Below are 57,671 nucleotides of genomic sequence, written 5' to 3' on the forward strand. Positions count from 1 at the left end.
TCCTCTGGTCAACCCCCTCGACCGACTGGATAGTGAAATCACGTTCCCTATCGATATCGCCTGAGATTGCGTGGGTCACCTGCAGGGTAAACATGGAGAGGCGAACCCCTGTGTCATATGCGGCAGCCGCCAGCCACCCGACCTCGACGCCACCGGGCAGGGGCCAGTGGTCAGGCGTCTTCCAGAAGCGAACGTGGTGACGCTGGTTCGCGCTGCCCCCCACGTCCTTCTGGTAGGCGAAATCCTGAACCCGATCGAAAAGGTACAGGGGTGAGACCGGTGCATCCTTATAGGGGGTGTGGGTCAGTACGGAGCGGATGATCTTGAGGGAACTGGACAGTGTCACGGGCGTGGACAGGGTCCACCCAGCCGCCTGCATCACGCGGTGAACATTGGCATCCGGGCCGTCCCAGGCCATGTTGACCACATCTCCGAGGAGGCCCGAACCCGTCCTGGTCCTGCCGATGAAGTAGTCCGGCAAAAACACCGCGGTCATTAGCTTGTAGAGGCGCGGCAGGAAGACATAGGCCAACACCGCCCACAGCAGGACCACGTAGAGGGCGATAAGCCAGCGCCACCCCCGGGTGTCCAATGCCGCGAGAACCACGAGCCAGAGGGAGGCCACCCCTGCAAATAGAAAGAAAAAGGTGTTGACGAATGTGACCAGGCGATCGCGCCGAGTCCTTGTGGCTATGTCATCAGCCCCATTGTTGGCAGACACGGCTAGAAACCGAATCTCTGAAGAATCTTGGGGTCTGTCTGCCAGTTTTTGGCAACAGTGACGTGCAGGTGCAGGTAAACGCGCCTTCCCAGCAACTCTTCGATCTCTCGGCGAGAGTTGGAACCGATCTCCTTGAGGCGTGAACCACCCTTACCGATGATGATCGCCTTCTGACTGTCCCGCTCAACGAAAATCGTGGCGTGAACGTCAAGGACGCCGGGCTTCCCCTCCCGCCCCTTACGTTCCAGGAGTTCAGTGACCTGGACGGCCACCGAGTGGGGCAGTTCGTGGTGGACTCCCTCCAGGGCAGCCTCACGAATGAACTCCCCGATTAGGGTCTCCTCCGTCTCTTCTGTGATCTCGTCATCGGGGTACAACGGAGGAGAAAGTGGCATCTCAGAGACGAGGACGTCGAGCAGGCGGTCCAGATTCTCACCCGTCTTGGCACTGACGGGGACTACTGCGGACCACGCATCCAGCTCGCTGACTTCAAGCAGGTGTTCCGCGAGTCGATTTTTGTCAACCTGGTCAATCTTCGTCACCACTGCGATACGGGAAGCACTAACTCTACCCGCCTCACTGGTGATGAAGCGGTCCCCCGGCCCCACCTTCTGATCAGCCGGAAAGCACACCACAACGGCGTCAACAGCCACCAGGGCTTCCTGGACCATCTCATTGAGACGCTTCCCCAGCAGCGTGCGGGGGCGGTGAAAACCCGGTGTGTCCACAACGACCAACTGGCCGTTATCCCTCTGGACAATGCCGCGAATGTTGTGTCGGGTCGTTTCCGGTCGCATCGAGGTGATAGCCACCTTATGACCGACAAGGGCATTTGTCAGCGTTGACTTACCGACGTTGGGCCGTCCAACGATTGCTACGAATCCCGCTCTGAACTGATCCCTGTCGAAGGTAGTCATGTTGTCCCTTTCCTCGGCTCTACGAGCCATTAAACGCCACTATCGCCGTCCGGGCTCACTTCGCGCCGAACATAGATGGTGAGGACGCGCCTCCGGCGCCCCGTGGACTCACCGGCTTTGAGGATCACATCACCGACTGCAGCCTGATCCCCCGGCAGGGGCACCCTGTCGATAGCCTTCGCCAACAGGCCACCAGCCGAGTAGACATCGTCCTCGTCAATGCGGACATCGAGGAGATCTTCGAGGTCGTCGATCGGATACGAGGACGGAACCTTCCACACCCCGGGCTCCACCACCTCGACGGTCGCGACATCCACGTCGTGTTCATCGACCAGTTCACCAACCAGCTCTTCAAGGATGTCCTCGGCCGTAACCAAACCGGCGATCCCCCCGTACTCATCAACGACGAGGGCGAGGTGGGTGTTGTTGGTCTGCATGACGCGAAGCTCATCGTCTGCCAGCTTCATCTCGGGAACGAACTCGGCAGCCCGAGCCAGATCCTTCACCTCAATATCGAGGGCGCCCTCCCCCTTCAGAGAACGGCGGACCACATCCTTCAGGTAAACCACACCCTGGATGTCATCGAGTGACTTTCCAGTTACCGGCAGGCGGGAGTAGCCAGAGGTCATGAAGAGATCCAATGCGGCCCGAGCATCTTCATCTCCCCGCAGCGTAATCATTTCCGAGCGGGGCACCATGAGTTCCCCAACCCGGGTCTGTCCCAGTTCAAACACCGAGCGCAAAATCTTGCGGTCCTCTTCCTCGAGGGGTGCCGGGGTACCGTCCTCAGAAACCTCATCAAGAAGTTCCCGTAGTTCTTCCGCCACGACCAGGCGGGACTCGGGGTGGTGGTCTCCGTTTGAGGAGTCAGGGGTGCGTTGCCTGCGCCTGCGGGCCCGCCCGTAAATCCTCTGGGTCACCCTGGAGCCAATCAGTGCCACGGTGACATAGCGGGAACCACTGTTGAGTCGAGTTGACATCCCCAGCCCGGCTAGTTGCACCACGGCCACGATCGCCATGGTCACCAGCAGTGTGAGCCACCACTGCCAGTTCATGCTCCAGAACTCGGCGGAAAGGGCAACGGTCAGTGTCACCATGCCGATGGTGGTGGCAAGGACGCGGATGGGGGCTAGGGTGCGCCCTGTTTCCCGGCGGTCCATCAGGGTGGGAATCAGCCGTTTCGCACCGCGGCGCCCCTGCAAAACCAGATCCTCTGCGTAGGCGATGGTCATGCGTGACAGCGCCGTGTCCACAGCGGAGAACCAGGCACCGAGGAACATCCCAGCCACACCAAATATGGCTAGGACAAGACCTATCTCAGAGGGGAGGACATCCCTGACGGTACTCACCTCTGCGACAGGAACGTCAGGAGAAGCTTGCGCTGCAGGGCAAACATCACTTCCTCTTCCTCGGGTTCTGCATGGTCGTAGCCAAGCAGGTGCAGAATCCCATGGGTTGCCAGCAGCAGCATTTCCTCAACCGCCGAGTGCCCGGCTGCCAGGGCCTGCTTCCTCGCCACCGTGGGGCAAATGCAAATATCTCCGAGGGTTCCCTCCGGTGTGATCGCGTCGGGTCGTCCCGGCTTGAGTTCATCCATCGGGAAGCTCATCACGTCGGTGGGGCCTTCGAGATCGAGATAGCGGATGTGCAGGTCCGCCATCGGCTCTTCCTCAATGAAGAGAATGGTCAACTCTGAATCAGTCGAAACATGCATCTGGGTGAGGACGTAGTCGGCCAGCTCGGCGAACTCAGCCAGGTCAATCTCTTCATCAGTCTCATTAAGAACCTCAACGGTCACGGTTTCCCCTTCTTCGGTGCCTGTCGTAATCTTCCCCGCTGTTCGGGTGGCGCGCGTCCCACTCTTCGTAGGCGTCAACGATGTCGGCCACAATCTGGGTGCGGACAACATCGGCGCTGGTGAGGTAGCAGAAGGCAATCCCCTCCACGTTTCTCAAAACGTCCTCGGCGTGGGTGAGGCCGGAGCGCTGTCCCCGTCCCAGATCAACCTGGGTGATATCACCGGTCACCACCAGTTTCGAGCCGTTGCCAAGGCGTGTTAGCAGCATCTTCATCTGCGCCGTCGTCGTGTTCTGCGCCTCATCCACAATCACGAAAGAGTCGTTGAGTGTGCGTCCACGCATGTAGGCCAGTGGGGCGACCTCAACCGCCCCGGCTTCCATCAACCTGGGCAGCGCTCCCTCTTCGAGAAGGTCCTGTAATGCGTCGTAGAGGGGACGGAGGTAGGGGTCGATCTTGTCGGTCAGGGAGCCGGGAAGGAAGCCCAGGTTCTCACCGGCCTCAACCGCAGGACGCGTGAGGACGAGTCGTCTCACCGCCCCCGAAAGGAGTGCTTCGACCGCCTTGGCCATGGCCAGGTAGGTTTTGCCGGTTCCCGCGGGTCCGATCCCGAAGGAAACCTGGTGGGAGTCGATGGCATCAAGATAGCTCTGCTGCCCCGGGCTCTTCGCGCGAACGAATCGACCACTCAGCCCCACGGCGGACCTCGGACGGGTCACCTCGGGCGAACGCAGTATCGATACGGCCTCCGCGATGGTCTGCGAATCAAGGGGCGCACCCGCCCTGGCGGCCTCAATCATCTCTTCGATGATTCCCCCCACGAGCGGCAGATCCTCATCCGGTCCATTCAGGTAGATCGTCTCACCGGAAACGGAGATGCGGGTCGCTGGAAAACCCTTCTCAAGAATGCGCAGGGACTGGTCGGAGGTCCCCATGACGTCCACGTGCGTGACGGTCTCGGGCATTCGCAGGGTCTGGGACCGCCTGGTGGCTTCAGGGTGCTGGTCGTTCATGGTCTCTACCATCGACCCAATGCCACGTTCAGCGCAACCAGCGCCGCTGTTCCGGCCGTTGAAGACCGCATGACCGTGTCTCCCAGCTGGATGATCGTGCCCCCCGCTTCCACCAGCGTTGCCAACTCTTCGTCGGTGATACCGCCCTCGGGTCCAACGAGGACGGCGACCTGTGGCGCCCTTGCCAGCCGACTCCCCAACCGCTCAATCACGGCACTGTACCGCGAGGTCGCACTTTCGTGACAGATGAGTGCGATGCCGCCGCCCTCGACCAGCTCCTTTACCAGTGCGGCCAACTGTCGCGTGGTCTGCACCTGGGAAACCTGGGGAACCCAGGCGCGGCGGGCCTGCTTCGCTGCCGCGGTGGCAATCCGCTGCCACCTGGTAACTCCCGCTTCTGCCTTCCTGGGCTCCCAACGAACGATACTTCGGGACGCGGCCCACGGGATCACCCCGTCGACCCCAACCTCGGTCGCGCTCTCCACAGCCGCCTCGTCACGTCCCCCCTTGGCCAGGGCTTGGACAAGCACCAGGCGTGGCTGGGGTTCATCCTCGGTCAACACCCCCGTCACACGGACATCCAGGTCCCCCTCACGTCCGGCCACGACCACCGAGGTAACCCGGGTGCCTTGACCATCGGTGAGGTCTAACTCTTCACCCTGGCGAAGACGCTGCACCTTTCGGGCATGGTGAGCTTCCTGTCCCGTCAGGCGCAGCTGAGCACCCGGAGAAGCCACTTGCGCCAGGGGGACGGCGCTCGCTTCGGGACTGTCAACCAACTGGACGAGTGGCGTGATGAAGACCGGCCTGGTCACCCGCGTCAGCGTTTCCCGCGGAACTTGTCAAAGAAGCCGCCCGAACGCGAGCTAACGGGCTCCACACGCGCCTCACCGCGTAGGGCCGCCAGCTGCTCAAGCAGGGACTTTGACTCTGCGTCCAGTTTGCGGGGAACCTCAACCTCGACATGAATGTGCAGGTCACCCCGACTGTTACTGCGTAGTCTCTTGACCCCGAGCCCCTTGATGGTGATGACCTCACCGGGTTGCGTACCGGGGTGAATATCGACCTGTTGGTCCCCGTCTAGGGTTTGCAGGGTGAACCGAGTCCCCAGGGCAGCCGTGGTCATCGGGACCGTAATTGAGGTGTTCAGATCATTGCCGCGGCGCGCGAACATCGGGTCCGGTACCTCACGAACCTCCACGTAAAGATCACCGGAGGGGGCTCCCCTGGTGCCGGCTTGACCGTCACCACGAAGGCGAATCCTGGTGCCATTTTCAACCCCTGCGGGGATTTCGACAGTGACGCTCCGGCTGGCCTGAACTCGCCCCTCACCGTGGCATTCGGAGCACGGGGTGGGAATGGTCTGGCCTTGGCCCTGACACCTGGGGCAGGCGGTTGCGACGCGCATCTGACCCAGCAGCGTGTTCTGCACCCGGGTCACCGAACCAGTTCCGCTACATTCCACGCAGGTCACGGGGGTGGTGCCCGGGGCCGCACCGCTACCGCTACAGGTGGTGCAGGTCATCGCAGAGTCAACCAGGATCTCTTTGGTGGCACCGAAGACAACGTCCCTTAGTGACACCTCAACGGCAACCAGGGTGTCCTGGCCGGGACGGCCGTACTGGGGGGCACCCGTGCCCCCACCGAAGCCACCCATGTTGGAGAACATGGTTTCGAAGATGTCCTGGAAGCCAAAGCCGCCCCCCTGGAACCCGCCGTAGCCAGCGGAACCATTCCCCATGCCGGGACCGCCGCCAAGGTCGTAACGCTGACGCTTCTCAGGGTCGGAGAGGACCTCATATGCCATTGAAACCGACTTGAAAGCATCTTCGGACTCTGGCCCCGCGTAGTCGGGGTGAAGTTCGCGGGCCTTCTTGCGGTAGGCACGTCGGATGTCCTCGGTCGATGCGTCCCGGCTGACACCCAGTAGTTCGTAGTAGTCCGTCACTCGGTTTCTTTCCTAGCTTCCTGGCTTTGAACAGGGACATCCCAAGACGCCCCGGATTGTTTCAACAGTAGTCGCGACAAATATCCGGACACAGCCTCTACCGCCGCCAGCGAACGTCCGTAGTCCATTCGAGTCGGGCCGATCACACCGACGTGGCTGAGAGGTAGTTCTGCGTGGGGGGTGATAGTCCCGCCGGAACCGTAGGTCGCCGAGACCAGCGAGGCACCGGCGAGTCCCTCATGCAGGTTTTCAGCCCCGATTGACACCTGGACCGAAGCCAGTTGGACGTTGTGGAGAATGCCGATCAGTGCGGACTGGTCCTCCAGAACCTCAAGAACGCGCGCCACGTCGTGGAAGTCCACTCCGGCCCGGGCCAGATTGGCGGCGCCCGCGGTAACGATCCGCGAGGTCTCAAGTGAGCCCAGACGCTCCTGGACGACCTCGGAAACCAGGTCATAGAGCTGACGATCTGTCTCGCGAGTTAGCTCACGACCCCGGGAGGCGGCCTCTCCCACCCGACCCGCCGCTACTCCCTCGAGAGCCTGATTGATCGCATCACGCACGGAGCGGAGTGCCGAGCCATCTGGGCCGCGAAGCTCCGGTGGAAGGATCAGGTGCCCCTCAAACACTCCCCCAGCTGCGGTAACCACAATCACCAGCAGGCGGACCTCATCGAGGTCGACAAGCTCAACACGTCGCACCCGGTCGGGGATAATCTCAGGAAGCTCCGCGACGGCGGCCTGCCCCGTCAGCTTGGCAAGGACCCGAACTGCGCGCTCTATGACGTCCTCCAGTGATTCCACTGACTCCAGCTGGGCCGCTAGTAAGGCTCGGTTGTGCGCCACCTGGGCGGTAGAGAGGTCAAGGTAGTCAACGAAGATCCGGTAGCCCGCTTCGGTGGGGATTCTTCCGGCAGAAGTGTGGGGCTGACGGATCAAACCGCCCTCTTCCAGCGCGGCCATATCATTGCGGATGGTTGCCGATGAGACACCGGTGACATAGGAGCTGGCTACCGTTTTTGAGGACACGGGCTCTTTGCTGTTGACATACTCGATGACGATGGCGCGCAGGACCTGAAGGCGCCGCTGTGAACTCGACACCACTCACCTCCATACTGCGAACCCAGTGTCACTCACGACCTGCGAGTGCTAATCCAACAAGCCTATCGCTGGGCAGGGCCCGAACATAGGTGGGGGCGTTCACTCCCAGCCGAGAAGGACCCGGGTGACGTAATCAGCCAGCAGGCGTCCCCTGAGGGTGAGGAGAATGTGTCCGCGCCCGGCAGGTTCCTCTTCAATCAGCCCCTCCTGAATGAGGTGTCGAACGGACTCCGGTGTGACATCGGAGGGGGTTTTGACACCGAGGTCGGTGCGAACTCCAAGCATCACTGCCTCGACCCCGCGGTCTTCGACGGAAAGGTTCTCTCCCGCAAACCCGGGGGAAACCCCCTGTTTCAAGCGGCCTGCATAGGCGCGGGGATGCTTGACGTTCCACCAGCGTTGCCCGCCCACGTGAGAGTGGGCTCCCGGCCCGTAGCCCCACCAGTCCCAGTCCTGCCAGTAGGCAAGATTGTGGGTGGAACGGGTCTTGGGCGAGGTCGAGAAGTTGGAGATTTCGTACCAGTGATATCCGGCCTCGCCGAGGAGGCTGTCAGCTAGCTCATACTTCTCGGCATCGAGGTCCGGGTTCGACGGGGGGATGAGGCCGGCTGCAAGACCCCGCCCCATTTTGGTGCCCTCTTCAATGATCAGCGAGTAGGCGCTGATGTGATCGGGCTTTAGCGCGATGGCCTGCCTCAGGGAAGTCTCCCAGTCGGCCAGGCTCTCTCCCGGGGCGCCGTATATGAGGTCCACGGAAACCTGGCAGCCGGCAGCCTGGGCTGCCGCGACCGCCACGGGGACGTTGGCCGGGTTATGGGTGCGGTCCAAGACTTTGAGAACATGGCTCACGCCAGACTGCATCCCAATGGAGAAGCGGTTGACTCCGACCTCGGCGAACTGCCATGCCCGCTCCTCATTGAGGGTCTCCGGATTCGCCTCCAGGGTCACCTCCGCATCCGCGGCGATACCGAAGTGCCGGCGCAGCGTGTCGAGAATGAGCCCTATCGAACCCGGTGACAGCAGCGAAGGGGTTCCACCGCCGAAGAAAACAGACTCAAACGGTCGTCCATCCCAACGGCTCTCCCCAAGTACCCTGGCGCTCAGCTCAATCTCGCGCACCACCGAGTTGGCGTAGGTTTCAAGGTCAGCACCCTCACCGAACCCCGTCGTGTAGGTGTTGAAATCGCAGTAGCCGCAGCGCACAGTGCAGAAGGGGACGTGAATGTAGGCCGCCAGTGGCACTTGGACTTGCCCCGGCAACGCCCTTTCAAGTGCCCCGTCCTCGGGCCAGACCACACCCTCCGGTTGGTGGGGCACTACTTGACCCCCTCCGGGGTCGACCGGGGCACGCGCAGAGCCGCAATGTCCCAGGACGGTCGACCGGCCTCCTGACCCCGCTTCTCAAAGTGCGTTTCCACCCGTCCCTCGAACCTCGGTGAAAAGATCGGCTGGCCGGAGTGGTCGCGGTCTCCCAGGTAAAAGTCAGGGGCAGCCGCCATCACCTCGAGCATCTGCTGGGCGTAGTTCTCCCAGTCCGTCGCCATTCGCCAGACACCCCCGTCTTCAAGGAGGCGAGCCACAACAGGAGTGAAGGGGGCTGAGATAATCCTGCGTTTGTGGTGACGAGTCTTGCGCCAGGGATCGGGGAAGAAAGTCCACACCTCACGCACCGTCCCCTCCTCAACAAGGAAGGGGAGCGCCTGCTGGGCATCGGCCTCAATAACACGGATATTCGTCAGTCCCTGCTTCGCCCCCGCAACAGCCAGACGAGCCACCCCCGGAGTCCACACCTCAAAGGCAAGAAAGTCGAACTCAGGATGCTCGGCAGCGTAGGCGACCACCTGCTCTCCGCGACCCGAACCGATCTCAACCACAAGGGGCGCTCGACGTCCGAACGTAGCCTCAACATCAAGGCGGAAGTCTTCGGCAACTGTAGTCTCTCCGATGCCCCGCGGAACCTCGATGACGAAGTCATCGCGGACCAGCTCGAACTGCGCCTCGAGTGAGGGGTTCAGATCCCGCACACGCCGCGTAAACGACTTGGTGCGCGCAATGAAAACATCCTTCGGGGCAGCCTCACCCTCGGGGGTTTTCACGATCACTTCTTCCCTGTCGGCGCGTCGGAGGTTAGGGCGGCAATGAAGGCTTCCTGGGGCACTTCGACGCGCCCGATGGACTTCATGCGCTTCTTGCCCTCCTTCTGCTTCTCAAGCAGCTTCCGCTTGCGGGAGATGTCGCCGCCGTAGCACTTTGCCAGCATGTCCTTGCGAAGGGCCTTGATCGTTTCGCGCGAGATCACACGGGAACCGATTGCCGCCTGCACCGGAATCTCGAACTGCTGCCTCGGAATCAGATCCTTGAGGCGCTTCGTCATGCGCAGACCGTAGGCGTAGGCATTGTCCCGGTGGACGATGGCGGAGAAAGCGTCGACCTTCTCTGCGTTAAGTAGGATGTCGACCTTGACGAGGTCCGCTACGGCATCGCCATCCTCGTGGTAGTCCAGCGAGGCATAACCGCGGGTGCGCGACTTAAGGTGGTCGAAGAAGTCGAAGACAATCTCAGCCAGCGGCAGCTGGTAGCGCAGCTCGACGCGGTCCTGGGACAGGTAGTCCATACCGAGCATGGTCCCGCGCCTTTCCTGGCACAGCTCCATCACCGAACCCACAAAGTCAGTTGGGGTGAGAATCGTGGCGCCAACCATGGGTTCACGAACGGCAGAGATCTTCCCTTCTGGGAACTCCGACGGGTTGTCAACCCGGATCTTTGAGCCGTCCTCAGCCGTTACCTCGTAGACGACGTTGGGGGCCGTGGCGATCAGGTCGAGGCCGAACTCGCGCTCCAGGCGTTCACGCACGATCTCAAGGTGCAGCAGGCCGAGGAAGCCACAGCGGAATCCGAACCCAAGCGCAACGGAGGTTTCGGGTTCGAATGTCAGCGCGGCATCGTTGAGCTGCAACTTGGTGAGGGCTTCGCGCAGGTCGGGGAAGTCGGAGCCGTCAACGGGGTAGACACCGGAGAACACCATTGGCAGGGGGTTGTGGTAGCCGGGAAGGGGCGTCTGTGCCGACCGGATGGCGGTGGTGACGGTGTCACCGACGCGGGACTCGCGGACATCCTTCACTCCGGTGATGAGGTAGCCGACCTCACCCGCCCCCAACCCCTCGGTGGGAGTGGGTTCCGGGGACATGACTCCGACCTCAAGCAGCTCGTAGGTCGAGCCCGATGACATCATTTTGACGCGCTCACGTTTTGTGAGGTGTCCGTCGACAACTCGAACGTAGGTGACCACTCCGCGGTAGGAGTCGTAAACAGAGTCAAAGATTTCGGCCCGTGTGGCGCCCTCCGGCTCACCCGATGGTGCCGGGATCTCCTGGACGATTCGATCAAGGAGCTCGGGAACACCGATTCCGGTCTTGCCGGAAACCAGCAGAACCTCGTCGGTGTCACAGCCGATCAGCGAAGCCAGTTCCTCGGCAAACTTCTCCGGTTGTGCCCCGGGCAGATCGATCTTGTTGAGGACGGGAATGATGACGAGGTCGTTCTCCATGGCCAGGTAGAGGTTGGCTAGTGTCTGAGCCTCAATCCCCTGGGCTGCGTCCACCAGAAGAACGGCCCCCTCACAGGCTGCCAGGGACCTCGATACCTCATAGGTGAAGTCAACGTGGCCCGGGGTGTCGATCATGTTGAGGGCGTAGGTTTCATCGCCAACAGTCCAGGGCAGACGCACCGCCTGGCTCTTGATGGTGATGCCCCGTTCACGTTCAATATCCATGCGGTCGAGGTACTGGGCGCGCATATCGCGCGACTCAACGATTCCCGTCAGCTGCAGCATGCGATCGGCAAGTGTGGACTTGCCGTGGTCGATATGCGCAATGATCGAGAAGTTCCGGATGCGGGCCTCGGGGGTAGCTCCGGGCACATTGATGCCGAACCTCTCATCGCTCACAGGCGGCCTCCTCGGTTGAAATGGACCTCTTATATTGAGGTGGTATCTGGAGCAAAGTTTGCCACGGGGCAGAAGGTAACTCTAATGGCCGGGCAGGAATGTGCCTACATGCACCCGCGGAGGGGACGAACAGCCGCCTCGGCGTGATTAGTTCCACCTTGAGAATCGCCTCTGGGACTGGAGCCTGGGTCCCCTACTGATAAAGTTATCGATTGGACTCCACGCGTGGTCGAGCGTGGGACCAGGTTACGACCGATCGCGGGTGTCCCCACGCCCAGTCCCCGGTTACGCCTCACCCCTCATCGACCGTGAATATTGATACCCAGTTGAGGAGAGTCTAAGTGGCCAACATCAAGCAGCAGAAGAAGCGCGTTCTTACCAACGAGAAGAGGCGCATTCGTAACCAGGCTGTGAAGTCTGAGCTGAAGACCCTGGTTCGTAAGACCCGCGAAGCAGTTGAGGCTGGCGATAAGGAACTGGCTGAGACCAACCTTCGCGCCGCAGCACGCAAGCTGGACGTGGCAGTGTCCAAGGGCGTTATTCACCGCAACCAGGCAGCTCAGCGTAAGTCGAAGCTGGCCAAGCGTGTGAATGAGATGTAGTCGGGGCTAAAGCCCAAACACTTTCGATTCCCGCACCTCGGGGCTCTATCGGATCTGTGCGATCTTCAACAGGCACAGTTCGATGGCAGCGTCCGGAGTGCGGGATTCTCCTTTAACCGCCGCATCGGTGTCGGGAGACCGGGTGCTGTGCATGAAGGCCGCTCCTCTATTCATTAACGACAAGAGCGGGGCTGCGTAAAACAGCCCCGCTCTGTAGTGTCTCGAAACGCTTCACTAAATGAAGCGCGGATCCTTAGTCTTGCTCAGCCTTTGCAACTACGTTGTCGAGGGCCTTGGCAACGCGCTCAGCGTCGGCCTCAACATCGTCGGCCAAGTAGTCCTCATCCAAGCCGAGCTTCTCGAGGCCCTTCACGACGTGAGCCGCAGCGGCCTTGGCATCACGCTCGATGTGAGCGATGACGTGCTCAAGCACCTTCTCGATGTGCCGTTCTGCGTCAGCCTCTACCTTCACGGCGTGGTTAGCAGCGCGTTCGACAGACTTGTCAGAGGCACCCTTCTCTTGCTTCTCTGCCAGCTTCGCGTAGGCACGATCAACGCGCTTCGCTTCGTGCAGGACTACCTTCTCCAAGTATTCAACGTGGTGCTTAGCGAAGGCTGCGTCGAGCTCTACCTGATGCTCTACGTGCTTCACTTCGCGCTCTTCACGGGCGTCAGTGTGTTCAACCTGCTTTTCGAGGCGGGCAACTTCGCCCTCGTAAACCTTTGACGCGTGATTCTCAGCGTCGACTACTTTCTTTTCCCATTCGGCAGCTTTATCAGCCATTTGGTTCCTCCATCAGATTCTGGGGTGACCCCCGATTTGTAAAGGAAAAGCCGTCTGTCGTGCTCTTCCCCGCACCTCAAGAATACGGCTTCTGCCGCAACTTCGCTCGCAGAGCGTTCTCTATGAGCATGAAGTGCTAATTATTTAGTTGTTCCAACAGTCCCTGCGTGCGCCGCTGTCTGGTATTCGGCGGGCATCTGAGAGCGGTCGATTGTCGCATTTCCTGCGCGCGTGGCCACCGGATCTGGGTAGTAGGCGAGTGGATCTACTGCCTGTGTGGGGTCCTTACTGCGTTTGCCGTCCGAAATATAGATGAGGACGCCCACCCCGAAGATAGCCAGTGAAATCAGTACGACCTTCCACGTGAAGGAGAGGAACAGGTAAGAGGTGGCGGCCAGGGCCAAAACAACCATGATCCACCGGACTGCTGCCTTGAGTTGGAACGCGCCCTTGGCCGACGGGACTTTCTGTAGCTTGATTACAGTCAAAATTGTCGGCACATACTGGATGGCGCTGGCACAAACAACTAGCGTCGCCAAGAAGACGTAGTCGCCCGTAGACAAAAGCGCGGATGCCAGTGCCGCAGTGATCACGATCGCCACGACTGGCGAACCGTACTTGTTCTTCTTACCCATCCACGGTGGCAGCAACTTGTGGCCATTAGCGAGAGAAGCAGCTAGGACCGGGACCTCAAACGAACAGGCGAACGCCACCCCAAAGATCGAAACTGCGGTTCCGGCAATCACGATGTAGTAGGCCCACTCACCCATTGAATGCCGCATTGCTTCGGCAACCGGAATTGAAGAGTCCGCGATCTTAGAGCCGAGGATGCCGACAGTGACCGTCTGGATCAGAATGTAAATTGCCGTGACAGCTGCGATGACAATCAGGAGTGCCTTCGGCAGGTTCTTCTGCTGGTTCTTCATCCGCAAACCAGCAATGGTCAAGAACGAGAATCCGGCGAAAAGGTAGAACGTGACACCGTAGGCGCTCATCACGGCGTCAGACCCGCTGCTGAAGTTATCAACAGAACTAGGGTAAAGAGGCTTGAAGTTAGCGATCTTCATGGCGAAAGCACCAGCGATGATGACTGCGGCGGTCCTAAGCCCCACTCCGGGCATCGAGCTCAGGACCCGAGTAAAGAGGGTGACTAAGCACCAGTTCCTCCACTTAGCTGGCGACTTCTGCTCTTTGGGCGTGCAACATGATCAGTTGGCGAGCCAGATGCGGCAGGACTAGAGTGGCGGCCATCGAACGAGAGCGGCGCGTATATCCCTCACCGTGACGACGCCTTGCATGGGGAGGATCTCACGCCACCTCAATACCCGTCCGGCCATGCGGAACCAGCGAGCACCATAATGGCAGAATCGGGCGCGGCTCCTCCGAAGGCGTAGACGCCAACCAGATCACCCAGAACTGGCGCAACCCGCAGAGGTATTCAAAGAACACCCGGGACGGAATCAGGCCGTTGTCCACCCTGAAAGTATGCTAGCTGCGAACCATTTCCACTAACACGCGTCTCCAGTCCTCTCGCATCGCAAGGTATGAGAGGCGCCTTCCCACAGAATTGGAAGCTACCCCGATCGCTTGAGCTATTTCAGTGGAAATGGTCCCAGCGACCACTCCGTCACGGGAGCCGAACACGTCTTCACCGACGACTGCCGGGCCGGTTGCATCATCTGCCGTTAGATAGCGGATCTCGACTCGGTGGATGCGCCTGTCCCCGCCCTCGTATACTACTGCGGCTTCGTGACTCCATTGGCGCAGTTCTGGTTTCGGCGGGTCCAGCGTGCCCACCACGCCCAGCTCTCCCGGGCCGAAGAATCTACTGTCGCGCGGACTTAGCCGCACCGGGATTACCTCAGCTATCTCGCCGCCAGCAGGCCCCAAGTGTATCCGCATTTCCACGACCATCCCGGTTCGGTTTGTGACCTCCATTCCTGTATCGGTCATGATCACATGCACAACGTCGGCCGCGCCGATAGGTGCGTGTGGCGGCTCTTCGAGCCCTGTCTGGTAAGCCTTCGTTGCAAAGACGAGCGCGACGTGACCGGTCTGCGAGCGGATGGTCTCTATGGCGACTGAAGACCCGACGGGAACCGGGCCGCCGCCCGCAACCTGGCCGCCCAACGACTCCGCCAACCCGTTCCTGAGCAGCACGGCATATTGCGCTGCCTGCTCTGTCAAAGCAACGGTCGTCAGCGAAGAACCGGGCGGTCCCGGAACCAGAACGATTAGGCCCTCTAGGCTGCTCTCCGCGAGCGAGTCGACCAGCTCCTCGACCCACGTTTGCGCATCAAAGGGAGTCCCCGCCACCAAGACACCCAGCGGCACACCAGCTTCCTGATCATCTCTAGCAAGGCGCTCCGCCAATCGGATTGCCTCTGCCGGCACGACCGGCTGTTCCGCGACCACTGCCACCAGGTCCGCATCGGTCAACCCGGTCTCCAGTGCCTGCTGAAGCTGGGCCTGTCTGCTGCCAGCGGTAATAGTCACTTTTCTAAGGAACCCGCTCAGGCAGAGGAGACTTTCGCGTGTGAGCGTTCCCTCGTCCCACAACAGGGCCGCCACGGGGGACGTGCTCGGATCACCGCCGCCCGAAATTGCATTCCCGCCCACGTATACGCCCCCGGAGCCTAGTTGTCGGTGACGCGCAGACGGATCTTCACGAGTCCAGCGTGGACGTCGCTCTTCAGGTAGGCGGAGAGTTCATCAGCGCTCATATCGGGCCCGGTTATCGCCTCTCCCGCGGCAAGGACTATGTACCTACGCGCAATTGCATTCCCCGTCCAAGCATCAATGACGGGAACCTTGATCCAGGTACGATCCGCGGCATAAAGGTCGGCTAGTGGGCCGCGCAGTGCAACCGCCAAGTGATCGGTGCCCACCCACGGAATATCGCCGCCAAAACCCATTGATTCCAGCCCCAATTGCTCACTTGCTGCCTGCAATTCCGTCTGAGCGGCCCGGTCTCCCGGGGTCAGCAGCAGAAACGGAGTGTCTTCACCAAAGGGATTCGGGGCGATCCACGTGAACGTGTTGATGTTGTGCGATGACATCTCTGCTTCTGAAGCGTCTAGCTTGTCGTTCATGAAACCTCTACCTCCACCGGGTCCTTTTGACTTGCGACCAGTTCAGTCCGCGCCTCTGTTAGAGACCCACTGGGAACCTACTCGTGACCTGCTAGAGTCGCGGTCGGCGAAAGGTCCAGGCGGAACCGCTACCAGGCTGACTGTACCGGGTTCGCCCCCGGAAAGCACGCTGATTCGGGAGCGGGCGCTTTGCAGAATCGACAACATACCCCCACGCAAACGGCTGAAGCCCCCCGCAAGTTTTAGAGCCAGCGGCGCTTTCGGATTGCTCAATCAAGTTGCCGACCGGTTGCGTGCGGGGGACAATATCGGCAGACCTCGAGCATTATGTAAGTGGGACGAATGCCCGCGTTGCACTTGTTCGGCCAAGGTCGCAGGTGGACGTTCAGCCAAACGGAGCGAGGCACGGACCGAACGCCACCTTGCCAAGAACCACGAACATACTCAATGAAGCGTTTGAAAAGGATGAAAATGACTGACAACTCTGTTCCACAACCAATCAGAAAATCGGATGGGAAAGGCTGGCTGGACCTAGGGCCGCGCGACATCATGCGGGCGGAAGAGAATCCGAGTCTCCTGGTACCACCCGAGACGGATGCGGGAACACTTCCCAATCTGCGCTTCAGCTTTTCTGACACGCACCAGCGTCTTCAACCGGGCGGTTGGGCGCGGGAGATCACGGCGCGGGAACTTCCTGCCTCGCAAGAGGTTGCCGGCGTAGACATGGCGCTAGCTCCTGGCGCATATCGTGAGCTGCACTGGCATAAGGAAGCCGAGTGGGGCCTGATGCTGGTGGGGAACGCGCGAGTGACCTCCATTGACGAGAAGGGCCGCTACTTCATTGACGACGTCGTCGCAGGCGACCTGTGGAACTTCGAGGGAGGCTTGCCACACTCGATCCAGGCACTTGATGAAGGCTGCGAGTTCCTTCTGGTTTTCTCCGACCCGAACTTCTCTGACAACTCGACGTTCCTGCTTTCAGACTGGTTCATGCACATACCGAAGGATGTCCTTGCAGCGAACCTGAAGAAGACCGTCGGCGAAATCACCATGTTCCCGAAGGAAGAGCTGTACATCTTCGAGGGCAACGTTCCCGGACCCATCGCTGAGGTTGAACGCACAACGCCAGCTGGCCCAGTACCTTCACCGTTCTCGCTACACATGGACACGGTGACCCCCATTGAGTCTGAGGCGGGTCGGGTCCGAATCGTCGACGTGGATGTGTTCCCGGCAGCCAAGACCATCTCAGCTGCGTTTGTTGAGGTTGAGCCCGGAGGAATGCGCGAACTGCACTGGCATCCGAAGGCCGCGGAGTGGCAGTACTACATACAGGGTCAGGCCCGGATGACAGTGTTCAACTCCGAAGGACTCGCAAGGACGTTCGATTACCGTGCTGGCGACGTGGGAGTTGTTCCACTGGTCGCGGGGCACTACATCCAGAACACGGGTGATGAGACCCTGATTTTTGCGGAAATATTCAGGAATCCTCATTACTCCGACATTTCGCTTAATCAGTGGCTTGCTTCGAACCCCGTTCAGGTGGTCGCTGACCACCTGCTCACCACCGACGAGTTCGTGGAGTCGCTACCGACAGACGCAAAACCCGCGCCAGTCGTCTGGTACGACCTATCCAAGGCGAACCAGCAGGACAAGGAGTAAATGATGCCAAAGATTCTGGTCGTCTTCTCCTCCATTTTTGGGGCAAACGCCGCTCTTGCCGCTGAGGCGGAGAAAGCCCTGGAATCGGAGGGGGCCGAGGTGAGGGTGCGAGGAGTCCCGCAGTTGGTTCTTGGCCAGCACGAAGTGGAAGCCGCGAAAGCATATCCAGACGCCACAGAAGAGGACGTTCTGTGGGCTGACGGGTACGTGTTCACATCTCCGGTACACACCGCGTCCCTTTCGGCTTCCTTGAAAGCGTTTGTTGACAGCCTCCATGACGGAGCTGTTGCCGGGAAGTACGAGAACCGAACCTTCACCGGGATGGTGACCGCTGAACTTCGCCACTCCGGACAGGAAATAGTTGCGAAACAGCTCAACAACATTGGGGAGGCGTGGGGTTGTGTCGTAGTGGCCCCGTCAACTGCCAGCTTGGCCCTCAATGAGCTTGACGGAAACGCGTTCGGACTTAGCTTCACTCTAGACAAGGGGAAGCTGCCTGAAGGGATCGGCCCAGTACTTAGCGATCACCTGTCCAGGTTTGCGCAGATCACGAACGCTATGGTGCCAGCTCGGAATGCGGGCAGAAGTGCCGACAAGGCATCATCGGTCCCAACGGATACACCAATCACCGCTGAGACTGATGATCCCGATGCGCCGCGTCACTCGATAAGCTCTGCACTCGGCTAGCTTGGTGGGGTCGACCCCGAATGTTCGGGTGCCGGCCATCAGCGAGCATTCGGCGGCTTCGGTAGGAGCCGCGCCGCTTATTATTTTTGACCACGACAAGGAAATCTCATGACTGAGGCTCCATCTCATCAAAACGCTCAGAGTGCCAGCGGCGGTTTGCCGCAAGGAACTTCGCTGAACAAGCTCACCTCTAAGTCACTCCATCCGGCCAGTTTCCCGCTGATGGAAATGCCGCACATTGCATTCCTGCTGGCGATCAGTGCCGGGCTGCTGAACGCCTGGACTTTCGCGCACGCGCAAACCTTTGCGACCGTGCAGTCGGGCAACGTCATCCAGATGGGTTACCAGCTGGCAGCAGGAAACTGGGAGAAGCTCTTCTACGCCACGGGAGCCGTCGTGGCGTTCGGGTTGGGCTCCTTCACCGCTGGCGCTTTCATAGCGGTCGCGCAGCGGAAGCACGCTCGTTACACACCCATTATGCAGTTATCCCTGCTGATCCTCATGGGGGTTGCGCTGGTACTGATCACGACTGAGGCGTGGCGGCCGGAATACATCACCTGGGTCATCTCCTTTGCTGCAGGCATGCAGGGGAACGGCTTCCACAAGATCAAGGGAATGCTCTACGGGAACGTGGCCGTCACCCTGGTGGTGCAACTGGCGTTCAACTACCTGATGCAATCGTTCTTCTCCAAGAAGGACGCCGCAGGAACATCGAACCTATACAACTCCGGCCTGTACTTTCTGGTACTGCTTGGCTTCGCTGGCGGCGGTGCAATCGGTTTCGGTTTGGACAAGGCCTGGAACGGCCTGTCTGTCGTTGGCGCCATGCTCATCACCCTAGTGCTCATGCTGATTGCACAGCGGGATCCAAGTGACCCCGACCCAACCTGATGTCGCAGCCTAGATTTAAAAAATTGGAGGGCCTCACCCTGACGGGTGGGGCCCTTCGACTGCTTCCCCCCAATCGAATGGACGCGTACGCAAGCTGGACGTGGCAGTGTCCAAGGGCGTTATTCACCGCAACCAGGCAGCTCAGCGTAAGTCGAAGCTGGTCAAGCGTGTGAATGAGATGTAGTCGGGGCTAAAGCCCAAACACTTTCGATTCCCGCACCTCGGGGCTCTATCGGATCTGTGCGATCTTCAACAGGCACAGTTCGATGGCAGCGTCCGGAGTGCGGGATTCTCCTTTAACCGCCGCATCGGTGTCCGCGATCAGTCGCAGGGCTTGACCGAGGGCGGGCTCGCTCCAACGACGGGCCTTTTTGCGAGCCTTCTCAAGCATCCAGGGGGCAACCTTGGCTTCCGAGGCCGTCAGCCCGGGGATCTTGGCCAGGGCCATGACGCGAAACTCATTGGCCAGGGCCGACACCAGCAGGACCGCGGGGACCTTGACACCCTGAGCCTGACGAAGCAGGATCACGGCTTTTTCAAACTGCTGGTCAGCCAGCGCCTGTGCCACATCGAACGACCTGGTCTCAACCCGTCCGCGGTGAAAGGTATGCACCATTTCGGGTGACACTTCACCGTCGCTGTCAGCGGCCAGTTGGCGCGCTGCTGAGAGCAGTTGACCAAGGTCAGCCCCGAGGGCATCAACCAGAGCCATTGCGGCTGTCCGACCGATGGTACGACCCGCCCGGCGCACCTCATCCGCCACCAGGTCCGCCTTGTCTGCGGGGTTCTTGACACTCGCTGCAGCCAGTTCGGGGAACCCGGCAGTCTTGAGGGCGCGCAGTACGCGCTGTCCCCTGGTTCCTCCGCGGTGGTGGGCGACCACCCAGACGCTATCGGAGGGGTTCTTGACGTACTGCTCAAACTCGTCTGAGAAGGCGTCGCTCATCTTGTCGAGGTCGGAGATAATCAGGAGTTTCTCATCCGCAAAAAGGGAGCCCGAAGCATGCGACATCAACTCCCCACCCTCGTAGCTCTCGGCAGAGAAGCGGACCTCTTCCGCCTGCGGGGCAATCGCGAAAACGGCCTGGCGGATCCCGGCGATGGCACGGTTGGCCAGCTCTTCCTCTGGTCCCTTGATCAGAGTGATTTGGGCCGGTGGCAGGGGGCTGCGACCACGTTGCTCGGAACTCACCTGGTAAGCCACCTTTCCATTCGGACCGTAACCTGGCTCCTGGACACCAACCAGGCCAGGACCACCAGCAACACTGTAGCCGCCACAGCCAGCCCGGCTCCCCCAATCCCACCCGGCCAGGGCAGGCGAGCCAGCGGCCATCCGGAGACCCACAGGGCTATGAACTCCATGTAACGCGCCAGTGGAGCCGCCACGCTTACCAGAACATCGGTCACCGAGGGAAGCCACAGACAGGTCAGGGCTGCCGCAAGCGCGAGCAGTGTCATAGGGGCGACGATGGGGGCGACCAGGAGGTTGGCGACCACCCCGTAGGTGGGTATCCAGGGGTTGGCGAGGACGAGAATCGGCACGGTCACAGCCTGTGCCACCACCGCGATGACTATGGCATCGGCAACTGTCCTGATGAGGCGCGAGAGCGGAAGGTCGGTGGTGAAGTCCTTTATCCGACCCATGAGTACTCGCCCCACACTGAGTATCCCGGCGGTTGCAATGGTGGAGAGGGCAAAGCCGAGGGAGATCGCGCTCCATGGGTTGAGGAGAACCGTGATGGTTGTGACGGTGAACAGGAGTCCCATGGGTTGACCTCCTCGTTTGAGGACCATTCCCCCGGCTGCCAGCGTCCCCATTCCCACCGCGCGCAAAACGGCCGGTTGGGGTCCGACCACGGTGACCATTCCGGTGAGGAAGACGAGGGTAACCAGGGCCTTCAGGGCCCTGCGCCCCGGTAGGAGGATGGTGATGACCGCAAGCGAGATGGCGATGTGGGAACCCGACACTGCGGTGAGGTGGGTCAGGGAGGTTGTGAGCATGGCCTGCTTGGTCTCATCGGTCAGTCCCCTGTCGTCCCCGATGGCCATTCCCGCGATCAACGGCCCGGCTGTGCCCGCGTGCTTTTGGGAGACCAGCGCCAGCTGAGATTTCAGCTCGGCTACCAGGCGCGCCCACTGCGGCGGACCCTCCACCTCGGTGACTTTCGTGGCGTTCATGAAACCCACCAACGGTGGTTGAACCGTGTCGAGGAGTTTGATCTTCCCCTCTACTTTTAGCTTGGTACCCCTGACCAGGCGGGCATCTTTGAGGGCTGTGGAATCAGCGGAGACCAGGACCCGGATCTGCGATGGCCCCTCTAGGTTGACCTTCCATCCCCCACCCCAACCCCCTGTGTCCACCACCGGGTCGAGGACGACGCTGCCAACCAGGGATTGTGGGCCCTCTCCTGCGGTGAGTCGAGTGGCCTCGACCTCCCAGGTCTGACGGGAGAGCGAGCCGACAGTCAGTGCCGCGAGGCAGGCCAAAACGCCCAATGAGATGATGATCCACCCGCCTTCGACGTGAAGGAGATGGGCGCCTCCCGCCAGCGCGACAGCACCGACCACAAGGACCCCTGTCACCAGTCCCACCTGGGTCCAGGAGGTGGTGGCAACTCCGATGATGGCTCCCAGCCACGAGCCAAGGGCAAGGCAGGCCAGTCTCAGGTCGGTCCCGCGATCCATTTCTGCCCGCTACTGGCAGGTACCCGCGGCGATGCGTTCCACCAGGACGCTACCTATTCCCGGAACTGCGAGCAGTTCCTGCGCCGAGGAGATCGGCCCTGCTTCACTGCGCCACTGCGCGATTCGGGCCGCTAACTTGGGTCCCACCCCATCAAGATTTTCAAGTTCAGACTCGGTTGCAGTGTTGAGGTCGATGCAGCCCCCACCGGCCCCTGAAGTCTCGGCGCCGACGACACCGGAGGTACCACCCACCACCACCTCACCCACCCGCGGGACACTGACCTGCGCGCCATCAGAGACGAAGGCCGCCAGGTTGAGTGCGGAAACATCGGCGTCCTGCGCCAGACCCCCGGCAGCGTCGATGGCATCGACCACCCGGGCACCCGCCTCGAGCTCAACAATCCCCGGGTCCGCCACTGCTCCCACCACGTGCAAAATCAGCATGGTGGGACCCTCGATCTTGTCGGCCAAACCGTAGCCGCGAACCTCGTCCGCCCCTTCAACTTCAAGACCAGTTGAGGGGTCGCTCTGCTCAGACTCTGCCTGCGTCGGTAGCGTCCCGGATCCGTCCTCACCATCCCCGGTGATCCGCCAGATTCCCAAACCGGCCAAAATGACTGTAACCAGGGCTAGTCCCACCGCCAGACCGCGGCCCAGGCGAACCCGTAGCTTCTCTCTGGATTCGAAATCTTCAGACACAATGCCCCCTCATTCCACCCGTTCAGGCGATTGTTGACCGGTTTTCAGGAAGCACTCACACCGCCATCCTCGGCCTGTGGACTACCCCATCTCACGGAAACTGGGGACTCTTCAGTTCTGCAAATCCACGACACCACCTACTTGACTACGGACTAAGTGCCTAGAATCAAGGAATCTGGGAGGAGAACTATGAGAGTCACGTTTATCGGAGCCGGTGTCATGGGACGCGCCATCGCCGAGGGTGCTGCGGCCAAGGAGGCGCAGAGGTGGCAGTTCACCTTCTTTGACCCAAACCTCAAGTCAGCCCAAGAAGCTGCCCAAGCCACCTCGGGAACCGCCGCCACCACAGTCGAGGACGCGGTTCAAGATGCAGAGGTCGTCGTCCTCGCCGTCAAACCGCAGGTCCAGGCCCGGGTGATCGAGGCCCTTCCCAAACTTGCCGACTGCGTCCTCGTCTCCATTGCCGCCGGACGGTCGCTTGCGGACATCCTGGCCTCCCTCAGCAAGGCCGGCCAGCCCTCAGTTCCGGTTATTCGTGTCATGCCCAACCTGAATGCGATTGTCGGAAGCGCCACCTCGGCTATCTGCCCCGATGATCTGGTTTCCCCAGAGCAGCTCGAGGCCGTGACCGCCCTGTTCGACGCAGTGGGAACCACGCTTCAGCTAGATGAACACCTCATTTCTGCCTTCACCGCAATGGCTGGTTCCTCACCCGCCTGGTTCTTCCAGATTGTCGATGACCTGGCCCGCGCGGGCGTCAAGCACGGCCTGACGAAAGCCGCCGCGACCTCGGCCGCGTGCTCCACCATGCTCGGCTCCGCCCTCATGCTGCAGAAGACCCTGGCCGAGGGCGGTAATGCTGCGGAACTCGTCGACCGGGTCTGCTCTCCCGGGGGCACCACCATCACCGGTCTGCTCGCCGCGCAGGAGGCCGGACTGGGACCATCCCTGGTCGCCGCCGTCGACGCCACCATCGCTCGCGACCGAGAACTGGGTGCCTAAACACTGGGCTTTCCAAATCAGGTTTGGAAAGCACTGCAAAGCCAAGTAATTTTGACCCTGGCAAAACACGCCGACCATCAGCATTTTCTGGAGTAAACACAATGAGCTCTTCCGCCCAGTCCCTTCCCCTTTCCCTTCCGGCCCCGGAAGTTCCGGATCGGGTCGTCACGGAAGGACTCGAGAACAAGTGGCTCAAAACCTGGGAAGACGAGCAGGTTTACGCGTTCGACCGCACTGCTGAGCGCGCCGATGTCTTCTCCATCGACACCCCTCCCCCCACGGTTTCCGGCTCCCTCCACATCGGCCACGCCTTCTCCTACACCCACACCGACACCATGGCCCGCTTCCAGCGCATGCTCGGCAAGAAGGTCTTCTACCCCATGGGCTGGGACGACAACGGTCTGCCTACGGAACGCCGTGTCCAGAACTACTACGGCGTTCGCTGCGACCCCTCACTGCCCTATGTCGAGGGCTACCAGCCCCCTCACGAGGGCGGTGAAGGCAAGTCCATCAAGGCTGCCGATCAGCAGCCCATCTCCCGGCAAAACTTCATTGAACTCTGCGTCAAGCTCTCGCAAGAAGATGAGGTCCAGTTCGAAGAACTGTGGCGCTACCTGGGTCTTTCCGTTGACTGGAACCTGACCTACCAGACCATCGGAGCGGATGCCCGCCTCGTCACCCAGGCCGCATTCCTGCAGAACCTGGCCCGCGGTGAAGCCTACCGAGACGAGGCTCCCGGACTGTGGGATGTCACCCTGCAGACCGCCGTTGCCCAGGCCGAAGTTGAGGCCCGCGAGTACCCGGGTCACTACTACAAGCTGATCTTCCACGGCGACGCTGCCGAGGTTGGAGAGGATGCTGCCGGTCGCAACGTCGAGATCGAGACCACCCGCCCCGAACTGCTCCCCGCCTGTGTCGCGCTGATCGCCCACCCGGATGACGAGCGCTACCAGGACCTGTTTGGCAAGTTCGTTACCTCCCCCGGCTTTGATGTCAAGGTCCCCGTTCTTCCCCACCCTCTGGCGGAAAAGGACAAGGGCGCCGGCATCGCCATGTGCTGCACCTTCGGTGACATCACTGACGTCCAGTGGTGGCGTGAGTTGCGTCTGCCGCTGCGCGCCGTCCTCGACAAAGATGGCCGTCTCGCCCGCACCACTCCGGAGTGGATTACCTCCCCCGAGGGCGAAGCACTCTACGCAGCAGCGGCCGGTAAGACCACCTTCTCTGCACGCAAAGAGATCGTCGACGCCCTCACCGAGTCCGGTGATGTGGTCGGTGAACCTCAGGCAACCACCCGCATGACCAACTTCTTCGAGAAGGGCGACAAGCCCCTCGAAATCGTCACCTCACGTCAGTGGTACGTGCGCAACGGTGGTCGCGATTTCGTTCGTGAGGGGGGCACAAAGCAGCTGCGGGAAGAGCTGATTGAACGGGGTCGCGAACTGAACTTCCACCCCGACTTCATGCGGGTGCGCTACGACAACTGGGTCAACGGCCTCAACACCGACTGGCTCATCTCTCGCCAGCGTTTCTTCGGTGTACCGATCCCCGTTTGGTACGCCATTGATGAGGACGGTGCGGTCAACTACGACCGCGTCCTCGTTCCTGAGTTTGAGCAGCTTCCAGTTGACCCCACCGTTGACACCCCACCCGGGTACGCAGAGGAGCAGCGCGGCGTGGCCGGCGGCTTCGCCCCGGAGATGGACATCATGGACACCTGGGCCACCTCCTCGCTGACCCCACAGATTCCCACCGGGTGGTTGCGCGACGAAGACCTGTACCATCGCGTCTTCCCCATGGATATGCGAGCCCAGGGCCAGGACATCCTGCGCACCTGGCTCTTCTCCACCGTCCTGCGTTCCAATCTGCAGTTCGATACCCTGCCCTGGGCTAATGCTGCGATCTCCGGCTGGATCCTCGATGCCGACCGCAAGAAGATGTCCAAATCAAAGGGTAATGTGGTCACCCCCATGGCCCTGCTTGAAAAGTACGGTTCCGATGCGGTGCGGTACTGGGCTGACTCGGCCCGACTGGGCACGGACGCCACCTTCGATGAGGGGCAGTTGAAGATTGGGCGCCGCCTGGCAATCAAGCTTCTCAATGCCTCAAAGTTCGCCCTTTCCATGGCGGCTGCAGACGGCTCCCTTGAACTGGATCCGACCCGTGTCACCATGCCGGTTGACGCCTCGGTTCTGGCCTCTCTGGCCGAGGTCGTTGAGTCTGCCACCGCCTCCTTCCATAACTACGATCACACCCACGCCCTCGAGATTACCGAGACGTTCTTCTGGGCTTTCTGCGACGACTACATTGAGCTGGTCAAAGAGCGGGCCTACAACAGCGAGGGAAGCTGGAGCGATGCGGAAGCTGCTTCAGCCCGGGCAACCCTAGCCCTGGGCATCGACGCATTCGTTCGTCTTCTCGCTCCCTTCCTTCCCTTCTCAGCCGCTGAAGCCTGGTCGTGGTACCGCGAGGATTCGGTGCACCTGGCACCCTGGCCTGTCGCCGAGGACTACCGCAGGGAAGGCGCCGGAACCGAGGTGCTTGACGCCACCTCTGCCGCTCTCATCCAGCTGCGCCGCATGAAGTCGGAAGCTAAGGTTTCGCCCCGCACCCCCTACCTGCACATCACCCTGACGGGTCCGTCCCACCAGGTCGAACTGCTGGGTTCGGTGGAGGCCGACCTGCGGGCAGCAAACCGTGTCGAGGGCGAGTTCGTTATTGTGCCAAGTACCGATGCGACCGACTTCGAGGTGACAGACTTCGAGCTCGGTACCCCACCACAGCGCAGGAAGGCCTAGCCAGAGCGCCACGAACCCGCCTTGCCACCCCACAGGAAGAGAAACCATGACTGAGAACGAGAACGTCGAGTCTGCCGCCGAAGCGGATCTAGCCTCTGAAGAGGTGGTTGAGGCTTTGGAAGTCGCCGCTACCGAAGATGAGACCATCGTGATTGAGGAGGAGGCCGGCCCACTGGGTGAAGGCATCCTCGTAGAGCGAACCGATGCGGAAGGGATCATCACCACCGAGGCTCTGGAATGGACTGCCCCTGTCCTCGCCCGCGTCGATGATCAGGACACGCTTCCACACGCCCTGCTCGACCGCGTGCAGCGTGGTCCTCGCCGTCCTCTCGCAGAGGTCAAGGAGCCGATCACCGGTTCCTGGCGCACTGTCACCGCCGGCGACTTCTGGGAGTACGTCAACAAGATCGCCCAGGGCCTGATCGGGATGGGTCTGAAATTTGGCGACCCCATCGCCATCATGTCGAGGACGCGCTACGAGTGGATGGTTCTGGACTTTGCTGCCTGGGCTGCCGGCCTCGTCCCCATTCCGATCTACGAGACATCTTCGAAGGCCCAGATTGAGTTCATCCTCAGCGACGCCGGCGTCAAGTTCGCGATCACCGAGTCGGTGGTTATGGCGAACCTGGTGGCTGCAGCCGCTGAGGACATCGGCTCTGACCTGACGATTCTGTCTCTTGACCAGGGTGCCATGGGTGAACTTGAGTCTGCGGGCGTCTCGGTTCACGGCAGCGAGGTCACGGTTCGAACCAACCAGCTCACCCTGGACTCGACCGCCACTATCGTCTACACCTCGGGCACGACCGGCACCCCCAAGGGCACGGTTATCACCCACGGTAACTTCACCGACCTCTGCAAGAACTCTCACCTGTGGATGCCTGAGGTCTGTGACTTCCCCAAGGCCCGCATGCTCCTGTTCCTGCCGCTGGCCCACATCCTGGCCCGCTTCCTGCAGGTTTACGTGGTTACCGGTGAGGGCGTCATCGGACACACCTCTGACATCAAGCACCTGCTGCCGGACCTGCAAAGCTTCCGCCCCACCTTCCTGCTGGTGGTGCCACGCGTCCTCGAGAAGATCTACAACTCAGCAGATGCCAAGACTGGAGCCGGCGCGAAGAACAAGCTGTTCCGTTGGGCAGCCAATGTCGCGGTGGAGTACTCCAGGGCTCTCGATACCCCCGAGGGCCCCTCACGCCAACTGCGTATGCAGCGCCAGATCGGTGATGCCCTGGTCTACTCCAAGCTTACGAACCTGGTCGGCGGCAATGTTGAGATCATCATCTCTGGCGGAGCTCCCCTCTCCCAGCGTCTGGCCCACTTCTTCCGTGGTGCTGGACTGCCGATTCAAGAGGGCTACGGCCTCACCGAAACCACGGGTCCCCTGGCGGTCAACACCCCGCAGCTCACCAAGATCGGTTCGGTCGGACCCGTCCTGCCCCCGATGCGCGTGAAGATCTCAGATCAGGGCGAGGTCCTGGTCAAGGGTCCAGCGGTCTTCAAGGGATACCTGAAGCGTGACGATCAGACCGCTCTTGCATTTGATGAGGACGGCTGGTTCCGCACCGGCGATCTGGGATGGATTGACAAGGACGGCTACCTGTTCATCACGGGTCGCATGAAGGAAGTCATTGTCACCGCCGGTGGCAAGAACGTTATTCCTTCCGTCCTGGAGGACTCGCTGCGCGGTCACCCCCTGATCAGCCAGGTGGTTGTCGTCGGTGACCAGCGTCCGTTTATCGGCGCATTGATTACCCTCGACGATGAGATGATGCAGATCTGGCTCAAGAACAAGGGCCTCCCGGCCATGACTGTCAGCGAAGCTGTCCGTCACCCGGAGATCCGCGCCTCCCTTTCCGCAGCCATCGATCGGGCGAATGAGGGCGTTTCAAGGGCAGAGTCGATTCGTAAGTTTGAAATCCTCCCGAACGACTTCACCGAGGCCAACGGTCTGATGACCCCGTCAATGAAGGTGAAGCGGACCCGGGTCCTTGAGCGTCACGCCGCTGATATCGACGCCCTCTACGGGGGTCCGGTAGAGCAGGGGTAACTCCCCTCTCCGCAGTTGCATGAAGTAAAGCGGCCTTCGCGAACCTCCCTGTCGGGGCTTCGCAAGGGCCGCTTTTCTGTCGCTAGCGCCGGGGCGCCACGACTGCACCCCTCTAGTCATCGATGGCCTCGACGACCTCGTCTTCGGAATACTCGCTCTTAATCACCTCGTGGTGACGAATCACCTCGGTGACCATGAAGGCCAGGAATGTCTCTGCAAAGTCGGGGTCAAGACCGGACTCGGTGGCGAGGCGCCGAAGACGCTGCACCTGTCGCGCCTCCCTTTCGGGATCTGCGGCCGGAAGACCACTGCGGGCCTTGATGTGTCCGACGCGCTGGGTACAACGGAAACGCTCTGCCAGGATGTGGATCAGGGCAGCGTCAATGTTGTCTATGGTGCGCCGCTCATCGGCCAGCTCAGCTGGAATGGAATCACCGGTGGACACATTGCCCCCTCAGGATCTCAGGCGGACCGTGCCGCAGTCTCTCCAAAGACATAGATCTTCGGGTGTCCCTCACCGGTTACCGCCTCTTCGGTGACGACAACCTTCTCTACGTCCGACTCTGAAGGTATCTCATACATCAGATCGGCGAGAGTGTCCTCCATGATCGAAGACAACCCGCGCGCCCCTGACTCGCGCATCATCGCCAGGCGTGCCATCGCCTTCAGCGCCTCCGGGGTGAACTCTAGGGCAACACCATCCAGGTCAAAAAGTGCCGCGTACTGGGTGACGAGGGCGTTCTTCGGTTCCGTCAAGATCGCTACCAGGTCGTCCTCAAGCAGAGTCTCCGTAGAGGTAAGAACAGGTAGACGACCAATGAACTCGGGGATGAGGCCAAAGGTGTGCAGGTCCTCCGGGGTGACATGGCGGTAGAGGTCGCCCAGTTCTGACGCGACTGCCAGGTCGGTACCAAAGCCTGTCTGACGCTTACCCAACCTGGACTTGACAATCTCATCAATCCCCGAGAAAGCCCCGGCCGCGATGAAGAGGATGGAGGAGGTGTCAATCTCAAGGAACTGCTGGTGGGGATGCTTACGGCCCCCCTGCGGAGGAACCGACGCCTTCGTTCCCTCAATAATCTTGAGCAGGGCCTGCTGGACGCCCTCACCGGAGACGTCCCTGGTGATCGAAGCGTTCTCTCCCTTACGACCAATCTTGTCGATCTCGTCAATGTAGATGATGCCGTGTTCGGCCTTTTTGATGTCGCCGTCAGCTTCCTGAATCAGCTTGAGCAGGATGTTCTCAACATCCTCACCCACGTATCCGGCCTCGGTCAGAGCCGTGGCATCAACGATGCAGAAAGGAACATCAAGCAGTCGGGCCAGCGACCTCGCGAGGTGGGTCTTCCCGGTGCCGGTCGGGCCCAGAAGGAGGACGTTCGACTTGGTCCCCTCAAGATCTTCACCACCGCGGTCACGTGCTCGGACCCTCTTGTAGTGGTTGTAAACAGCCACCGAGAGCGCCTTCTTGGAGCGCTCCTGACCCACCACCCAGGTGTCAAGGAACGCCTTGACCTCCTTGGGCTTCGGCAACTCCAGGGGCCTGACCTCGACCTCTTCGGGAAGTTCCTCCTCGATGATGTCGTTGCACAGCTCAACGCATTCGTTGCAGATGTAGACGCCCGAGCCACCAATGAGCTTGCGGACCTGCTTTTGCGACTTGCTACAGAAGGCGCACTTGAGCAGTTCCGAACTGTCTTGGAACGAAGCCATTTTGCGCCTACCTTGCGGTCATGGCTGCCGACTTTAGAGCAGCCCCAGTAAGTGTGTCGACATGACACAAAGCCAGCCTATTGGAGAGCCTCGGGCTGAACCAGAGGGCACGCCGCCAGGCTGGCTTCAATGTCATCTACTACGCGGCCTTGCGGCTCTGCAGAACGTGGTCGATGAGGCCGTACTCCCGGGCCTGATCGGCGGTGAGAATCTTGTCGCGTTCAACGTCCCGACGAACCTCGTCCTCGGGCTTGCCGGTGTGGTGCGAAATGGTGCGCTCCATCCAGGCGCGCATCCGGTCAATCTCATCGGCCACGATCTGAATATCCGAAGCCTGCCCCTGCACCCCATCCATGGCTGGCTGGTGGATCAGGATGCGCGCGTTCGGCAGTGCGAGTCGCTTGCCGGGCTGACCAGCGGTCAGCAGGACAGCAGCCGCAGAGGCCGCCTGACCCAGACAAACCGTCTGGATATGCGGGCGCACGTACTGCATGGTGTCGTAGATTGCCGTCATCGCGGTGAATGAGCCACCCGGGCTGTTGATGTACATGGTGATCAGCGAGTCGGTGTCCATGCTCTCGAGGACGAGCAGCTGAGCCATGACATCATCTGCGGAAGCATCATCAACCTGGACGCCCAGGAAGACGATCCGGTCTTCGAACAGCTTGGCGTAGGGATCCTGGCGCTTGTAACCGTAGGCGGTGCGCTCTTCAAAGGTGGGGAAGACATAGCGTGCGTCCGGCATACCCGGAGCCATGCCGCCGGCCAACTGCGCTGCCATGCCCTCGGGCATCTGGCGCTTGACCGCGTCAAAGTACTGCTTGCTTGAGGTCATCGTTATGCCTCTTCCTGGTTGGACATGCGGCCAATGGACTGGGGGTGGTGGACAATGTGGTCCACAAAGCCGTACTCAAGGGCTTCTTCAGCGGTAAACCACTTGTCACGATCGAAGTCACGATCGATCTGCTCGACCGTCTTTCCCGTGCGGTCTGCAATGATCTCCGCTAGCTCTTTCTTCATGTGAAGGATGAGGTCGGCGTTAATGCGGATGTCCGTGGCTGAACCGCCCGCACCACCCGAGGGCTGGTGCATGAGGACGCGGGTATGCGGGGTGATGTAGCGCTTGCCCTGGGTTCCAGCGGTGAGCAGGAACTGTCCCATCGAAGCCGCGAGGCCCATACCGACGGTCGCGATATCAGGCTTGACGTACTGCATGGTGTCGTAAATGGCCATACCCGCGGTCACCGATCCACCGGGACTGTTGATGTACAGGTAGATGTCTTCGTCAGGGTTCTCTGCGGCAAGGAGAAGCAGCTGCGCGCAGATAGCGTTCGCACTGTCGTCGCGGACTTCCCCGCCCAGCCAGATGATGCGCTCCTTCAGGAGGCGCCGGTAAACATTGTCGCTCAGGCCCATGCTGGACTCAGTGGGTCCAGCACCAACCGGGGGTAGCGTGGTCATTAGATCTCCGTATCTATGTACCGGAATGAGGACGAGGGCGGAACCCTCGCAACTGGTAACCAAACTAGTCGTGTACAGGATCAGATTGTGTACATCCCACGTTCTTTTCGCTGTTGGCGCACCATAGAAAAGGGTCGCGAAGACCGAAGTCTTCGCGACCCTAACTCTGAGTCAAGCGAGAGGGTTAGTTCTCTTCGTCCTCGTCAGCAATGTCCTCGATGTCGATGGCGAAGGTGCCCTCTTCCTCGACAACCTCAGGCTCTTCAGCCTTGGATCCGTCGGCGGTGAAGGCAGAGAGGTCAACGACCTCGCCATTGGTGTCCTTCACCGTGGTCTCACCAAGCACCGAAACGAGTGCCTTGGTGCGGGCCAGCTCGGCGTACAGGTTCTGGATCTGGGTCTGGTCCTGCAGCATGGTGCCGAGGTCCATTCCGTAGGTCTGGGCGGTGTGCATCATGAAGTCGATGAGCTCCTGCTGGGCGACCTCAACCTCACGACCCTCAACCAGGGTGTCAAGGAAGACCTGCTGGCGAATGTCAGCAACGATGCGCTCACGAACTTCCGCGCGTGCTTCCTCATCAGCGTCCTCCGAGACGCGGCGGGCCACCTCAGCCTCAACCACGTCCTCGGGCAGAAGAATCTCTGCCTCAGCAATGAGCTGCTCAAGGAGGCGGTCACGGGCCTGCAGAGCCTGCGAACCCTTCTTGCCCTCACGGACAGTCTTCACGGTGTCCTCACGCAGCTCTTCTGCTGTGTCGAACTCAGAGACCATCAATGCGAAGTCATCATCAACCTCGGGAAGCTCGCGTTCCTTGACAGCGGTGACCTTGACGTCAATGACGGCCTCGGATCCCGCGTGGTCACCACCGGCAACGGAGGAGTTAAAGGTGATCTCTTCACCTGCGGATGCGCCGCGCAGCGCCTCATCCTGGCCGGGCAGCATGGAGCCGGATCCCAGTTCGTAGGAAACGTCGGACAGCGAGTCGATCTCTTCGTCACCGACGGTTGCCTTGAGGTCGAGGGTGAGGAAGTCGCCGTCCTCAGCCGGGCGATCCAGGTTCTTCAGGGTGGCGAAACGGCCTCGCAGCGAGTCGAGCTCGGCCTGCACGTCCTCGTCGGTCACATCAATGAGGTCGACCTCAACGGTACGTCCCTCAAGGCTGGGCAGTTCGAACGCAGGAACGACATCCATGTTGGCTGAGAAGACCAGGGCCCCGCCGGGCTCACCCTCAGTCGCCGGGATCTCATCAACCTCGATCTCAGGCTGGGCCAGAGGACGCAGCTTGTTCTCAACGATTGCGTTGTTTAGCTGTTCGGGAACAACCTGGTTCACGACCTGTTCGATGACGGCCCCTCGGCCGAAACGCTGATCGATGATACGAGGAGGAACATTGCCCTTACGGAAGCCGGGAATGTTCACCTGGCCAGCAATTTCCTTGTATGCCTCTGCCATGAATGGCTTGAGTTCGTCGTAATCAACCGTGACCGTCAGGCGTGCCTTGGTCGGTTCCAGGTATTCAACGGTGCTCTTCACGCGTAACACTCCCACGAATAGATTTCGCCTCCGCCCCATCTCAGGACGAAATGCGCTGATTCTGGCGGGCAGGGACGCCCGCAACCCAGCCAATACTACGGCAGGGCAAGCGGCCACACCTAAGTACTTTCCGCGGCTGTGGCAGAGGCAACTTGATCGAAGGTGAGTAAACGGCCTCGACCGCGCTATAGTTGTCCAGTCGTCATCGCCAAGATGGCGAACGCGGGTGTAGCTCAATGGTAGAGCCTCTGCCTTCCAAGCAGATGGTGCGAGTTCGATTCTCGTCACCCGCTCCAAGCCCCAGTTCCTCAGGATCAGGGGTTTTTTTGCTTCCCTGCAACGGCTAGACAGTCTGGGACAGCCTTTCTAACCACACTCCGAACGTTGGTTGGTACCCGTCCCCACCAAAGATGTGGGCCCTCACAACGCTCTGCAGACCCCGATCAGCGTCGACCTGAATCATGGGGACCATCATGCGCGCGGCATAGTCCGGAAGATAGCCGCATGTCACCGGCCCGGCCTCAGCCAGAAGGTCGACCCGAACCACCACCCTGTTCCTAGACTCCGGGTTGCCAGGTTCCCAGATCAGGGCAGCCATGATGTCGCGCCCCTCTGTGGCCGTGATTCGGTAGAGGTCCCGGGCGTGCTCGGGATCGCTGATTACCTCCTGGTTCACGACCAGGGGAAAAGCTGTGCGCCCCACCGGTGGCACCGGCGCGTAGGACCACAGGTCGGTCTTTGGGGTCTGCGACCAGATGATCGCGGCAGCGACCCACACACCGACAAAAAGCAATGTCCCGACCAGGGGTACCGAGGCGAGAAAGCTAGCTGCAAAGAACGCGAGAATCCAGTAGATCCACCCTTGCATTCCCCAGGGGCGACGCTTGTATCGGTTCATGGAACCAGCCTAGTGGCGCTCCCGGCGCCAAGCGCGCCGAACGGCTAGTCCCTCTACTGCGCCTCAATCCAAACCCTGAAGTTCGGGGGTTCGCTCTCTCCGCCCTCGATGCGGGCAAGTGCCGTGCTTCGAATGCCCTGGAAGCTGTTGTCAACGACCATTTTTGACACCACCGCTGACAGGTCTTCCGGCAGGTAGCCGACGGTGAAAGCCTTTTCACTGGTAGTCAGATCGACCCGGACGGCAGTGCCCGAGGGATGTCCCTGGTTATCCGGTTCGGCCACCAGGGTGGCCACGCTCTCGCGCCCATTTTCGGCCAGGTAGCGACTCACTGAACCGGCAGCTACGGATCCGACACCCACCGGGATGCTCTCAGGCAGGTCCAGTGCTGCGGAACCCACGATTGGAACCGGCTGGTAGGACCAAACATCTTCGTTTGGTGTTTTCGCCCAGATCACTGCACCAATGACCACGACGAGGACGAGCAGGAGGGGACCCACCCACGGAATCATTCCTAGTAGCACCGCTAGACCGGCAACTAGAACCCAGTACTGCCAGGAAGCTTAGCCGAGCGGGCGTCGTTTGTACCTGTTCATAACGCCAGCCTAGAGTCCTCTACGGCTTACGCCAAGGCTTTACCTAGCTTCGTTTGATAACGGTGGTGAGGTTGGAGTCAGATGTGGGTGGGGAGGTGATTTCTGTGGCCGGACCCCCTTCAAGAATCTGCCTGGTGAGGTCCCAGCGGTAGGACATTTCCTCCTGCGGCAGTGCGGCATTTTCTGCCACCCCACCGATCAGAGGACGGACGATATGCCCGGCGTCCACCGTCACTGCGAGCCACTCTGCAGCAACTATCTGCGCGGGCTCGCCCTCGTCCTTGACCCCCTCAAAGAAGGCCATCAAACCGGTCGATGACTCTGTCGATCCCGTCGCCTCTCTAGTTTGATTAGAGATGAAGTTGCCGAGGCCGTACGCCACCCACATTCCGTTGCCGTTCGGACCGCCCTCAAGGAGGGCAATCGGGCGTGGGACGTGAGCGTGGTGAGCGATGTAAATATCGATGAGGCCGGAAGCCGCTAGTTCGGCAGCTGTTTGCTCCTGGAACGGTTCGGCCGCGGTGTTGTACTCGGCTTCGCAGCAGTGCAGTGTCGCCACGACAATGTCAGCCCCGTTCTCGCGAGCCTGGCGTGCCTGGGCCTCTATTTGGGGCACATCGATCATCTGGATTGACCACGGGGCCTCTTCGGGAATGGGAAGGCCATTGGTGTTGTGAGCTGCGGCGATGTGAGCGACCTTGATCGACTGGTCGCCACCTTCAATGCTGTAGAATTGCGGCTGATTGGCCTCTTCCTGGCTGCGCGCAGTTCCGGCGTGCCCAAGGCCGGCGGCGTCAAGGAAGTCCAGCGTGTTCACCACACCTGCGAACCCCTGATCCAAAGAGTGGTTTGACGAGGTCGAACAGCCGGTCCACCCCATTTCAGCCATCTCGTCGGCTAGGTCTCGCGGCGTCCCAAATATGGGGTATCCGGTTGGATCCTGGTCCCTGGGGACCATCGCTGTCTCCATGTTGCACAGGGCAATATCGGAGCCTTGGATGTAGGGGGTCACGGGTTCCATAAGGCGGCTGAAATCCCACCTGGTTCCGTCCCAAGCAGAGTCCGCCACCGGCATGTGAATGAGCATGTCCCCACCGGCGGAAATGGTGAAGTTGAGGGGCTGTGGTTCGGGTTCAGGTTCCACGCTCTGGGCTTCGACACCTACGGACTCAGACTGCTCGCCCTCGATCGCGTCTTCAGGACCGTCCTCAACGAAGAGAACTGGCAGTTGCCAGGGCTGAAGGGCTAGGAGCACGCCGACAAGCAGCATCACTGCCCCGGTCAGTAGCAGGAGCGAGCGTCGCAGTGTCGCGGTGTTGTGCATGGAGCGATGGTAACAGCGCAGTCCCTCCAACTCTCTCGCCCGGATAACCTAAGGGGTCTCGGTGTCCTCTACAAACTCCGGTGCCAATAGTTCCGGCGGAAGGAGGAAGTTCCCCTGCTCGTCCATGTAGGGGGCGAAGGCTTCGCGAGTTGCCGCGGCCTCAGCGGTCAGTGCTTCGGCCGAGGCTTCGAGTGCCTTCACGTCCCCTGAGTCCACTTCTTGAGCCTCGAGCAAGACGCCTTGGCTGGTGCGGAACTGCGTCCACAACACCGCACGAATCTCATTGGCCTGCGGGATCTGGGTTGCCTGCTGAAGTACCGTCAACGCTTGCATTGAGAAAGCGTTGAGGTCGTCAAACGCTGCCTGCCATGCCTCTCCAGCACTTCGTAACGTTTCCGAGAGCTTGTCTTCCACCGTGGACTTCGCTTCGCGCAGTTCTACGACGTTGGCCGTGAGCTCCTGGTTAAGCGCGTGGAAGTGCGCGATCGCTTCTTTCCTGTGCTGGGGCATAGCGACTGAGTAGGTCTTGGCAGACTTCAGCACCACCAGTGCTTCCCGGGGGTTGAGAGGCTTCGTGTCGGGCTTTTCTTCACCCACGCCCGCCGCCTCATCATCTTCGGGAATCAAAAACTCTGCGAGCTCCTCCCCCTTTGTGATGGTCGCCTCCGTAGCGGTGATGGCGTTTTGCAGGTTCTGCCACGAATCATCACCGAGCTGCGCTGTTTGCGCAGTGATCAGAGTCGTTTCCGACTGTTCGACAAGAACCACTGCATCGAGAACCGAAGTTGCCGAGTCACGCACAAAACCGGACCACCAGGCCTGACGGTAAACATCCCGGTACAACCACGCCACGGCGCCACCAACCAGTGCTAACGCAATGAGTATGCCAACTACCGCTGTGAAGCGCTGTCCCCGTATGCGGCGCCGCTGGTCCCTATGACGCCTCGAGTCCCCTGTTGCTCGACCCCTGTAGTGGGCTCTTACCCGAACCTTACTCATCGGCTGCTCCAGACTGCGGCGGCTTTACCGGCGGAATCGGATCTATCGGGTCCGGGTCCGGGTCCGTGGGTTCGGTAGGTACCCCCGGCTCCCCCGGGGTCTCCTCCTCGACAGGAACCTCCGGGTAGGTCGGAGTAGTTTCACCGTTACCCCCCTGGGGGAACCAGGTGTCGGGTTCCTGATAAATTTCAGTTTCACCCCCGACAACTGGCGCTTCCACCGGCGGTGCAACCGGGTTGAAATAGGGATCAAAGCCAGCATCGAGTTCCGCGATCATCGCGGTGACCTGCTCGGTCGCGGCTTTCAGTTCCGCAACACTCTGTGTATCCACGGAACGTGCGGCACCCAAAACCGTACGTGCCCGGATGGCTAAGTCCCACAGCGCCTGCCACTGCTCGGCAGATACCAGGTTTGGGTCACCCGATTGCAGGGCATCCATCGCGGCACGGATCTTAGTGACCAAGAGCTCGACTGCAACGGACCAGTCGCCGTGTGCGGCCTCAAGTGTGGAGTCGATATGAGACTCAACGAGTTCAATCGTCTCTTGAAGATCAAGAGACTGCTCCGCCAGTGCGTTCATCACACTGCGGTAGTTGCTGTAGGTATCTTTCGGCTCCTCAGGCGTAGTGACATCAGTGAGATGGAAACCGCTGGCCAGCACCTCAAGTGGGTCAAGGACCAGCATCTCATCGGGCCGTTCTTCTCCCACCCCAGCAGCAGCACGCACTGGTGTAACCACATAGTCAGCAAGGGACATGGCCTTCTCCACCAGCGAGTTCATACCGTCAAGCTCAGCTTGCAGCTGCTCGACGATGGCCGGATCTACCTTTTGGTGTTCAGCCGCTGCCAGGACACTTTCCCCCTGTTCGAGCAGCTCCGAGGCAGCTACCACCTTCGGCGCGGAGTCTTCAACGAAGTTTGCCCACCCTGACTGTGTCCGCACATCAGAGTAGAGCCAAAACACCATGGCAGTAATCAAGCCGAGGGCAACCGCAATCCCCGCGATGGCTGCGAGTCCCTGGCGAACTTTCATCCCTATCAATGCTGCGCACCCGAGACATGACGGCGGCGGGAAATACTCTCCCCGTCGTCAAACACGAGGCGCTTCTCGACCATCGAAGCCATCTCTTCCGCCAACATCTTCTCCGCGGCCTCGACCTCGCCCGTGACCATACGGTGGGCCCAAAGCCGATAACGGCGCGCCGTCTCATAGGCCGAGCCGTCTGAAATCACGCGCCCCTCATGCATCCAAATGGCTCGCGTGCACATCTTTTCGATGGTCTGCGCAGCGTGCGACACCAGGAAGATGGTTCCCGCGTCCCGACGAATCTCTGCCAGGATCTCTTCTGACTTAGCGGTAAATGCCGCGTCACCCGTACCAAGCGCCTCGTCAATCAGCAGGATGTCCGGCTTGACCGCGACATTGATGGCAAATCGCAGCCGCGCACCCATACCTGAGGAGTAGGTTTCCATCGGACGCTCAATCGCGTCTCCAATTCCTGTGAGGTCGGCGATACGCGGGATGACCTCTTTCGTTTCTTCCGGGCTCAAACCAACCGCGAGGCAACCAAGCTCGATATTCCGTAGCCCACTCAGGGCGGGCACCAAAGCCGCGCTAACTCCAAGCAGAGTTGGTTGGCTTCTCGCCAAGATCTCCCCGGATGTCGTCGGCTCGCTACCAGCAATCAACCGCAGCAAAGTCGACTTGCCAGCTCCATTCGCGCCCAGCAGCCCAATGGACTCCCCTGCCTGAACAACCAGGCTGACGTTATCCACCGAGCGAACCTTGGTTTTCAACGGACGCCGCAGGTATTTGTTGGCAGCCAAAGCCAGCTTTGAGGCATTGCTGCGCGCTGCGGGACCTGAGACCGGAGCTGTGTACTCCTTGGTGACCTGATTGACCACCACTGAAGGGCCACCGAGAGTGACCTCGATACCCCGCTTCGTATCGTCTTTTTGCATGTCTTTACTCTCAGGCACCATACGACTCCTCCTTCAACCAGAAGAGAATGGCCCCGAAAAGCCACATTCCCACTGCCCAGACCGTGAAGTAGACCCAGTGGAAAAGGCTGGGTGTAGTCCCATAGATCAAGACATCACGACTCATGGTCAGGAACACGTAACCCGGGTTTGCCTGCATGATGAATGAAACCCAGAAATCTGCTTCAAACCGATCCAGAGAAAAGAAGACACCCGAAACATAGAACCAGAATCGTCCCAGCAGCGGCCAGATGAACTTCAAGTCAGGGACACTGGTGGTCAAACTGGCGGTGAACATGGCCAACCCATTGACGAACACCGTCGCGATCAACAGGATCGGAATTATCAAGACCCAACGCCAAGTTGGGACCGCGGGGGTAAACACCACCACAAACGCCATCGTCGCAGCAACGACTGGCAGTAAATCAAGCAGGCTCCGGATCGTCCACGAAATCATGACAGTGGCGCGGGGAAACATGAAGGACCGGATCAGGTTTTGTGAACTCACCATGACTTGGGAACCCTTGGTCAGAGCGCCCTGCATGTAGCCAAAAAAGCTCACGCCGATGACAAGGTATCCAATGAAGTTGTCGATGCCGCGCGAAGTTTTTAGAAGTAACCCAAAAATAACCCAAAAGATAGCTGCATTCAGGAATGGGGCAACCACCAGCCAGATCTTGCCGAGGAGCATTCCGCGAGTGGTCTGAAATGCCTTAGCCCGGGCATCCGCCAGTATGAAGGCACGTCGGTTCCAGACCTCCGCCCAGTACTGGAAGAAGCCAGGTCGCTGACCCACCCTCGACAGTCCCGCAGTCCGCACTGGGAGCTCACCCGCGGTAGCTGTCGCAAGGTAGGTCGCGCCCAGCCACTCATCAAGTGGGATCTCCCGCTGCTGCTCAGAAGATGACATGATCCAGTGCCTTTCCATACGCCACTAGTTGTCCTGTCGCCAAGATCTCCAGGTCTCCGATATCCCAGGTGTGCCTGTCACTCACTTTACGAACCTGCATGAACCCAAACCGGCTTGAACTGAAAACCTTCCCTCCCGACTCAGTCACGGACTTCAGGAACCCGGTGTCCTCACCTCGGAAGGTTGCGGGGAACGGGTGCGCCAACACAACGTCCCGTTTCGCAACGATAGTTGGACCGCTGACAAATGGCCGGTACTTGTGTTCGGTCTCTGGAAAACGCAACACTGTCGCATCTTGACCCTCAAGGTAGAGGTGGTGTGCTGCTTTCCCCACCACATCGGCATCGGCGTAGTCCAGGGCTGCCACCTGTTCCGCAAGGTAGTGGGGACCGTAGTAGTCATCGTCATCAATCTTCGCCACGATCTCACCCCGGGCCTGTCGAGCCAGGATGTTGTAGCACTCACCCAGGGGCGTGGACGGATCCTCTTCGATCCACGTCACGGCCCCAAACTGTTCTTCAAGTTGGGCCTTACGCGCGTCCTCGAGAGTGAAACCATGACAAAGGACGAGTACTTCAAGCCTGACGTCTTGCTGCGCCGCCATCTGACCCAGAACATGTTCAAGCTGGTGCGGACGGTTAGTCGAAACCAGCGCGCTCACTAGTGGAGCCTCAACGACCCACTTTTCCAACCCGACGTCAGAAAGGATCTGGTTCACGCGCTTGGTGTATGTGTGCTGTTGCCAGATTTCCCGCTGCGACAAGTGGGTAAGGCGGTCTCGAAGTTCAGGCGAGCGCAGCAGGGCGCGCGTCCAGTTGTAAGCCGTCTCTTCATCAGCTGCTTGCGGAATCGTTCCGCCAGGAAATGCGTTGTCGATGGCCGGGGTTGGCGCCGAGAGCACGGGTGTGCCACAAGCAGAGACCTCGAACACCCTTCTACCGCACATTGACTGGCTGGTCGGCACCGAGTTCACGTTCAGAATCACTTTGTAAGCCCGGTAGGCCGTCAACATCTGGTCGTAAGTCAGCTCACCACGGACAAACTTCTGATACTCCTCAGGGAAGACATAGTTGTCATCCGCACCTGCAAACCGGGAGAAAACATCAATCGCAGTTTCTTCTTGCGCTGCTGCCATTGAGGCTCCCCCTAGGAGAAAGCTTAGTTGGGCGCGTCGTTCAGGATACTTATGTCGAAAGTAAGTGCCCGCAAAAGAAACACCGCGCAAGTCGGATGCTTGCCACTTGGAGGGCTTTATCGGGTTATGGATGGACTGCTGCGCTGCAAACGGAAGAACGCCAACTCGGTCATGCCCAAGGACCTCACGATAGCGCGGCAACAGGCTCTCTTCTGTCGTGTACACCCAATCGAAGACACTGGCCGTGTCGATAAAATCTTCAAAATGAACCGGGTCTTCTTTGTTCCAAAAAACTGTCGGAATACCTCTACTCTGAGCCGCTGCAACCAGAGTCCGCAGGTCATCTGAGGGTGCTCGTGAGCCTGTTAGCTGATACTGCCATGCTCCACCGGACCCATTCCAGGCTGACTCGACAAACACTAGGTCCAGTCCCCCCGCAAGTTCAGCCTCAAAGTTCTGGGGCGTAAGGACAACTTGGTTCCATTCAAACTTAAGAGCAAGCTCAGTAAACCGGTCAGCAACCACTCCAACACGAAGTTGATGCCGAGGTTGTTGGTCTGCCGTAATAGGCCATTCGGCCCACGCCAGTAAACGACCACGTCGGTCTCGAGATGCGAAAGAACGAAGTCCTAGGTGTCCCGCAGACTTCGTCCGCCTCAAATGCTCTTTCAGTTGAGCAGGGCCCCCGTGGCGCAGGTGCCAAAGACTAGTGCGAAGCTGTTCGACGCTAGACGTACGAGACACATTCCCCCTTTTTGCCGATCCAACGATCGTGTAAATCCGTTATGATTTTAGATCGAATCACAGCCAACCCTGGGCTTCGCAGGCCTTAGTGTGGGCAGAACCTCCGTCGTCAAACCAAAGAAGCACCACTTGGACCTACTCATTTTCGGCAGTTGTGTCTCAAGAGACACAGTTGAGTTCTGCAAACCAACGGGCGTAAACCTCCGCGGCTACATTGCTCGACAGTCCTGGCACTCGATGGGCCGGCCCACAACCAACCCAGAATTCACCAAGCAAAAGCTCTCCTCACCTTTCGTGAACCGCAACTTCCAGGGTGACCTCGCGGGAGATGCCCTCGAAAGAATCACCGCGGTCTCAAGGGAGTTTCCAGATTTACATCTCTTGCTCGACCTCACAGACGAGCGTGGGGGTTACTTCGTACACGAAAACGGCGCAGTGGTAACCAACACGATGGACAGCCCTGCAGCGGAGACACTGCGACAGGGACGCGAGGGGTGGCGCTACGTTCCGCTGGGAAGCCTGGGCCACGCACTCGAGTTCATGGAGACTTCGGAAGCTTTCAAGTCGGAACTGCAAAGACTCGAGCTCTGGGACAAGACCACCATCCTTGCTAGCAAATGGGCCCAAAACCTAGCCGACGGTACTCCGACCAAACCCAGCTTCAAGTTGAGTGCCGAAGAGGCTAACAGAGAGTTCTCTGCCCGTTTCGAACTACTTGAAAGCCACGGATGGAAAGTCGCTCGGCCCGCTCTTGATATGCCTGTTGCGGACCCAGACCACAGGTGGGGAGCAGCCCCCTTCCACTACACAAACGACTACTACGCCTCACTTTGGGAAGCTGTCACTTCTGCCCATTAAACCTGCGGTACTCTCGAGTCAAGACACTGTTTTTTTTCTTTTCTACAGACTTGATTCTTAGCACGCAGGAGCCTCATGCGAATTCTGATTCTCGCGCAGCAATGGGATCCAGAGGAAGGCACCCCACAAAGACGTTGGGCAGCTTTGGTGAAGGCACTTGTCGAACGTGGGGACCAGGTTGTTGTCTTGGCCCCGCCTCCCCACTATCCCGGCGGTGTGCTCACGTCTGATGATCCTGACCACCAGGTGGGGGCGATTGCGAAGGGTCGACACGGTGAGTTGATCTGGCGCAGTAACTTTTCCCCTCACGACCAGTCTCTTTGGTCTCGGGTTCTCGACCAGGCTGTGGTCGCCGTTTCGACCCTCCACCTGGCTAGGAAGACCATCAGGAAGAAACGCCCAGATATCATTCTGGCCACCGCTCCACCGCTTCCCGCAGCCTACGCAGCGGCATTCGTCGCCGTCACGCACCGGATTCCTTACATCATCGACCTGCGAGATGTTTGGCCAGACCTCCTCAAGTACATGAATGAGTGGGGTTCCCTGACGGAGAACCGGTCGAAGCTAGAGACGGTCTTCGGTACGGTGTTTCCAATCGTGGCCGCGGGTGCTGGACGCACCCTTACCAGCGCATTACGACACGCAGCAGGAATCAGCACAACCACCCCTTCCTTCGCAGAACTGCTACGGGAGCGAGGCTTCAAGAACGTTCTCAATGTACGAAACTTAGGAGCTGTTCTGGAGTCTCCAGTCGCACCGATCCAGGATCGTGCCGAGAAGACTTTGCGGGTTCTTTACGTCGGAACTATCGGCCGCGCTCAAGGCCTACGCTCAGCCGTCAGAGCTGTTGAAATAGCACGTCAGCAGGGTGTCCCAGTTGAGATGCGCATGGTTGGGTCTGGTGCAGACCTGAAGGAACTTCGCGAACTCTCCGAAGCGCAAGGCCTACCCATTGAGTTTCTCGGCCGCATCCCCCACCAAGATGTGGCACAGCATTACGAATGGGCTGACACCAGTTTGGTTCACCTCAAGCGGTGGACGCCCCTCCTATTTACCGTGCCATCCAAACTCTATGAATCACTGAGCGCAGGGCGTCACGTCTGTGTTGCCGCGGATGGTGAGCCCGCGCGGATTGTGACCGAAACCGGGGTTGGTCACGCAGTCCCTGCGATGGATCCGCAAGCGCTAGCCGATCTCTGGGAGTACTTGGCGAGCAATCGCGGTGAGCTTGAGATTGATGATCAGGGCCTCCGCTGGTTAGAAGCTCGTGAGACCCAGCAGCAGAACGCTGAGAAGTTCGCCAACTTTGTCGAGAGATGCGGCCTTAGTAATGTCTAGCAAGCTGGGAAATGTTCTTCGCCGCTCTCCCCTCATAGCTACGGTAGTCGCGCGCATGGTCAGCGAAGACCCGCTGCTTTTCGGGGTGCAGACTCTACGTAAGCTACCGTGGCCGCTGCGCCGCTCAGTCGCTCAGCTTCTCCCTTCGACCTCTAGTCGACGGGACCTAACAGCCCTGCGATACTTCATCCTTGACCAACGCAGTGAAGCGGCTCGCTTACTGCTCTCAGACAACAGGTCAAAGCAAAAAACCTCCATATCTACGCGCCTAGGTCAAGAGCTCCTCATTCAGCTCGGTTACACGCCTGAAGACATCCTGGACTCCCGAACCGCTCTGCGTTCCGCCTGGGGGGCAGGAGATCTGGAGAAGCTAAAGAGTCTGGAAGCCCCCGGCAGAGTTGGACAACGCTACACCGGGGAGCAGATGATCCTCAGACCAGGCTGGGGCATCTCCCTACCCAAGACACCCGTTGCTCCGCGGCAAACGAACAACAACGATGCGCGACCCACGCGCGCACTCCACATCTTAACTAACTCGCTTCCCTGGACCCGTTCGGGCTACACATACCGCACCCAGAACATCTTGAGGTTCCTCCAGAAAGCAGGGGTCGAGGTTCTTGGGGTAACCCGTCTCGGCTACCCCACCACTATTGGTGGCCTATGGGCTAATGAAGTCGACGTTGTTGATGGCGTCACCTACCAGCGCCTTCTTCCAAGCATGTGGCCGCAAGACCCTGCCGCCCGGCTTGTTAAGCAGGCCCAGATGCTTCTCCCCATCGTTCAGCAGTTCCAACCAGATATCCTGCACACGACGACCAACTACCAAAATGCCTTAGTCACGGATGCTGTTTCCCGCGCCACAGGTATCCCTTGGATCTACGAAATGCGTGGAAACATGGAGCAAACTTGGGTCGCACGCCAACCCTCGGAACTTCAAGTACAAGCCAAAGAATCTGACCGTTACAGGTTGATGAAACTACGAGAGACCGAGATGGCAATGCGCGCCAATGCTGTCATCACTCTTTCGAACATTCAGCGACACGATCTGATCGAGCGTGGAGTACCGGCGGAGAAGATCTTCATTGTCCCAAACTCAGTGGATGAAGCACTGCTTGAGGTACCGCGTGATGTGAAAGCAGCTCGCAAGAGGCTTGGACTTGACCCCCACGGCTTTTGGGTCGGTTCAGTAACATCTGTCGTCGATTACGAAGGACTGCCGACCCTCATCCGAGCAACCAAGATTGCGCGCGACCAAGGACTTGATGTCCGCTGTGCCATCGTTGGCGATGGAGTCGCGCTCCCAGAACTACGCGTTTTAGTCACAGAACTGGAACTTGACGATTACGTAGTCCTACCCGGACGCGTCCCTCCCGACGATGCAAAACGCTGGTACCAAGCCCTCGACCTGTTCGTGATTCCCCGAAACGACACAGAAGTCACCCGTATCGTCACCCCCATCAAGGGCCTCGAAGCTCAGGCTCTCGGCGTCCCCGTAGCGGTTTCCGACCTGCCGGCCCTCCGCGAGGTGAGCGCTAGGGAGGATCTGGTCTTTCCGGCGGGGGATTCTCAGTGCCTCGTAAAGTTGATTGGTACGGTACAGTCGAATGACTCAGCTCCTCCTACAACAGTCAGCACTGAGCAAAGCTTTGCATCTGCTAGGTCATGGTCTTCAAGTGTCAAGAAGATCTGCGAAACCTACGCAGAAGTTACTAGGTTTGAGTAAAATTTTTAGCTCCACTCTTGAGCTCCGAACATGCATGGCGCAGAAACGTCCCGAGGATAGCCTGCTGCCATATCTTCCTTTGAAGCGCTCTGGGTTTGTTGGAGGCTCCAGAGTTATGGATGGAGAATGGAGCCATGGTCCAACACAAGAACAAGGGACGCCGCTATTCCACTGAGGAGAAAGCCGCCGCGGCCAGGATGGTGCGAACGCTCCGCGCGGAGCTCGGCACGAGCCAAGGAACGACTACGCGCGTCGCGGAACAGCTCGGCTACGGCGTCGAGTCGGTTCGAGCCTGGGTCGCCAAGCTGACATCGATGACGGCGTGAAAGCCGGGGTCACGACCGACGAGCAGACCCGCATGAAAGCACTTGAGCAAGAGAACCGAGAGCTCAAGCGCGCCAATGAAATCCTGAAACGTGCCGCGTCTTTCTTCGGGGCGGAGCTCGACCGCCAACACAAGAACTAGTGTCCTTCATCAACCGCAACAAAGACGATGTTGTTGCTGGACGCAGACTCGGGGTCGAACCATCTGCAACGTGCTGCAGGTGGCCCCGTCCACGTATTACGCCGCGCACGGCAGACCAGCCTCTGCCCGGCAAATTAGAGATGCAGAGCTCGCGCCCAGACTGCTCGAACTCTGGGAATCAAACTACTCCGTCTACGGCGTGCGCAAGCTCTGGAAAGCAGCCCAGCGAGCAGGCATAAATATCAGCCGTGACCAGGTCGCCCGGCTCATGAAAACCCTCAGGATTGAGGGCGTGCGCCGGGACAAGCGCGTGAAAACTACGAAGCCTGACCCGCGAATGCCGCGGCATCCTGATCTCGGTAACCGTGTCTTCAGCGCGGATGCGCCGAACCAGTTGTGGGTGACCGACTTGACGTTCGTGCCGACCTGGCAGGGTGTCACCTACGTGGGCTTCATCATTGACGCATACAGTCGCGCGATCGTGGGATGGCGGGTCGCATCGAACATGAAGACCGAGACGGTACTCGACGCGATCGAGATGGCCCGCTGGTCACGGGGGAAGCATCTTCCAGAGTTGCGCTGCCATAGCGATGCGGGCAGTCAATTCACGTCTATTCGCTACGGAGAGCGCCTCGCAAAGATCGGGGCGACACCCTCGATCGGAACTGTCGGTGACAGCTACGACAACGCCCTCGCTGAGACCGTGAACGGATACTACAAGGCCGAGCTGGTGCGCGGACCCGCGAAATCAGGGCCGTGGAAAACGATCGATGATCTCGAACTCGCGACCCTGAGCTGGGTGCACTGGCACAACACGCAGCGGCTCCACTGCTACCTCGGGGACGTGCCACCTGCGGAGTTCGAGGCCAAGTTCTATGCTGGGGTTACCAACGCCAAAGAACTGGTAGAAATCAAATGAGCTGAGTCTCCACTAAACCCAGGACGCCTCACTACTCCCCGTGAACCGTTGGAGCAACCTTCATTAGGCTCTGCAGTTTGTCAAGAATTTCCGCCACATTCGAAACATGTCCAGCGCCCCACCTAACTCGATCAACTTCGAGTATATCAACCCCATCTTTGCGTAGCTCATTCTCAAGGGGCTCAACATGTGCAGTACGGTGGTGGACATCTTCCTCATTTAAGAGAATTGTCAGCTCAGCCAATGAATGTCCGGAACGAAGCCTTTCCAGCACTGAGGTCCGATGCCTCTCTGACGGGGGCACCTTTCCCCCGAACACATGCTGAATCGCTTTCGTCGAAAATCTCTTGACGTACTCCGATACATCAGTCTGCGGGTTGACGGCAAACACGTGTGCATGAGGAATTATGGCACCCACTTGCATCGCTGCGAACCCACCTCCTGAGGTCCCCATGGTCCAGATCTCTTCCACTCCTAACTGCTGTGCATATCGAGATACGAGTCTCGCAATGCTGGTATGAGCATCCGTTCTTGCACTGCCCAGATACCAGCCAAGCCTCAAGTCCGCAGCTAAATCCAAGGTCGGATCAGAGACGAACAACTTAGGAATGTCGAAAATTTCTAGCTGCCGCTCCCATTCAAATCGCGGCAGACCAATTTTTCCACGGTCTTGCGCCCCACCAAAACAGACAAGTAGTTTTTTCCCTGCTCCAGGTTGAAACTGCATAGGCAAACTCAATGAGCCTAAGTTAAAGACATGGATAGCTCTACTTCTCAAAGAGCCCAATGATGGTGCCGATAGATCGTCTTGCCCAAATGTCCTAAGAACAACTTCCTTGCCCCGATACATTAGTGAAGACTGCTTGGAGTCAAAGTTAAATCCAGCACGGTATGCCTTTCCCACCGGGCCTTCAAACATTTCTGATTGTGTTGGGCTGGTCGTGATTAAATCACGAATACCAGCAATCGCCCCTTGGTCAAATCCCTGCGAAAGCACATCACGCAAAGACCTAATGTTAGCCACGACCTCACCATCATCTCCGAGTTCACCAAGTGAGCGTCGAGCGAATGCAACCTTGTCATCAATTTCCTTGGCATAATTTCCCGTAGACGGTGGCCGCCAAGTGTTGCTCACCGTGTACTCGGGAGCGACATGACCTAGGCTCTGAATCACCTTCGAAAGTCCCTTTTCATCGGTTGCGACTGTCCGCACCGAATCTCTACCAACAATTACGACTTCAACGACTCCGTTCCCCCGAACAACGTATGCGACACCTTCAGTTATGGCGAATGACTGAAGGTTTCGCCTATCTGAAGGTGTTGTCTCGACGGCGACCGCAGTTCTAGATTTGTGTCCTTTTCGTGTCGCCACCACGACATCCGATGGGACTAGTTTTCCCCAGGATGGCGAGAACCACCCCTCCATCGGACGCCTCTCTCCTCGAGCCACCTCTAGAGTGGGCCTCGAACCTGCCCAAAGCAACGAGAATCCGCCTTCACTGGTCGTACCGTGGACGCTCGCGCCATCAACTTCGGTACTTGCCTCCGGTGCGAGATGCCAGCGCCAACGCGCAACGATATCTTTCGACGAGTGGACATTGTCTATTACTAGCAGCGCTTCTGTAACACGAGAGAAGATTATGAGACGTCGAATCACGACACCTTTATACCCTCGGTCCTCCAGCCGGAAGTAGTCAAGTTCGTCGCTGAGCGAACTATGTACAAGTTCCACTGGTCTCGACGGATCATACTCAGCACCATCGACCGTAATCACATTGTGTCCGGTTCGATCAAAACAGTATGACTGCTCAGAAGACGTTACATACGCGTACTTACCTGCATCCACAAGCACGCGTTGCTTCTTGGCAAAGAACGTAACACTTCCAGCATCATTATGCCCATGTACCTTATCCCCCGGGCCGAAGATAACAGAGTAAAAGCTCTCCTGTGCAAAGTCTCTTCCTATCTCCCCCCAGCCGCTATGACCGAAAATAAACCCACGCGAGTACACTCGAGCTAGCTCAGTAGGGGCCTGACCCCGAGCACCATTACTCGTCACATACTCCAAATATGGATGCTCGTAAACCTGTGGCGACGAAGGATCTGAGTCTCCAAGTGGCTCATACTTGCCATCTGGACGGGTGGCAAAGGCTAGAGCCTCGGCTGCAAGGGAGAGCCTTTCACGCATGAAACCGGCATCAACGCCTTCGGCCTCGAGCCTCGCTGCTGCATAACTTATCCAGCGCCAGTTCATCTCCCAGTAACGAACCGCACCTTCATCATTCAAGCCCTCATCATCTATTGCTGACGCAACATGATTTTTAAGCCGTTCAACTGCTAGTTCCATCCACTGCGTGTTTCCTACAACAGCACCAACTTGAAACAACGCAGAATGTTGCCTAAGTGCATGATTTGAATGCCCGACATGCCGTTCATCCGCAATCCAGCTCCCATGGATGTTTAGCAGATCTAGAACTTCCTCCGGCGCTTCTGTAAGAGGTAGTCCGTTTATCAATGTTTCAGTACGTACTGCCTCGATCATTGAGAGCCACGCAGATCGTGCAGCAGACTTTCCTGGCAAGTTCGAACGCGCCCATTCTTGCACTATGCCGTCCCACGTTGCCATGAGCTCGGGACGCCTCTCAGGACTCCGAAGAGACTCCCTCCGTAGAGGGTCCAACCATCGAAGCATATGAAGCTGTGCCCGCCAGTTCCGTTGCTCAAGAGGATCCGCATTCCAGTCAATCGGTCGAGGAACTTGAGCGACCGGATGAGGGGGTAGACGCACCTCACCGTTTAAGATGAGTGCTACCAACTTTGCGTCGCTCCCTGTTGCCTCAAACCCAACACCATTCGAGTGTCTGAGCGCTGCAATGCGCGCACGAGCAACGTGCGCGGGTGACCACTTTGAACCTTCGCTTTTCATACGGGACATCCCCCTGTTCACCGGTTAACTAGCCCCTCGGGATGCCGCGTACATCGTGTACGGAACACCATTTACAGGGATTTCAGTGAGTTCCACATCACCTTGTTCCAGGAGTATTTTCGAGACAGCATCTTCTACGCGGTCTGCGTAAGGAACACTTAGCAGCGTATCTAATATCTCGCGCGAGTTAATAAGGATTACAGTCTCATGCGCTATATCGCTTTCGTGCAAAGCGGTCGCAAGCCAAGACCCCATACGTATCTCCCAATAAAAGAAGTCGTACGGGTCGTAACCTAGCTCCTCTACCCGCGTGAACGCACTCGCATTGATGTACTCCGAAAAACTGTCTAAAGAGGCGTGTGATTTCCCCCGTTTTGAGCTGGCAATACGCCGCATCTCTCGGGCGTTGAGCTCATTATCTCCAAACCCGTGCCTCCTCCAGTAAGAGGAACCTACCTCAAATCCATTAGAGCGAATGTGCACCCCAGGGGGTAGTTCGCTCCGATATGCCTGCGCCAGAGCCCGAGAATGCTGCAGCGGCCAGTTTCCCACCATATCTCGCTCCAATGAAGGATCGACTTCTCTACTCTCCAGCTTAATGACCCTGTAATCTAGTCCCAGCCTTTGAGCAATTTCAGTGGCCGTCCCGACATCATGTTTGTCAGCGCGGTTTTTGGGTCGGAATAACACTTCATACGTAAAGTATGTTGCCGACGCTCGCTCCTCAATCAGAGACGTAGTAACTCGAGAGTCAAGACCGCCTGTAACTGATACCAAGAGCCTTACGCGGCGAGCTTGCAATGCCTTTAGCAATTGAGAGACTCGATTCTTCGTGAAGGCTGCGGCTTCGACAGCTGAAATCTCTACTCGTTGAGTGCGTGGAAAAACTCGCTTGATCTTCTGGGACTCCCCAAGTAGCTCACAGTTCGGCGTTAGACGCAGTACACCCAAACGTCCCGTACTACGCCCCGGATACGTAGTCTCATTCGCCTCGGCAAGATATCCGGGCGCCCCAAACTGATTGACCGGAGCATGTACCTGCCCGGCAACAAGCACCATATGCGATCCAACAACAGGGTTGTACTGCTGATCGCTGTAGTACACAGCCCGCAGACCCAATGCGTCTTGCTGGACTCGAACTCCCTCCTCCTGAGACTCGAACACGACCGCATATCTGCCGATCAAACGGTCAAGAATGGCTTGCGCCTCATCAGTCGAACTCGATGAGAGACTTTCGACGATTAGTTCCTCTCCATGCTCCGGAAACCTCGGGTCCACTGCTGTCCCGATAATTGCACATGTTGATCTGTGACTAACAGCCACCGGGGTATGTGTGTTCCAAGCCATGTGCCACTTACCTAAACGCCCACTCTGCCATCCTTGGGGAAAACGCAGTTTATCCTTGGCAAGTAACCAACCGAATGGCCAGAGAGTGGTGGTTTTAGACCCCATGGAAGTGGGCCCCTTTCTACATAGGAAGCAAGCAGCAGTAGACCTTATGCCTCACGATATAGAGATTCTATGTAACCATGATGCTGCACGCATGAGAACCATCTGGTGGTTGACGCTCCCTAAGCAACAGCCAACCCAACTTAGGGTCTTTTACCTAGAGCGCAGAAAATCTACAGGTCGTCGTTTCAAAAGATCTCATTCATCTAGTTTCTTGGCTTCATCATCAACGTAGCTTTGCGCCAAGTCTGCGAATCAGGTGCCCTAGCGGATCCGTGGGCTCAAGTTTCAGTTCGAATGGACATCCTGGGCATTTAGTAGAAAGACCTCAAGAGTTCGGCTGAACCCGGAGTACCGCCGAGCTCACGATATATTTGATCAACCGCATCAGTCAGATCCGGCCAAGTACGTTCGGAGATAACCCACTTGCGAGCGTTTTTGGCCAGCTGGTCACGCAAATCGTCATCGTCTAGGAGAATTTCCAGCTGTTCAACCAACGACTGAAGATTGTCCTTCTCGTGAAGTAACCCAGTTTCACCAGGTGTAATCATCTCCGCTATTGCACGAACATCTGACCCGAGAACTGCCTTGCCCATCGACATTGCTTCCAGTGGTTTCAGTGGCGAAACCATTTCACATACAGGTAAAGCATGACGCGGGAACGGTGCAATATCCACCAATGAGTAGTACGACTCGACTTCTTCGTGAGGCACTCGACCGGTAAATCGAACTACGTCTTCTAGGCCGCGTCGCGTTGCTGTTTCCTCGAGTTCCTCACGTTCAGCACCATCTCCCACGATAAGTACTGCAAAGTCGTCGCGTTTCTGCTTCAGCATTTCTGCAGCATCTAGTAATAGGTCGATCCCTTCATAATCGAGGATGGAACCAACGTATCCAATAACACGCTTGCCTTGGAGCCCGAGGTCAGCTGCCAGTTGCTCATTTCGCACGGCCGGCACGAACCTTTCCACGTTTACTCCATTAGGTACTATCGTAATTCGTTCGGGTTTTACTCCGCGTTCAATCAACTCGTCAGCGAGCGCTTGGGTAATAGTGATAACTCGGTCGGCATTTTTCGCCGCGTCACGCTCCATTGCGGCAATGAACTTATACATGCCTCCAGCCGCCCACTCAGGGTTACGAGATCCGCGAGTGACTTCCCAAAGACCTCTCACTTCATAAATGGATGGAATTCCGAGCTCTCGAGCTGCAATAACGGCCGCGAGTCCATTCCAATGGTTTGAAGCCCCATGAATAACAAAAGGACGCTCGGTCTCTGCAAGCTGCTTAACAGCAGCGACGTACTTCTTTATGTATACCTGTAAAGGCCTCTTCAAAGGAACTTCCGGAGAAGTTGACAAGTGATGGTATGGGACACCGTCTACCATTTCAGTCTCAGGTAGGCTCTCGTACTTATCCCCGCCCGGCATATCAAACGGGTAACCGAGGCGAGTCACGCCTTGAACATCCCATCCTTTTTCTCTCAGACTGCTTAGGATCCCGTGAGTACGCGTCGCATACCCCGCGGAGTTGTGGGGCAATGCATTATGTAGCAGATAAAAAACACGGCTCTCTAATGGATCGTACTTTGCGACTGGCCTCAATCTAGGAACTGGGAAACCACGGCGTCTGAGTTGGTAAGGTGAGCGAATCCCTGAGTCTTGGAGAAGCTCACGACGTGACTCAGCAAGCTTTCCTGCGGCCCAGGCATCTCCCGGTCTCAATGCAATGTAAAGCTCAAGAAGTGTTGTTGCCTGCTTCACCTTCCCCCTGCGAAGAGCCTTGCGGGCAGCTCTCCGCAGGCTATCTTCGGGTATAAGTGCGACTCCATAGCTGTCAATGAGCTTCAACATTGGAGTAATAGCGGAATGCGCAAGATGGCGCTGAAAAGCGGCTGTCACCAGTTCGTCTGAAGGACGTTCACATGTTTCCAGATAGTTTTCGACCTCAGACCCAGACATGTCCTCGAGCAACATAAGAAACCGTACTCTTGGGTTCGTTGAGCTTCCGAGTGCAGCGAGGCCTGGTTCGAACCCGCGCGATGCGAAGAAATCATAGAGTTCCGCTTCATTGGCACTGCGTTCCGAAACGTTGTCCGCAGCCTTTTGGAGAAGTTTCAAAAAGGACAAATGCTTCAGCTCAAGGTGGAAGATACTCTCCTCCACCATTTCGAGCGCCATAACATTGGTTGGGTCAATGTCTAGGCAAACTTGCAAAGCGAGAACTGCTTCTCGGCTTCGTCCCTCTTGAATGAGCTTCTGCGCAAGGTTTAGCCATAAGCGGGCATTCGGTCGCCCTGTACCGGCAAGTCTCCGATAGATGTCAAGCGCTTCACCTCGGTTACCAGCCTTCCACAATCTGCTGGCTTCAAGTTCAGCAGTCCGGACTTCTTGGCCACCAAGCGTCCCCATCCTTAACTTGAGGGACCGAGCCGATGCACGCAAGCTTGCCGACCTAAGATAATTTCGCATTCAGATTAACTCTTCTACTTGGCACACACTAGCGAGCTACATTGCGGTGTCTCACCAGTGCGTCTTTTTCTGGATTGATCGTGATATGCCACTCAAGGTGCTCCCACCACGAGATTCTCTCTGAAAGAGCCCACTCCCGAAGGAATCAGCCGGAACTACTGATTAACGCCACACTCCACGCGTGTCAATTACAAACTTGGAGGAAAAAAGACTCTGATCAAGGTCTATGAACGGATCATGATCAACTAGTAAGACAACCACTTCAGCTTTAATGGCATCCTCAGGTGAAGCAAACACAACGTTCTTGAAGTTTGCCAGCTTCGCGGGAAGTTCTTCGATGAAGGGTTCCGAGATGTAGAAGGTGCGGTCGGGATGCGCAGAGACGAGATCGATCGCGATGTTCATTGCTGGTGACTCACGCAAGTCATCAATGTTCGGTTTGAATGCGAGACCGAGAAGGGCGACGCTTGCTTCTGGGCCCGCTGTCTTCATGGCTTCTTCGACTTTGCTGATGACCCATGCAGGCTTCCCGTCGTTGACCTCTCGGGCAGTGCGGACAAGGTTAGAGTTCTCGCGGTCCGACGAAACGATGAACCAAGGATCAACGGCAATGCAGTGTCCTCCGACTCCGGGGCCAGGGCTGAGGATGTTAACGCGGGGGTGCTTGTTGGCAAGCTCGATTAGCTCCCAAACATCAATGCCCATCTTGTCTGCGATTAGAGACAACTCGTTGGCGAATGCAATGTTGACATCGCGGAAGGCATTCTCCGTAAGCTTCGCCATCTCAGCTGTCTTGGCGTCCGTGACACTGACTTCGCCATTGCAGAAAGTCTCGTAGACTTCCTTGGCTTTGATTCCGGCTTCAGGGGTGAGACCACCGATTACACGGTCGTTTGCGGTCATCTCAATCATGATGCGTCCGGGGAGTACCCGCTCGGGAGCATGGGCGAAGTGGATTACTGGGCGCCCATTGGAGCCGTCTGCGGACAGATCAGGTCTCGCAGCAAGTACTCGATCAGCCATGTGCTCGGTCGCACCGGGAGGAGAGGTCGACTCAAGGACGATCAGCTCATCCCCGACAAGTTGCGGTGCGATGCCGTCAACTGCAGCGTCGATGTAGGACAGGTCAGCTTCATGGTCACCCTTGAATGGGGTGGGAACCGAAACGATGAAAATATCTGACTTCGGGGTATCTTTCCGAGCCTTGAGGCGTCCTGACCGCACCGCCTCAGCTAGGGCGACATCCATGCCCTCTTCAACGAAAGGAAGCTCTCCTCGGTTAACCATCTCCACCGTGCGGTCTGAGATGTCTACACCGGTAACCTGCCATCCATTGTCGGCTAACACAACCGCCGTGGGTAGGCCGATGTAGCCGAGACCAACTACCGTGACGGTTCCATTAGACCCAGATGCCGTTTCAACCATGCCGTGTTTCTACCTTCCCTGCCCTGAGGCGGTGATGTTTAGACTATTTTTTTGCTGTTTTTGCTGAGAGCGCCAGCTGATCAGCGATTCGGCGGCTCGCAAATCCATCGCCATAGGGATTGGCTGCGTGTGCCATGGCCTCGTACTCGGCAGAATCGCTAAGGAGTGAGGACAGAGCTTCAAACAGTGAATCCTCGTTCGTGCCGACTAGGCGGAGTGTTCCGGCCTCGATTCCCTCCGGACGCTCAGTTGTGGTTCGAGCCACGAGGACCGGCTTACCGAGTGAGGGGGCTTCCTCTTGGATTCCGCCACTATCAGTGAGGATGAGGTGGCTAGCATTCATCATGTTGTGGAACTCAAGGACCTCCATGGGTTCAATGATGCGGATTCGGTCTTCACCATCAAGAACCTCACTGGCAATCTCCCGAACCTTGGGGTTCATGTGTATTGGGTAAAGAGCCTTGACGTCCGGGTTTTCATCCACAACCCTGCGCAGAGCGCGGAAGATGTTCTCCATGGGCTTGCCAATGTTCTCGCGACGGTGCGCAGTAACAAGAACAAGTCGCGAGCCCTCTGCCCAGTCCGTCCACTCGTTGCTGAAGTCATCGCGGACCGTGGTACGTAGGGCATCGATGCCTGTGTTACCCGTGACGAAGATGTGGTCAGCAGGCTTGCCTTCCTCAAGAAGGTGCTGGCGCGCTGTTTCTGTTGGCGCAAAGTAGGTTTCTGCTACCAAATCGATTGTTTGGCGGTTGAACTCTTCAGGGAAGGGCGATGCCATGTCCCAAGTACGCAGTCCGGCTTCTACGTGCGCCACGGGGATCTGCATGTAGAACGCAGCCAAACCGGCAGCGAACGCCGTGGTTGTATCACCGTGGACAAGAACATAGTCAGGCTTCTCTGCCTCAAGCACGGGCGAGAATTTGGCCAGGACATCCCCAGTTACTCCGGCCAGCGTTTGCCCGGCCTTCATAATATCGAGGTCATAGTCTGGGACTACATCAAATGCCTGCAGAACCTGCTGAAGCATTTCTCGGTGCTGACCGGTCACACAAACCACTGTCTCGAAATCATCTGGACGGCCCTGCAACTCCTTAACGAGTGGGCACATCTTGATTGCTTCGGGACGGGTCCCAAACACGAGCAGAACTTTGGCTTTCGCCATTCAAATCACCTAAATCTGACGCTATGCGCTTGTCGCACGACCGACCGCTGGGTATTTTACTCCGAGAACTTTTCAATCATAACGACTTGATTTCGCCTTTCCCTTTGTCTGAGGTGACCACTAGGTCACAGGGATTTCTAGCAACTGAACTGCTATGGCGACGCGGGAGTTGTCGTTTGGTGAACGTGCGAAAGGTCACGCCCTCGCGAAAAGGGCGCCCGGTGTTTGCCGCTTCAGCTATGCCCCGGTGGGGATTAGGTCCAGCAGTGACTCAATAACCCATGTGGGCCGGGTGTCTGGGCCGGCCTTCATTGCATCATCGACTGTTGAGTCGCCCGTCAACACCAGGGCGGCAGGAGCACCAGCATTGTGAGCCACGGCAATGTCGGTCTCAAAGGTGTCCCCAACCATGAGGGCGTCCTCGGGAGCAACCATGGCCTGGGCCAGGGCCGCAAGCATCATCTGCGGGTTGGGCTTACCCATCACGAACTGACACTGCGCGCCGGTGGAAGCCTCAATCGCAGCAATGACAAAGCCCGTGTCTGGGTTACCTCCCCCATCCGGTAGCGGTCCGTGACGATCCGGGTTGGTCGCGATCAGGAAGGCGCGCTTGTAAGTCTTGATGGCATCAAAGGCGATTTGGATGTCTTTGTAGTCGAAGTGGTGATCGCAGGAGGCGAGGACGATGTCGATTTCCTTCGGGTCCTGGCTAACCGAAATCTGGTTTTTCTGCAGGGCTTTGGTTAGATCGGGGGCGCCCATGGGGTAAACAACCGCGCTCGGATAGTTCAGGGCAAGCCAGGCGCAGGTGGCTTCGATGGTTGTGAGTATCTCTTCCTCGGAAACCTCAAAACCGAGGTGACGGAGACGTCGGAGGTGACCGAGGCGATCAGAGGTCGACTCATTAGAGAGGAAGCGAACGATTACCTTCTCGCGGCGTAGCGCCTCAAGTGCCTCAATCGCACCGGGGATAACCTCATCGCCAAGGGCGAGAGTGCCGTCGATATCGAAAAAGTAGGCCTTGTACCAGCGGTCTGGTTTCATTGCTTCTCTCCTTGGTTCATTCGCTCGATGCAGCAGTTGAAAGCACCGCGCAGGTTGATTAGAACTTTAGCTGCCTGGTTCTGCTAATTCCGGGTTTGGCCGAACTGGGCCATGAGATCGTCGATAAGGCCGCGCCCCTGGTCGTAGATCACGGTGTCCGTGTGACCGCGATACTTGGTCTCGACGGTCATGATCAGGGCTAGGT

The 57,671-nt window shown here is 58.6% G+C and carries 51 protein-coding genes, 1 tRNA gene and 2 pseudogenes (2 of these 54 cut by a window edge); 15 read left to right on the plus strand and 39 right to left on the minus strand.

Features of this window, described 5'->3' with window-relative positions:
• The 11 genes from CS903_RS03650 to lepA form a co-directional block, all read right to left on the minus strand.
• Positions 1-721 carry the 5' portion of an LssY C-terminal domain-containing protein gene (locus tag CS903_RS03650; RefSeq protein WP_099332175.1) on the minus strand. The gene continues 599 nt to the left of window position 1, outside the view, so 721 of the gene's 1,320 nt are visible here — the first part of the coding sequence; it begins with the start codon at positions 719-721; the stop codon falls past the left edge of the window.
• Positions 722-723: 2 nt separating this feature from the next.
• On the minus strand, positions 724-1,668 hold the full coding sequence (gene era, locus CS903_RS03655) for a GTPase Era (RefSeq protein WP_099332176.1): 945 nt from the start codon (positions 1,666-1,668) through the stop codon (positions 724-726).
• Complete coding sequence (locus CS903_RS03660; RefSeq protein ID WP_129587583.1) at positions 1,668-2,987, minus strand: hemolysin family protein; 1,320 nt, start codon at positions 2,985-2,987, stop codon at positions 1,668-1,670. Before CS903_RS03660 ends, era begins: the two co-directional genes overlap by 1 nt.
• On the minus strand, positions 2,984-3,436 hold the full coding sequence (gene ybeY, locus CS903_RS03665; RefSeq protein ID WP_207203749.1) for an rRNA maturation RNase YbeY: 453 nt from the start codon (positions 3,434-3,436) through the stop codon (positions 2,984-2,986). Before ybeY ends, CS903_RS03660 begins: the two co-directional genes overlap by 4 nt.
• Positions 3,426-4,448, minus strand: coding sequence for a PhoH family protein (locus CS903_RS03670; protein WP_242491735.1), 1,023 nt, complete (start codon positions 4,446-4,448; stop codon positions 3,426-3,428). The genes ybeY and CS903_RS03670 overlap by 11 nt, the downstream gene beginning before the upstream one ends.
• Before the next feature lie 5 nt (positions 4,449-4,453).
• Positions 4,454-5,263 carry a 16S rRNA (uracil(1498)-N(3))-methyltransferase gene (locus CS903_RS03675; protein WP_242491736.1) on the minus strand — a complete coding sequence of 270 codons (810 nt, stop codon included), beginning with the start codon at positions 5,261-5,263 and terminating at the stop codon, positions 4,454-4,456.
• A gap of 5 nt (positions 5,264-5,268) precedes the next feature.
• The gene (gene dnaJ, locus CS903_RS03680; RefSeq protein ID WP_099332180.1) at positions 5,269-6,396 is read right to left on the minus strand and encodes a molecular chaperone DnaJ; all 1,128 of its coding nucleotides are present in this window, start codon (positions 6,394-6,396) and stop codon (positions 5,269-5,271) included.
• Entirely contained in the window at positions 6,393-7,496 is a 1,104-nt protein-coding gene (gene hrcA, locus CS903_RS03685; RefSeq protein WP_164996662.1) for a heat-inducible transcriptional repressor HrcA, read from the minus strand. The genes dnaJ and hrcA overlap by 4 nt, the downstream gene beginning before the upstream one ends.
• Before the next feature lie 99 nt (positions 7,497-7,595).
• Positions 7,596-8,813 (minus strand): radical SAM family heme chaperone HemW, encoded by a 1,218-nt coding sequence (hemW, locus tag CS903_RS03690; protein WP_242491737.1) that lies wholly within the window; start codon positions 8,811-8,813, stop codon positions 7,596-7,598.
• On the minus strand, positions 8,813-9,592 hold the full coding sequence (gene trmB / locus CS903_RS03695) for a tRNA (guanosine(46)-N7)-methyltransferase TrmB (RefSeq protein WP_242491738.1): 780 nt from the start codon (positions 9,590-9,592) through the stop codon (positions 8,813-8,815). The genes hemW and trmB overlap by 1 nt, the downstream gene beginning before the upstream one ends.
• 2 nt (positions 9,593-9,594) lie before the next feature.
• Complete coding sequence (gene lepA / locus CS903_RS03700) at positions 9,595-11,442, minus strand: translation elongation factor 4 (protein ID WP_099332183.1); 1,848 nt, start codon at positions 11,440-11,442, stop codon at positions 9,595-9,597.
• A 341-nt stretch (positions 11,443-11,783) separates the two neighbouring features.
• Here lepA and rpsT point away from each other — a divergent pair, with 341 nt between their 5' ends.
• Positions 11,784-12,044 carry a 30S ribosomal protein S20 gene (gene rpsT, locus CS903_RS03705; RefSeq protein WP_099332184.1) on the plus strand — a complete coding sequence of 87 codons (261 nt, stop codon included), beginning with the start codon at positions 11,784-11,786 and terminating at the stop codon, positions 12,042-12,044.
• Between the two features lie 253 nt (positions 12,045-12,297).
• Here rpsT and CS903_RS03710 read toward each other — a convergent pair whose 3' ends face one another.
• The 5 genes and pseudogenes from CS903_RS03710 to CS903_RS03725 form a co-directional block, all read right to left on the minus strand.
• A complete protein-coding gene (locus tag CS903_RS03710; RefSeq protein WP_099332185.1) occupies positions 12,298-12,828 on the minus strand; it encodes a hypothetical protein in 531 nt (176 codons plus the stop codon).
• 140 nt (positions 12,829-12,968) lie between these two features.
• Positions 12,969-13,895, minus strand: coding sequence for an APC family permease (locus CS903_RS09435; protein WP_242491749.1), 927 nt, complete (start codon positions 13,893-13,895; stop codon positions 12,969-12,971).
• 12 nt (positions 13,896-13,907) lie between these two features.
• Positions 13,908-14,076, minus strand: a pseudogene (locus tag CS903_RS09530) (IS110 family transposase); the annotation flags it as partial.
• A 240-nt stretch (positions 14,077-14,316) separates the two neighbouring features.
• Complete coding sequence (locus CS903_RS03720; protein WP_129587584.1) at positions 14,317-15,324, minus strand: hypothetical protein; 1,008 nt, start codon at positions 15,322-15,324, stop codon at positions 14,317-14,319.
• Between the two features lie 140 nt (positions 15,325-15,464).
• Positions 15,465-15,920, minus strand: a complete 456-nt coding sequence (locus tag CS903_RS03725) for a hypothetical protein (protein ID WP_099332187.1) — start codon at positions 15,918-15,920, stop codon at positions 15,465-15,467.
• 471 nt (positions 15,921-16,391) lie between these two features.
• Here CS903_RS03725 and CS903_RS03730 point away from each other — a divergent pair, with 471 nt between their 5' ends.
• The 4 genes and pseudogenes from CS903_RS03730 to CS903_RS09535 form a co-directional block, all read left to right on the plus strand.
• On the plus strand, positions 16,392-17,579 hold the full coding sequence (locus CS903_RS03730) for a cupin domain-containing protein (RefSeq protein WP_099332188.1): 1,188 nt from the start codon (positions 16,392-16,394) through the stop codon (positions 17,577-17,579).
• A 3-nt stretch (positions 17,580-17,582) separates the two neighbouring features.
• Positions 17,583-18,266 (plus strand): flavodoxin family protein, encoded by a 684-nt coding sequence (locus CS903_RS03735; protein ID WP_164996663.1) that lies wholly within the window; start codon positions 17,583-17,585, stop codon positions 18,264-18,266.
• A 108-nt stretch (positions 18,267-18,374) separates the two neighbouring features.
• Positions 18,375-19,157 (plus strand): YoaK family protein, encoded by a 783-nt coding sequence (locus tag CS903_RS03740; RefSeq protein WP_099332190.1) that lies wholly within the window; start codon positions 18,375-18,377, stop codon positions 19,155-19,157.
• 88 nt (positions 19,158-19,245) lie between these two features.
• A pseudogene (locus tag CS903_RS09535) lies at positions 19,246-19,341 on the plus strand (30S ribosomal protein S20); the annotation flags it as partial.
• Positions 19,342-19,386: 45 nt separating this feature from the next.
• Here the strand turns inward: CS903_RS09535 and holA are convergent.
• From holA to CS903_RS03760, 3 genes are read right to left on the minus strand one after another with little or no spacing between them, the layout of a single operon-like run.
• Positions 19,387-20,349 carry a DNA polymerase III subunit delta gene (gene holA / locus CS903_RS03750; RefSeq protein WP_129587585.1) on the minus strand — a complete coding sequence of 321 codons (963 nt, stop codon included), beginning with the start codon at positions 20,347-20,349 and terminating at the stop codon, positions 19,387-19,389.
• The gene (locus CS903_RS03755) at positions 20,346-21,842 is read right to left on the minus strand and encodes a ComEC/Rec2 family competence protein (RefSeq protein WP_099332193.1); all 1,497 of its coding nucleotides are present in this window, start codon (positions 21,840-21,842) and stop codon (positions 20,346-20,348) included. Before CS903_RS03755 ends, holA begins: the two co-directional genes overlap by 4 nt.
• 9 nt (positions 21,843-21,851) lie before the next feature.
• On the minus strand, positions 21,852-22,541 hold the full coding sequence (locus tag CS903_RS03760; RefSeq protein WP_099332194.1) for a ComEA family DNA-binding protein: 690 nt from the start codon (positions 22,539-22,541) through the stop codon (positions 21,852-21,854).
• 189 nt (positions 22,542-22,730) lie between these two features.
• Here CS903_RS03760 and proC point away from each other — a divergent pair, with 189 nt between their 5' ends.
• The 3 genes from proC (at position 22,731) to CS903_RS03775 (ending at position 28,388) form a co-directional block, all read left to right on the plus strand.
• A complete protein-coding gene (gene proC / locus CS903_RS03765) occupies positions 22,731-23,543 on the plus strand; it encodes a pyrroline-5-carboxylate reductase (RefSeq protein WP_099332195.1) in 813 nt (270 codons plus the stop codon).
• Between the two features lie 101 nt (positions 23,544-23,644).
• Positions 23,645-26,341: a valine--tRNA ligase gene (gene valS / locus CS903_RS03770; protein WP_099332196.1), complete on the plus strand. Its 2,697-nt coding sequence runs from the start codon at positions 23,645-23,647 to the stop codon at positions 26,339-26,341.
• 46 nt (positions 26,342-26,387) lie between these two features.
• Positions 26,388-28,388, plus strand: a complete 2,001-nt coding sequence (locus tag CS903_RS03775; protein ID WP_099332197.1) for an AMP-dependent synthetase/ligase — start codon at positions 26,388-26,390, stop codon at positions 28,386-28,388.
• Between the two features lie 112 nt (positions 28,389-28,500).
• Here the strand turns inward: CS903_RS03775 and CS903_RS03780 are convergent, their stop codons facing one another.
• From CS903_RS03780 to tig, 5 genes are all read right to left on the minus strand, one after another.
• Complete coding sequence (locus CS903_RS03780; RefSeq protein WP_099332198.1) at positions 28,501-28,833, minus strand: chorismate mutase; 333 nt, start codon at positions 28,831-28,833, stop codon at positions 28,501-28,503.
• A 17-nt stretch (positions 28,834-28,850) separates the two neighbouring features.
• The gene (gene clpX / locus CS903_RS03785; RefSeq protein WP_099332199.1) at positions 28,851-30,101 is read right to left on the minus strand and encodes an ATP-dependent Clp protease ATP-binding subunit ClpX; all 1,251 of its coding nucleotides are present in this window, start codon (positions 30,099-30,101) and stop codon (positions 28,851-28,853) included.
• Between the two features lie 139 nt (positions 30,102-30,240).
• The gene (locus CS903_RS03790) at positions 30,241-30,936 is read right to left on the minus strand and encodes an ATP-dependent Clp protease proteolytic subunit (protein WP_099332200.1); all 696 of its coding nucleotides are present in this window, start codon (positions 30,934-30,936) and stop codon (positions 30,241-30,243) included.
• Positions 30,937-30,938: 2 nt separating this feature from the next.
• Positions 30,939-31,562 (minus strand): ATP-dependent Clp protease proteolytic subunit, encoded by a 624-nt coding sequence (locus CS903_RS03795; RefSeq protein WP_099332201.1) that lies wholly within the window; start codon positions 31,560-31,562, stop codon positions 30,939-30,941.
• 184 nt (positions 31,563-31,746) lie between these two features.
• Positions 31,747-33,096, minus strand: a complete 1,350-nt coding sequence (gene tig, locus CS903_RS03800; RefSeq protein ID WP_099332202.1) for a trigger factor — start codon at positions 33,094-33,096, stop codon at positions 31,747-31,749.
• Positions 33,097-33,318: 222 nt separating this feature from the next.
• Between tig and CS903_RS03805 the strand changes: the two genes are divergently transcribed.
• Positions 33,319-33,392, plus strand: a tRNA-Gly gene (locus CS903_RS03805).
• A gap of 47 nt (positions 33,393-33,439) precedes the next feature.
• On the opposite strand, the gene CS903_RS03810 is transcribed toward CS903_RS03805, so the two are convergent.
• The 8 genes from CS903_RS03810 to CS903_RS09540 form a co-directional block, all read right to left on the minus strand.
• Positions 33,440-33,994, minus strand: coding sequence for a hypothetical protein (locus CS903_RS03810; RefSeq protein WP_129587586.1), 555 nt, complete (start codon positions 33,992-33,994; stop codon positions 33,440-33,442).
• A gap of 53 nt (positions 33,995-34,047) precedes the next feature.
• Positions 34,048-34,506: a hypothetical protein gene (locus tag CS903_RS03815; protein WP_129587587.1), complete on the minus strand. Its 459-nt coding sequence runs from the start codon at positions 34,504-34,506 to the stop codon at positions 34,048-34,050.
• Positions 34,507-34,633: 127 nt separating this feature from the next.
• Complete coding sequence (locus CS903_RS03820) at positions 34,634-35,914, minus strand: CapA family protein (RefSeq protein WP_099332205.1); 1,281 nt, start codon at positions 35,912-35,914, stop codon at positions 34,634-34,636.
• 48 nt (positions 35,915-35,962) lie between these two features.
• Entirely contained in the window at positions 35,963-36,913 is a 951-nt protein-coding gene (locus CS903_RS03825) for a hypothetical protein (RefSeq protein WP_129587588.1), read from the minus strand.
• Positions 36,906-37,946, minus strand: a complete 1,041-nt coding sequence (locus tag CS903_RS03830; protein ID WP_099332207.1) for a hypothetical protein — start codon at positions 37,944-37,946, stop codon at positions 36,906-36,908. The genes CS903_RS03825 and CS903_RS03830 overlap by 8 nt, the downstream gene beginning before the upstream one ends.
• Before the next feature lie 5 nt (positions 37,947-37,951).
• Positions 37,952-38,875: an ABC transporter ATP-binding protein gene (locus tag CS903_RS03835; protein WP_242491739.1), complete on the minus strand. Its 924-nt coding sequence runs from the start codon at positions 38,873-38,875 to the stop codon at positions 37,952-37,954.
• A 10-nt stretch (positions 38,876-38,885) separates the two neighbouring features.
• The gene (locus CS903_RS03840; RefSeq protein ID WP_164996664.1) at positions 38,886-39,803 is read right to left on the minus strand and encodes an ABC transporter permease; all 918 of its coding nucleotides are present in this window, start codon (positions 39,801-39,803) and stop codon (positions 38,886-38,888) included.
• Entirely contained in the window at positions 39,790-40,938 is a 1,149-nt protein-coding gene (locus CS903_RS09540; RefSeq protein ID WP_242491740.1) for a glycosyltransferase family protein, read from the minus strand. The genes CS903_RS03840 and CS903_RS09540 overlap by 14 nt, the downstream gene beginning before the upstream one ends.
• Before the next feature lie 834 nt (positions 40,939-41,772).
• On the opposite strand from CS903_RS09540, the gene CS903_RS03850 reads away from it, so the two are divergent.
• The 6 genes from CS903_RS03850 (at position 41,773) to CS903_RS03865 (ending at position 46,986) form a co-directional block, all read left to right on the plus strand.
• Positions 41,773-42,540: a DUF6270 domain-containing protein gene (locus CS903_RS03850; protein WP_242491741.1), complete on the plus strand. Its 768-nt coding sequence runs from the start codon at positions 41,773-41,775 to the stop codon at positions 42,538-42,540.
• A 75-nt stretch (positions 42,541-42,615) separates the two neighbouring features.
• The gene (locus tag CS903_RS03855; protein ID WP_099332212.1) at positions 42,616-43,878 is read left to right on the plus strand and encodes a glycosyltransferase family 4 protein; all 1,263 of its coding nucleotides are present in this window, start codon (positions 42,616-42,618) and stop codon (positions 43,876-43,878) included.
• Positions 43,871-45,601, plus strand: a complete 1,731-nt coding sequence (locus CS903_RS03860) for a glycosyltransferase family 4 protein (protein ID WP_099332213.1) — start codon at positions 43,871-43,873, stop codon at positions 45,599-45,601. Before CS903_RS03855 ends, CS903_RS03860 begins: the two co-directional genes overlap by 8 nt.
• A 200-nt stretch (positions 45,602-45,801) precedes the next feature.
• A complete protein-coding gene (locus CS903_RS09580; RefSeq protein ID WP_277984865.1) occupies positions 45,802-45,927 on the plus strand; it encodes a hypothetical protein in 126 nt (41 codons plus the stop codon).
• Positions 45,924-46,067, plus strand: a complete 144-nt coding sequence (locus CS903_RS09585) for a hypothetical protein (RefSeq protein ID WP_277984870.1) — start codon at positions 45,924-45,926, stop codon at positions 46,065-46,067. The genes CS903_RS09580 and CS903_RS09585 overlap by 4 nt, the downstream gene beginning before the upstream one ends.
• The gene (locus CS903_RS03865) at positions 46,018-46,986 is read left to right on the plus strand and encodes an IS3 family transposase (protein ID WP_277984866.1); all 969 of its coding nucleotides are present in this window, start codon (positions 46,018-46,020) and stop codon (positions 46,984-46,986) included. Before CS903_RS09585 ends, CS903_RS03865 begins: the two co-directional genes overlap by 50 nt.
• A 31-nt stretch (positions 46,987-47,017) precedes the next feature.
• On the opposite strand, the gene CS903_RS03870 is transcribed toward CS903_RS03865, so the two are convergent.
• The 7 genes from CS903_RS03870 to CS903_RS03900 form a co-directional block, all read right to left on the minus strand.
• Positions 47,018-49,921, minus strand: coding sequence for a heparinase II/III domain-containing protein (locus CS903_RS03870; RefSeq protein ID WP_099332214.1), 2,904 nt, complete (start codon positions 49,919-49,921; stop codon positions 47,018-47,020).
• A 15-nt stretch (positions 49,922-49,936) separates the two neighbouring features.
• Positions 49,937-51,259: a hypothetical protein gene (locus tag CS903_RS03875; RefSeq protein ID WP_129587590.1), complete on the minus strand. Its 1,323-nt coding sequence runs from the start codon at positions 51,257-51,259 to the stop codon at positions 49,937-49,939.
• Between the two features lie 416 nt (positions 51,260-51,675).
• Positions 51,676-53,541 carry a glycosyltransferase family 4 protein gene (locus CS903_RS03880; protein WP_164996666.1) on the minus strand — a complete coding sequence of 622 codons (1,866 nt, stop codon included), beginning with the start codon at positions 53,539-53,541 and terminating at the stop codon, positions 51,676-51,678.
• Positions 53,542-53,994: 453 nt separating this feature from the next.
• Positions 53,995-55,257, minus strand: a complete 1,263-nt coding sequence (gene wecC, locus CS903_RS03885) for a UDP-N-acetyl-D-mannosamine dehydrogenase (RefSeq protein ID WP_099332217.1) — start codon at positions 55,255-55,257, stop codon at positions 53,995-53,997.
• Between the two features lie 43 nt (positions 55,258-55,300).
• Positions 55,301-56,422 carry a non-hydrolyzing UDP-N-acetylglucosamine 2-epimerase gene (wecB, locus tag CS903_RS03890; RefSeq protein WP_099332218.1) on the minus strand — a complete coding sequence of 374 codons (1,122 nt, stop codon included), beginning with the start codon at positions 56,420-56,422 and terminating at the stop codon, positions 55,301-55,303.
• A 237-nt stretch (positions 56,423-56,659) separates the two neighbouring features.
• Positions 56,660-57,466 (minus strand): HAD-IIA family hydrolase, encoded by an 807-nt coding sequence (locus CS903_RS03895; protein ID WP_099332219.1) that lies wholly within the window; start codon positions 57,464-57,466, stop codon positions 56,660-56,662.
• 83 nt (positions 57,467-57,549) lie between these two features.
• On the minus strand, positions 57,550-57,671 hold the end of the coding sequence (locus CS903_RS03900) for a phosphotransferase family protein (protein WP_099332220.1). The gene runs 871 nt beyond the window's last position; the window shows 122 of its 993 coding nt (coding positions 872-993); its start codon lies off the right edge, out of view; its stop codon occupies positions 57,550-57,552.

It is taken from the genome of Actinomyces minihominis, assembly GCF_900187855.1.
Lineage (GTDB): Bacteria > Actinomycetota > Actinomycetes > Actinomycetales > Actinomycetaceae > Scrofimicrobium > Scrofimicrobium minihominis.

Excerpts from the sequence above, each read along its gene's own strand:
- era (WP_099332176.1), bottom strand. The coding sequence starts at position 1,668 with ATGGCTCGTAGAGCCGAGGAAAGGGACAACATGACTACCTTCGACAGG.
- CS903_RS03670 (WP_242491735.1), bottom strand. The coding sequence starts at position 4,448 with ATGAACGACCAGCACCCTGAAGCCACCAGGCGGTCCCAGACCCTGCGA.
- CS903_RS03710 (WP_099332185.1), bottom strand. The coding sequence starts at position 12,828 with ATGGCTGATAAAGCTGCCGAATGGGAAAAGAAAGTAGTCGACGCTGAG.
- CS903_RS09435 (WP_242491749.1), bottom strand. The coding sequence starts at position 13,895 with ATGAAGATCGCTAACTTCAAGCCTCTTTACCCTAGTTCTGTTGATAAC.
- CS903_RS03725 (WP_099332187.1), bottom strand. The coding sequence starts at position 15,920 with ATGAACGACAAGCTAGACGCTTCAGAAGCAGAGATGTCATCGCACAAC.
- CS903_RS03730 (WP_099332188.1), top strand. The coding sequence starts at position 16,392 with ATGACTGACAACTCTGTTCCACAACCAATCAGAAAATCGGATGGGAAA.
- CS903_RS03735 (WP_164996663.1), top strand. The coding sequence starts at position 17,583 with ATGCCAAAGATTCTGGTCGTCTTCTCCTCCATTTTTGGGGCAAACGCC.
- CS903_RS03740 (WP_099332190.1), top strand. The coding sequence starts at position 18,375 with ATGACTGAGGCTCCATCTCATCAAAACGCTCAGAGTGCCAGCGGCGGT.
- CS903_RS03755 (WP_099332193.1), bottom strand. The coding sequence starts at position 21,842 with ATGGATCGCGGGACCGACCTGAGACTGGCCTGCCTTGCCCTTGGCTCG.
- proC (WP_099332195.1), top strand. The coding sequence starts at position 22,731 with ATGAGAGTCACGTTTATCGGAGCCGGTGTCATGGGACGCGCCATCGCC.
- valS (WP_099332196.1), top strand. The coding sequence starts at position 23,645 with ATGAGCTCTTCCGCCCAGTCCCTTCCCCTTTCCCTTCCGGCCCCGGAA.
- CS903_RS03775 (WP_099332197.1), top strand. The coding sequence starts at position 26,388 with ATGACTGAGAACGAGAACGTCGAGTCTGCCGCCGAAGCGGATCTAGCC.
- clpX (WP_099332199.1), bottom strand. The coding sequence starts at position 30,101 with ATGGCTTCGTTCCAAGACAGTTCGGAACTGCTCAAGTGCGCCTTCTGT.
- CS903_RS03790 (WP_099332200.1), bottom strand. The coding sequence starts at position 30,936 with ATGACCTCAAGCAAGCAGTACTTTGACGCGGTCAAGCGCCAGATGCCC.
- CS903_RS03795 (WP_099332201.1), bottom strand. The coding sequence starts at position 31,562 with ATGACCACGCTACCCCCGGTTGGTGCTGGACCCACTGAGTCCAGCATG.
- CS903_RS03810 (WP_129587586.1), bottom strand. The coding sequence starts at position 33,994 with ATGAACCGATACAAGCGTCGCCCCTGGGGAATGCAAGGGTGGATCTAC.
- CS903_RS03815 (WP_129587587.1), bottom strand. The coding sequence starts at position 34,506 with ATGATTCCGTGGGTGGGTCCCCTCCTGCTCGTCCTCGTCGTGGTCATT.
- CS903_RS03820 (WP_099332205.1), bottom strand. The coding sequence starts at position 35,914 with ATGCACAACACCGCGACACTGCGACGCTCGCTCCTGCTACTGACCGGG.
- CS903_RS03825 (WP_129587588.1), bottom strand. The coding sequence starts at position 36,913 with ATGAGTAAGGTTCGGGTAAGAGCCCACTACAGGGGTCGAGCAACAGGG.
- CS903_RS03830 (WP_099332207.1), bottom strand. The coding sequence starts at position 37,946 with ATGAAAGTTCGCCAGGGACTCGCAGCCATCGCGGGGATTGCGGTTGCC.
- CS903_RS03835 (WP_242491739.1), bottom strand. The coding sequence starts at position 38,875 with ATGCAAAAAGACGATACGAAGCGGGGTATCGAGGTCACTCTCGGTGGC.
- CS903_RS03840 (WP_164996664.1), bottom strand. The coding sequence starts at position 39,803 with ATGTCATCTTCTGAGCAGCAGCGGGAGATCCCACTTGATGAGTGGCTG.
- CS903_RS09540 (WP_242491740.1), bottom strand. The coding sequence starts at position 40,938 with ATGGCAGCAGCGCAAGAAGAAACTGCGATTGATGTTTTCTCCCGGTTT.
- CS903_RS03855 (WP_099332212.1), top strand. The coding sequence starts at position 42,616 with ATGCGAATTCTGATTCTCGCGCAGCAATGGGATCCAGAGGAAGGCACC.
- CS903_RS03860 (WP_099332213.1), top strand. The coding sequence starts at position 43,871 with ATGTCTAGCAAGCTGGGAAATGTTCTTCGCCGCTCTCCCCTCATAGCT.
- CS903_RS03870 (WP_099332214.1), bottom strand. The coding sequence starts at position 49,921 with ATGTCCCGTATGAAAAGCGAAGGTTCAAAGTGGTCACCCGCGCACGTT.
- CS903_RS03875 (WP_129587590.1), bottom strand. The coding sequence starts at position 51,259 with ATGGCTTGGAACACACATACCCCGGTGGCTGTTAGTCACAGATCAACA.
- CS903_RS03880 (WP_164996666.1), bottom strand. The coding sequence starts at position 53,541 with ATGGCGCTCGAAATGGTGGAGGAGAGTATCTTCCACCTTGAGCTGAAG.
- wecC (WP_099332217.1), bottom strand. The coding sequence starts at position 55,257 with ATGGTTGAAACGGCATCTGGGTCTAATGGAACCGTCACGGTAGTTGGT.
- wecB (WP_099332218.1), bottom strand. The coding sequence starts at position 56,422 with ATGGCGAAAGCCAAAGTTCTGCTCGTGTTTGGGACCCGTCCCGAAGCA.
- CS903_RS03895 (WP_099332219.1), bottom strand. The coding sequence starts at position 57,466 with ATGAAACCAGACCGCTGGTACAAGGCCTACTTTTTCGATATCGACGGC.